Origin of the sequence: Streptomyces sp. NPDC127129, assembly GCF_042671585.1 — a bacterium.
GTDB lineage: Bacteria > Actinomycetota > Actinomycetes > Streptomycetales > Streptomycetaceae > Streptomyces.
In genome coordinates this window covers 1-57,092 of sequence record NZ_JBHXTV010000012.1, presented here as the reverse complement: position 1 = coordinate 57,092, position 57,092 = coordinate 1, and the positions used below count along the sequence as shown (strand labels likewise).

Genomic DNA, 57,092 nt, shown 5'->3' with positions numbered 1-57,092 from the left:
GACGCGGAGTCCGGTGTAGTCGTCGCGGTCCAGGAAGGACCGCGACTGCGTCCACAGACCGAAGACCAGCATCACGACGCCGAGCGCGGCGACGAGCGCGAGCGGGATCCAGATCGCCTGCGCGAGACCGCGCCGCACCTCCTGCCGGGCGCGGTCCCTCTCCCGTACGGAGGCGGGTGCGGCGGGTCGTGCGGTGGAGGCCGCCGCCGTCGCACCGGGCACCAGCGGCAGCACGGCCCGTACGGCGAACCCGCCGTCCGCCCGGGCCCCATGGGTCAGCCGCCCCCCGGCCAGCCGCACACGCTCGTCGAGCCCGACGAGACCGGTGCCGCCGGGGGCGCCCGCGGCCGCCGCCCGCCCACGTTGTGACATCCCGTCGTCCCGGTGCGTCCGTGTCGGCGTCTGCGTCTGCGCCTGCGCCTGTGTCCGCGTCGGTGCACCGCCCGGCACGGCACCGCTCGTTCCCGTCCCCGGCCCATTGGTCACAGACACCGTCAGCGTGTCGTCCGCATGCTCCAGCGCGACCCGGACCGGAGCGCCCGGGGCGTGCTTGGCCGCGTTCGTGAGGGACTCGACCACCAGCCGGTGTGCCGCCCGGTCGGCCATCGGCGGCGTGTCCACGCCCGGCCGTCCCGTCACCGCATGCTCCACCGACATCCCGGAGGCGCGCGCCCGGTCCACGACCTCCTCGACCGTCTCCCCGACCGGGATCGTCGGGGCGGCGTCCGGCCCCTGCTCGTCGTCCGTCCGCAGGACGCCGATGATGTCCCGCAGCCGGGCCGTCGCGTCGGCCGCGGCCACGCGCAGCTCTCCGGCCGCGGCCTGCTGCCGGGAACCGAGCACCGGATCGACCTCGAGAGCCGCTGCGCGCAGCGCGATCAGCGCGAGGTCGTGGCCGAGGGAGTCGTGCATGTCGCCCGCGATCCGTGAGCGCTCGCGCAGCCGCTCCCGGTCGGCGACGGCGGCCTGCTCGCGCTCCATGCGCGCGGCCAGCTCCCATCCCGCGCGCACGAGACGGGCGTACTGACGCACGTACCGGCCCGTCAGCCAGGGGGCGACGACCGCCAGGGCGAGGACCAGGACGACGGTGAAGCCCTGGGAGACGTTGCCGTCGGAGAGCGGCACGAGGGCGAAGCCGAGCGCCGCGATCGAGGCGAAGAGGGCGAGCGCGGCCCGCGTGTGCCGGCGCCGGCGCCCGGCGAGATAGCCGAAGACGACGAGCGCGAGCGCGTACGCAGGGGTGAACAGCTCCGGGGAGGTGGCGACGCTCAGCCCGACGGCGAGGGAGAGCGCGAGCAGGGGCCGGGCCCGGCAGACGGCCACAGCGGCACCGAGCCCGACGACCCCCACGGCGACCTGCTCCCAGGAGCCGCCGTCGTGGGGATCGAGCCGCAGCAGCACGGGGACGACGAGCACCCCCCACAGCCCCAGGTCGAGCACCGTCTGCCGAAGTCGTCCACCCCACATCCCCCCAGCTTCCCGCACCCGCCCGCGGAACCGCCCCCGACGAAAGTGACGCCGGGCCGCGCCGGGCCATGCCGGGCTACGCCGGGGCCGCGTCCGGCTTCTCCGTCATGCCCGCCTCGTACGCCAGGACCGCCAGCTGTACGCGGTTCTTCAGGCCGAGGCGGGCGAGGACGGCGCTCACGTGGGCCTTGACGGTGCCCTCCACGACGTACAGGCGGGCCGCGATCTCGCTGTTGGACAGGCCCGCGCCGACCAGGGCCACCACCTCGCGCTCCCGGACCGTCAGCGGCTCCAGCCGTTCCCGTGCCTCCGCCGCGCGGGAGAGCCGGCCGGTCGGGAGGTGGGCGATCACGCGGCGGGTCACCGCGGGGGAGAGGAACGCGGCCCCGTCGGCCACCGCCCGTACCCCGGCGAGCAGTTCCCTCGGGTCGCCCGACTTCAGCAGGAAGCCGGCCGCGCCCGAGCCCAGGGCCCGGGCGATGTACTCGTCCTCCGAGAACGTGGTCAGCATCAGCACCGCCGCGTCCGGCACCACCCGGCGCAGCTCCTCCGCCGCCCCGAGGCCGTCGAGCCTCGGCATCCGGATGTCGAGCAGGACCACGTCGGGCAGATGGCGGCGCGCCAGCTCGACGGCCTCCCGCCCGTCGCCCGCCTCCGCGACCACCTCGACTCCCGGATCCGCGGCGAGGATCGCCTTCACCCCGGCCCGGACCATCGCCTCGTCGTCCGCGAGGAGCACTCTGATCAAGGCGTCAGCCTCTGCACGTACGGCGCGCGCCACTCCGGCGACGGATCCGAACCCAGCTCGGTCCAGTACTCCCGTCCACGGGTGATCGTCCCGTTCCCGACCGTCCAGAAGGACGCCACCCGGTGGACCCCCGTCGTGTCGTGGGGGACCTCGACCTCGGAGACCACCTCCGCGCCCTGCGCGACGACGCGCAGGACCCGGATCGACCACCCCTCCGGATACTCCGCGTTGACGCGTACGAAGTTCTCGCGGCCCACGATCCGCTCGCCGCTGGCCGGCCACTCCACCACCAGGTCGTCGGCGAGCAGCGCGGCCAGCCCGGCCCAGTCCCTCGCCTGCATGCGGTCCCAGAATCCCCGGACGATCTCGATCGGCTCCATGGACCCATCCTGGCAGCCGCCCCCCTGGCCGCGCCCCCGCCCCCGTGACCCGTCCCCGTGACCCCGGCGGCCCCCGCCCCCGCGATCCCTCCCCGTGACCCCGGCCCCGCACCGTCGCACGAACAGGCGGACGCCCGGGGGGCACGAGCCCCCCGGGCGTCCGTCACTCACTCACCCGGCTGTTACGGGAAGGTGAGCTTGAAGCTGTTGATGTAGCCGGTGTCGATCGCGGCGCGGTCCTGGACGCGGAGCTTCCAGGCGCCGTTGGCGACCTCGGAGGAGGCGTTCACGGTGTAGGTCTGCACGATGTTGTCGGCGCTGCCGCCGGACCGGTTGTGCAGGTTGTAGACGGAGCCGTCGGGGGCGACGAGGTCGACGACGAGGTCACCGCGGTAGGTGTGGACGATGTTGACGTCCACCGCGAGGGCCGAGGGGGCGTTGCCGGTGATGCCGGTGACGTTGACCGTGGAGGTCACCGCGGCGCCGTTGTCCGGGATGGACACGTCGGCCGCGTTCTCGAAGACCTTGCCCGGGTTCGGGTTGCCGCCGCCGGGGCGCGAGCCCACGTTGATGCCGGCCCACGCGTGCTCGACGGCCAGGACCTCGGGGCTGCCGGCGCCGTACAGCTCGGTGGCCACCGCGACCGTACCGGTGCGCGCACCGGCGTAGTTGGTGTTCGAGCTGAACTTGGTGGTGAGCGCCTTGAACCAGATCAGCGCGGCCTTGTCGCGGCCGATGCCGGTGACGGGCAGGCCGTCGGAGGTCGGCGAGTCGTAGTTGACGCCGTTGACGGTCTTGGCGCCGCTGCCCTCGGAGAGCAGGTAGAACCAGTGGTTCGCCGGGCCCGAGGAGTAGTGGACGTCGATGCCGCCGATGCCCGAGTACCAGGCGTCCTTGGACGAGCCGTCCTTGCTCGGCTTGTCCATGTAGCGCAGCGGGGTGCCGTTGCCGCGGATGTCGATCTTCTCGCCGACGAGGTAGTCGCCCTTGTCCTGGGCGTTGTTGGCGTAGAACTCGACGGCCGCCGCGAAGATGTCGGAGGTGGCCTCGTTCAGGCCGCCGGACTCACCGCTGTAGACCAGGCCGGCCGTGTTGGAGGTGACGCCGTGCGTCATCTCGTGCGCGGCCACGTCGATCGAGGTGAGCGGCTTGGTGTTGCCCGAGCCGTCGCCGTAGGTCATGCAGAAGCAGGAGTCCTGCCAGAAGGCGTTGACGTACGCGTTGCCGTAGTGGACCCGGGAGTACGCGCCGACGCCGTCACCGCGGATGCCGGAGCGGCCGTGCACGTTCTTGTAGTAGTCCCAGGTGACAGCGGCACCGAAGTGCGCGTCCGCGCCCGCGGTCTCGAGGTTGGCGGCGGTGCCGTCGCCCCAGACGTCGTCGGCGCCGGAGAAGAGCGTTCCGGTGCCGGACGTACCGCGGTTGAGGTTGTACGTCTTGTGGTTGCCGCGGCCGGTGTCGGTCAGCGTGTACGACGGCGCGGTGCCCAGCGTCACCTGGCCGCTGTACTGCGTGTTGCCGGTACCGGTGTGGACGGCCTGCCACTCGTACAGCTTCGCGCCGCTGGTGGCGTCGGTGACGACGTGCAGCTCGTTCGGGGTGCCGTCGTGCTGGAGGCCGCCGACGACGGTCTCGTACGCGAGGACGGGCGAACCCTGCGCCATCCAGACGACCTTGCGCGGGGCGCGCTCGGCGGAGGTCTTCTTCGAGCCCTCCGCGGCGGCGGCGCCGAGAGCCTGCCGCTCGGCGGCGGCCGGGGCGACGTCGGCGGTCGTGTCGACGTTCTTCAGCTCCGCGCGGGACGCCTTGGTGACGCCCTGCGTCACACCGGCCTTGGTCTCCTGGACGACCAGGTCGCCACCGAGGACCGGGAGGCCGGCGTAGGTGCGCTCGTAGCGCGTGTGCGTGGTGCCGTCGCGGTCCTGGACGACGTCCCGGACGACGAGCTTCTCCTGCGCGCCGAGGCCGAGGGACTTGGCGGTCGCCGCCTTGTCGGCGTCCGCCGCGCGTATCAGCGCGGTGCGCTGGGCGGGGGACAGATCGGCCGGCAGCTTGCCGGGGTTCGCTGCCAGGGCCTTCGGGGCGACCGACGCGGCCGGTCCGGCGGTGTCCGCCGCGGTGGCGGAACCCGTCTGGACGGTGACGGCGATCATGGCGGCGGCAGCGATCAGAGCGCCGGTCGCGGTGGCGCGACGGCTGGGCGTGGATCTCACGCAGACTCCTTTTGCGAGGGGGGTACCGGACGGCTGGGTGGGTCGCCCGGGCAGAGCAAACAGAGCTGTGGAGCACGAACTCACTGACGAGTCGGGGAGAGAGTGGCAGGGGTGACACGTATCTGTCAGGAGCGCGTCAACAAGTTGGCCGGAAATCGTCCGGTGCCCGAATGGTCGTGTTCGTTAACCGGACGTTTCGTCGATCATGGCCGCGACGCCGTCCAGCGTTCTCCGCAGCCCGAATTCGAAGAGCGTTTCCAGGTCGAGCGCGAAGTCCTCGCCCTCGCTCAGACTGTTGAGCAGCGGGTACGCGCCACCGCCCGAGATCGCGTCGTAGCGTGGCTCGTTCCGCTCCATCCACTCGCCGTCCGAGATCCCCGAGTCCTGCCGCGCCTGCTCCTCCAAGTCGTCGGCCATGGCCACTCCTTGGACATAGGCGAAGATCACCAGATGCGTGTGGATCTTCTCGAACGGCGTCAGGGGCGTGCCCCGCAGCGCGTTGAGGACCCACTCCGTGTACGCCATCGCGTTCGGTGACGCGATCGGCCGCGTGAACGAGGCCATCGCGTGCGCCATCCAGCGGTGCCGCGCGTAGACCGCGCGCAGCCAGCGGGCCGCCTGCTCCATCCCCGTACGCCAGTCCGCCGGCACCGGCCCCAACGGCACCTCTCCGCAGACCGCGTCCGTCATCAGCCGCACCAGCTCGCCCTTGCCCGGCACATGCCGGTAGAGCGCCATCGTCGACACGCCCAGCCGCGTCGCGATCCGGCGCATGGAGAGCGCCGACAGCCCCTCGGCGTCGGCGAGTTCGAGCGCGACACGGACGATCCGCTCACGCGTCAGGTCCTTCGCGGCCGGACCGCCGGCCGGCCCGGCCGCCATGACCACCACCGTCCCGACGCCCGGCTCGACCCGGACGAGGCCCTCCTGGCGCAGCGCCGCGAGCGCCTTCGTGGCCGTCGCCATCGCCACACCCCACTCGCGGGTGATGGCCCGGGTGGAGGGGACGCGGTCGCCGGGGGAGAGTTCCCCCGCGCGGATCCGGCGACGGATCTCGGCGGCGATGGCGAGGTAGGGCGGCGACGTCGACACGGCGGGCAGTGTACTAGTGCACCTGACGCCCCGTACACGTGAACGACCTGCTGGTTCACCGTCCGCGTGCGGGGTGCACTAGGGCGAGGATGGCACCGTACGCGCAGGGCTGTTTCGCTCCCCGCATGACGCTCACGACACCACCGGAAGCGGCCCTCGCCGGCCGCCGCGAATGGACCGCGCTCGGCGTGCTGATGCTGCCGCTGCTCCTCGTCTCCATGGACGTCTCCGTCCTCTACTTCGCCATCCCCTCCATCAGCGCCGACCTGCGCCCCGGGGCCACCGAACAGCTGTGGATCCTGGACATGTACGGCTTCGTGCTCGCCGGACTCCTCATCACCATGGGGGCGTTGGGCGACCGGATCGGCCGGCGCCGACTGCTGCTCTTCGGGGCGGGCCTCTTCGGCGCCGCCTCCCTCGCCGCCGCCTACGCGCACAGCCCCGGCACACTGATCGCCGCCCGCGCACTGCTCGGCGTCGCGGGGGCCTGCCTGATGCCGTCCACGCTGGCCCTGATCCGCACGCTCTTCCGCGACGAAGCCCAGCGCGCCAAGGCCGTCACCACCTGGACCGCCGTCATGGCCGGCGGGATCTCGCTCGGCCCGGTCGTCAGCGGGGCCCTCGTCGAACACTTCTGGTGGGGCTCGGTCTTCCTCCTCAACCTGCCCGCGATGCTCCTGCTCCTCCTCCTCGGCCCGGTCCTCCTGCCCGGGTCCAGGGGCCCCGCGGCGCCCGGCCGGTTCGACTGGCCGAGCGCGCTCCTCTCCCTGGCCGCGCTGCTGCCCCTGATCCACGGCATCAAGGAACTCGCCGAGGAGGGCGCCGGGCCGCTTCCCCTCCTCACCATCACGGCGGGCCTGCTCGTCTCCCTGGTCTTCCTGCGCCGTCAGGCCCGGCTCGCCGAGCCGATGGTGGACCTCGCGCTGCTGCGCACGCGGGCGTTCGGAGGCTCGGTCCTCGCCAACCTGCTCGCGATGCTCGCCACGGTCGGCTTCGCCGTCTTCGTCACCCAATACCTCCAGTCCGTCCTCGGCCGGAGCCCGTTCGAAGCGGCGCTGCTGAGCCTCGTCCCGTCGGTGGGCGTCATGGTCGCCGCCCCTCTCGGCGCGGCGCTCGCCCGGCGGTTCGACCGGGCGTACGTCATGGCGGGCGGATTCCTGCTCTCCGCGGGCGGCTTCGCCTCACTGACCCTCCTCGGCCCCGCCACCCCGCTCTGGGCGCTGCTCACGGCCGCCACCGTCTACGCCTCCGGGCTCGTCTCCGCCATGACCCTCGCCAACGAGAGCGCCCTGGGCGCGGCCCCGCCGGAGCGGGCGGGCGCCGCGGCCGCCGTCCTCGAATCGGGCACGGAGCTCGGCGGCTCGCTCGGCATGGCGCTCCTCGGCTCGATCGGCGCCGCCGTCTACACCGACGCCATGCCGGCCTCCGCCCCGGCGGCGGCCCGCGAGACCCTCGGCGGTGCGCTCACCACCCCCGGCCCGGTCCTGGACGCGGCCCGCGCCGCCTTCACCGACGCCCTGAACTGGGCGGCAGGCGGGGCGGCCCTGGTCATGCTCTGCGCGACGGCGCTGTGCGTGTGCGTGCTCAGACGCCGCCGCAGGACGGAGGCGCCCGCGTCGTACGCGACGTCCACCTGAGGCGACCGACCCCCGGGGCTCACCCGCCACTGAGGCGCCTCCCCGGGGCTCACCCGCCGCCTGAGGCGGTCGACCCCCGGGCTCACCCGCCACCTGGCGCGGTCGCCCCCCCGGCTCACCCCACCAGGCTGTCCCGCCACGCGCGGTGGAGGGTCGCGAAGCGGCCCTCGCCGTGCACCAGGGCCGACGGGGTGCCGTCCTCCACGATCCGGCCGCCCTCCATCACCAGGACCCGGTCCGCGATCTCCACCGTCGAGAGGCGGTGGGCGATCACGACCGCCGTACGGCCCGCGAGGACCGTGTCCATCGCCCGCTGCACCGCCCGTTCCCCCGGCACGTCCAGCGAGCTGGTCGCCTCGTCCAGGATCAGTACCGCCGGGTCCGCGAGCAGGGCGCGGGCGAAGGCCACCAACTGCCGCTGGCCCGCCGAGATCCGGCCGCCCCGCTTCCGTACGTCCGTGTCGTAGCCGTCCGGCAGGCCGGCGATGAAGTCGTGCGCACCGATCGCCTTCGCCGCCTGCTCGATCTCCTCCCGGGTCGCGTCCGGCCGGCCGATCGCGATGTTCTCGGCGACCGTCCCGGAGAACAGGAACGCCTCCTGGGTCACCATCACCACGCCCCGCCGCAGTTCGGCCGTCTCCAGGTCGCGGAGGTCGACGCCGTCGAGCAGCACCCGCCCCTCGGTCGGGTCGTAGAAGCGGGCCAGCAGCTTGGCGAGCGTCGACTTGCCCGCACCCGTCGAGCCGACCACCGCGACCGTCCGGCCCGCGGGGATCGTGAGGTCGAAGCGGGGCAGCACCTCGCCGCCCGTCCGGTACGCGAACCGCACCCCCTCGAAGACGACCTCCCGGCCCGGGTGTCCGCCCCGGCGCTCCGGAAGCGCGCGCGGCGCGGCGGCCTCCGGGACGCCGGGCTCCTGCGCCAGCAGGCCGGCGATCTTGGCCAGGGAGGCGGCGGCGGACTGGTACGAGTTGAGGAACATGCCGAGCCGGTCGATCGGGTCGTAGAGCCGTCGCATGTAGAGCACCGCCGCCGCGAGCACGCCCAGCGCCAGCGTCCCGCCGGCCACCCGGTACGCGCCCCACAGACACATGCCGGCCACGGCCGTGTTCGCGACGAGCCGCGAGCCGACGACATAGCGGGCCATCTCCAGGAGCGCGTCGCCGTTGGAACGCTCGTGCCGCCGGTTGAGCACGGCGAACTCGGCGTCGTTGGCCCGCTCGCGGCGGAACGCCCGCACGGGCCGGATGCCGTTCATCGTCTCGGCGAACTTCACGATCACGCCCGCGATGGCCGTGGACCGCTCGGCGAAGACGACGCCGGCGCGCCGCCGGTAGATCCGTACCAGCAGATACAGCGGTACGAAGGAGGCGACGGCGACCGCGCCGATGCCCAGGTCGAGCCAGAGCAGCATCGCCGAGATGTAGACGAACGCGAGGACGACGCCGATCAGCTCCTGGAGCCCTTCGGCGAGCAGTTCGCGGAGGGACTCCACGTCGGTCGTGGACCGGGAGATGAGCCGGCCGGAGGTGTACCGCTCGTGGAAGTCGACGCTCAGCACCTGAGCGTGCCGGAAGATCCGCCCGCGCAGATCGAGCAGCACGTCCTGGTTGACGCGGGCGGCGACGCGCACGAAGGCGTACTGGAGGAGGCCGCCGGCCACGGAGCAGAGCAGGTACCCGACGGCGACGGCCACCACGGGGCCGTAGTCCCCGGCCCGGAAGGCGGGTACGCCACGGTCGATCGCGTACGCGACGAGCAGCGGGCCGGCCTGCACGGCTCCCTGCTGGAGAAGGAGGACGAGCGCGGCCACGGTCACGCGGGCGCGATGGGCGGCGAGCAGCGACCGCAGGAGCGCGCCGGTGGCCCCGGGCTCGGTGGGCAGGTCGTCCCGGTCGAACGGGTCCCCGCCGCCGGGGCGTCCGGCGGCCCGGGCCTCGGGCCCGTGATCGGGGCCGTCCGCGTGGGCTGCCGGGTCGGTCCCGGCGGCGAGGTCCGTCCGATCCGGGCTCGCCGCCGTCGACTTCGTCGTCGACGTCGTCGTCATCGGATCCGTCATCGTTCGTCAGCCCCTTCGCCGGACATGAGCCAGGCGTACTCGGCGTTCTCGCGCAGCAGTTCCTGGTGCGTGCCCACCGCGGCGATGCGGCCCTCCGACAGCAGCGCCACCCGGTCGGCGAGCAGTACCGTCGACGGGCGGTGGGCGACCACCAGGGCGGTCGTGTCGCGCAGGACCTCACGCAGGGCCGCCTCGACCAGGGCCTCCGTGTGGACGTCGAGCGCGGAGAGCGGGTCGTCGAGGACCAGGAAGCGGGGCCGGCCGACGACCGCGCGGGCCAGGGCGAGGCGCTGGCGCTGGCCGCCGGAGAGACTGAGCCCCTGTTCGCCCACCTGGGTGGCCGCCCCCTCGGGCAGGGCCGCCACGAAGCCGTCCGCCTGGGCGACATCGAGCGCGCGCCACAGCTCGGGCTCGCCGGCCCCCTCCGTACCGCCCATCAGGACGTTCTCGCCGACGCTCGCCGAGAAGAGCGTCGGCTCCTCGAAGGCGGTCGACACGAGCGTACGGAGCCGTTCGCGCTCCATGAGCGTGATGTCCTCGCCGTCCAGCAGGATCCGCCCGCCGGTCGGCTCGTGGAGCCGCGGTACGAGGGCGGTGAGCGTCGTCTTGCCGGAACCGGTCCCGCCGACGAGGGCGAGTGTCTCGCCGGGCCGGATGTGCAGATCGACGCGGTCGAGCACGGGAGGGGCGTCGGGGGAGGCGTCCGGATAGCCGAACGACACGTTCTCGAAGCGCACCCCGTCGGCTGCGGAGACGGCTTCGGCCGCGGCATTCTGCGTCCCGGCCGACGCCGGCCCCGCGGTCTCCTCCTCCGCGTCCATCACCTCGAAGTACCGTTCCGTCGCCGTCGCCGCCTCCTGGCTCATCGCCAGCAGGAAGCCGATCGACTCCACGGGCCAGCGCAGCGCCAGCGCCGTCGACAGGAACGCGACGAGGGTGCCCGCCGACAGCTCCCCGTCGGCGACCTGCACGGTGCCGAGCACCAGCGCCGCGCCGATCGCCAGTTCGGGAATGATCGTGATGAGCGCCCAGATCCCGGCGAGCAGCCGAGCCTTGACCAGCTCTGTACCGCGCAGCCGCTCGGCCAGCGCGCGGAAGGCGAGGGCCTGGCTGCGGTGCCGTCCGAAGCCCTTGACGATCCGGATGCCGAGGACGCTCTCCTCGACCACGGTCGTCAGATCGCCGACCTGGTCCTGGGCGCGCCGCGCGACCACGGAGTACTTCGTCTCGAACAGCGAGCAGAGGATCACCAGCGGGACGACGGGTGTGAGCAGCACGAGCCCGAGCGTCCAGTCCTGGGCGAGCAGCAGGACGTAACCGGCGAGGATCGTCACGCCGTTGACCAGCAGGAACGTCAGCGGAAAGGCGAGGAACATCCGCAGCAGCATCAGATCGGTCGTGGCCCGCGAGAGCAGCTGGCCCGAGGCCCACCGGTCGTGGAAGGCGATCGGCAGCCGCTGCAGCCGCCGGTACAGGGCGGCCCGCATGCCCGCCTCGACCCCGGCGAGCGGCCGGGCCACCAGCCACCGCCGGAACCCGAAGAGCACGGCCTCCGCGATCCCGAGCAGCAGCAGGTACAGGGCACCGAGCCACACTCCGCCCGGATCACCCGCGGCGACGGGCCCGTCCACCATCCACTTCAGGACGAGCGGGATGACGAGCGACAGACAGGACGCGACTATCGCGACGACGGCGGCCCAGGCCAGCCGACCGCGCACGGGCCGCACATAGGGCCACAGCCGCGCCAGCGAACGGACGGCGGAGCGGCGGTGGTCGGGGGAATCCTTGTCAACTACATGTTCTCCGGGCATCAGGTCCGAGCCTAGGGTTCACCACTGACATCCCTCATCCGGTTTTCCCCGCACCGGGCCCTCCCCAGATGCCCCTTGACGGACATACCCGCAGGCCGGAGACTTTCCCGGCCCCGTGGACGATCGGGGTACGAACACAGGGGCGGGAACCGGATGACGACGGCCGAGGCGTACTTCGCGCGCTGCGAGCAGCTCTACCTGGCGGGCGGGCACGCCGCCGTACGCCGCGCGGCGCGGGAGGGCCTCGACGCGCTCGGCCCGAGCGCCGATCTGTACTGCTGGCTCGGGGTCGGGCACACGGCCGAGGACGAGGACGACCACGACGACGCCGCCGAGGAGGCCTTCCGGGCCGGGCTGAAGCTCGACCCCGACCATCTCGGGCTGCTCGCCGGATACGCGGAACTCTGCCTCCGGGCCGACGGGTTCGAGCACCCCGGACGGTCCGCCCGGGCGGTCGCCCTGACCGCCAGGATCAAGGCGCTGGCCCCGGACTCCCCGGAGGCCGGGAGGGTCGAGTCCGCCGAACGGCTGCACCGCAGGAGCTACTGGGAGGACATACGGCTCCAGGCCGCGCGCGCCGCCGTGACCGGCCGGGCCGTCGAGGAGCAGAGCGCCGACCTCACGGACGCGCTGCGCCGGCACGGCGACCGGGACGCGCGCGCGGCGGTGCTGGCGCACGAGACCGCCCGGCCGACGGACCGCCGCGCCGCCGTGCTCGCGGCGACGCTCGACGCGCTGTCGGGCCCCTGGAACGCACCCGTACGCCTCCTCGCCCGCCACCGGACCGCGGCCTGGGTGGTCTCCGTCGTTCTCTCCTACGCCACCAACCTCGTGCTCCGGGCGACCGGCGTCGTGGACTCCTTCAGCCTCTGGGGCTGGCTCTGGCTGCTGCCGATGGCGCTCGTCGACCGCCGCTTCGCCGCGGCCCGGCGCGCCGGCGAGCAGCGTGTGGTGGCCCGGCTCGAAGCCGAACTGTCCGCGGCGGCGGGGGAGACCACGGGTCGTACCGGGCATCAACCGATCGGTTGACCGTGCTTCGAGCGTGATGGCCGATGTTCCGGGAACGGCGGCGGCGTCATTCTCGGGGCATGCCAATGATCGAGGTGCAGGGCCTGCGCAAGGCCTACGGCGGCCGGACGGTCGTCGACGGGGTGTCGTTCGCGGTCGACGAGGGGGAGATCTTCGGGATCCTCGGGCCCAACGGGGCCGGCAAGACCACCACCGTGGAGTGCGTCGAGGGGCTGCGGAGCCCGGACGCCGGGACCGTGCGGGTCGGCGGGTTCGACCCCGTCGCCCGGCACGCCGACGTCACCCGGATCCTCGGGGTGCAGCTCCAGGAGAGCGAGCTCCAGGCGAAGCTGACCGTACGGGAGGCCCTGGAGCTGTACGCGTCCTTCTACGAGCGGCCCGCCGACTGGCGGACGCTCGCCGAGCGGCTCGGACTCGACGCCCATCTGACGGCCCGGTTCGGGAAGCTCTCCGGCGGGCAGAAGCAGCGGCTCTTCATCGCCCTCGCTCTGGTCGGCAACCCGCGGGCCGTCGTCCTCGACGAGCTCACCACCGGGCTCGACCCGCGCGCCCGGCGCGACACCTGGGCCCTCATCGAGGACATCAGGGCCGGCGGGGTGACCGTCCTGCTCGTCACCCACTTCATGGAGGAGGCCCAGCGCCTCTGCGACCGGATCGCCCTCGTCGACCGGGGCCGGATCGCCGCGCTCGACACCCCCGAGGGGCTGATCGGCCGGGCCGCCGCCTCCAAGGTGATCTCCTTCGCCGCCGAGACCGCCCTTGATCCCGCCGAACTCCGCGCCCTGCCGCAGGCCGCGTCCGTGGAGACCAGGGACGGCCGGACCGTCGTCACCGGTACGGACACGACCGTCAACGCCTTCGTCCAGCTCCTCGCCCGGCGCGCCGTCACCGCCGAACAGCTCCGGGTCACGGACGCCACCCTCGACGACGCCTTCCTCGACCTGACAGGAGCCGACCACCGATGAGCGCCGCCACCACCATGGTCCTGAAGACCGAGGCCCGCCTCTTCACCCGCGAACCCGGGGCGCTGTTCTGGGTGATGGTCTCGCCGACCGTCCTCCTGGTGATCCTCGGCCTGATCCCGTCCTTCCGGGAGGCGTCCGACGACCTCGGCGGCCGCCGTGTGATCGACCTCTACGTCGCGGTCACCGTCCTCTTCGCCATGATCATGGCCGGGCTCCAGGCCATGCCCCCCGTCCTCGCCGGCTATCGCGAACGCGGCATCCTGCGCCGGATGTCGACCACTCCGGTCCGCCCCGCCTCGCTCCTCACCGCCCAGCTCGTGCTGCACGGGGTCGCGGCCCTCGTCTCCTCCGCGCTCGTCATCACGGTCGGCCGGGTGGCCTTCGGTGTCCGGCTGCCGCAGAACCTCACCGGCTACGCCCTCGCGCTGCTGCTCGCGATCGCCGGCGGCCTCGCCCTCGGCGCCGCCGTCTGCGCGGTCTCGCGCACCCAGAAGATCGCCACCGCGATCGGATCGGCCGTGTTCTTCCCGACGATGTTCACCGCCGGCGTCTGGGTCCCGGTCCAGGCCATGCCGGATACGCTGCAGCGCATCGTCCAGTTCACGCCGTACGGCGCCGCCTCGCAGGCCCTCGACGCCGCGACGTCCGGGGGATGGCCCGAGTGGGCGGCGCTCGGGACCATGGCCCTCTGGACGGTCCTGCTGACCGCGACGGCGGCCCGCTGGTTCCGCTGGGAGTGACGGCATGGGGGAGACGATGACGGCGGCGAAGGCGGCGGCGACGGCGAAGGCGACGACGGTCGAGGAACGCTGGCAGCAGTTCTTCCGCTGGGGTCCCTACGGTCTGCTCGCCCTCGCCACGGTCCTCGCCGCCGGGGCCGCCGACCTGATCATGGACGGTTCGGAGCCGGTCGCCGCCGCCGTCCTGGTCGTCGCCGCCCTCGTCCTCCAGGCGGGATGGGAGTTCCTCCGGCGCCGCGCGGTCGCGCACGGGACCACGCTCCCGACCGCCGCCTCGGCCACCCCCGCCTCGGCCACCCCCGCCTCGGCCACGCCCGCCCCTGCCGGCGTCGGCGCCGACGACTCCACGGCCCAGCTCATCCCCGGCGCCCCCGGCCCCGCGTCCCTCTGCTACTTCGTCCTGCGTACCGCCCTCGCGTTCGTGCTCACCTGGCTCAACCCGTTCTTCTCGGTCTACGCCTGCATCGGCTTCTTCGACGCCCCGCAGCTCCTGCCCCGCCGCCTCGCCCGCGCCGGACTCCTGTGCACCGCCGTCATCATGGCGGGCGCGCAGTCCGGCGGTCTGCCGCCCGCGGCGCTCGTCAACTGGTTCGCCTTCGGCGGCCTCTTCGCCCTCAACGCCTGCCTCGCCATGGTCTTCTCCCACCTCGGTACGAAGGAGGCCGAGAAGGCCGCCGAGCGTGCCGCCACCATCACCGAGCTCGCCCGCACCAACGCCCGGCTGCAGGAGGCCCTCTCCGAGAACGCCGCCCTGCAGGCCCAACTCCTGCTCCAGGCCCGGGAGGCGGGAGTCGCCGACGAACGGCGCCGCCTCGCCGCCGAGATCCACGACACCATCGCCCAGGGACTGACCGGCATCATCGCCCAGCTCCAGGTCGTCACCGTCACCCCCGACCCCGGCATCGCGCGCGTCCACGTCCAGCGCGCCGCCGACCTCGCCCGGCACAGCCTCGGCGAGGCGCGCCGCTCCGTGCAGAACCTGAGCCCGGTCGCCCTGGAGCACGACAGCCTCCCCGAGGCGCTGGAGAAGACCGTCGCCACCTGGTCCGAACGCACGGGCATCGCAGCCCGGTTCACCGTCACCGGTACGCACGAACCCCTCCACGACGAGGTCTCCGCCACGCTGCTGCGGATCGCCCAGGAGGCCCTCGCCAACGCCGAGCGCCACTCCGGCGCCTCACGGGCCGGCGTCACCCTCTCGTACATGGGCGACGAGATCACCCTCGACGTACGGGACGACGGGCACGGCTTCGACCCCTCGCGCGTCCCCGCCCGCTCCGCCACCGCCGACGGCAGCGGCGGCTTCGGTCTCGACGGCATGCGCTCCCGGGCCGAACGCCTCGCCGGCTGCGTCACCGTGGAGGCGGCGCCCGGCGAGGGCACGGCGATCTCCGCCCGCGTACCGTTGGTGCACCATGGCTGACCGTACGAGCATCACCCTGCTGATCGTCGACGACCACCCCGTCGTACGCGACGGCCTGCGTGGCATGTTCACCGCGCCCGCCGTCGGCGAGCCCGGCTTCGACGTCCTCGGCGAGGCGGCCGACGGCGTCCAGGCCGTCGAACTCGCCCTGCGCCTCGACCCGGACGTCGTCCTCATGGACCTGCGGATGCCCGGCGGCAACGGCGTCGACGCCATCGCCGAGCTGACCCGGCGCGGCGCCCGCTCCCGGGTCCTCGTCCTCACCACGTACGACACCGACACGGACACCCTCCCCGCGATCGAGGCGGGCGCCACCGGCTACCTCCTCAAGGACGCGCCCCGCGAGGAGCTGTTCGCCGCGGTCCGGGCCGCCGCCGAGGGCCGTACCGTCCTCTCCCCGGCCGTCGCCTCCCGGCTCGTCTCGCGCGTCCGCACCCCTGCGGCCCCCGCCGAGGAGACGCTCTCCGCCCGCGAACGCGAAGTCCTCGAACTCGTCGCCAGGGGGACCTCCAACCGCGCCCTCGCCGCCGAACTCTTCATCAGCGAGGCGACGGTGAAGACCCATCTGACGCACATCTACGCCAAGCTGGGGGTCAAGGACCGGGCGGCCGCGGTCGCGGTCGGGTACGACCGGGGCATTCTGGGCCGCGGCTGACAGGGCGCGCCCGCCCCCTCACCCCCCGACCCTCAGCAGCCACACCGACCGCGCCCCCACCGTCACCGTCGTCCCGCCCGCGTGGACCGTCCCTGGGGGCCGTGACTGGTCCTCCAGGGCGGTGTCCAGGACCAGTTCGTACGACTCCGCCCACGGTGGTCCCGGCAGCCGGTACTCCACCGGACGGGACCCCGCGTGCAGGATCGCGAGGAAGCTGTCGTCGGTGACCTGCGCGCCGCGCTCGTCACGGCCCGGGATGTCGCGGCCGGAGAGATAGAGGCCCAGGGTCGCCGCGGGCGCGTACCAGTCGGCCTCCGTCATCTCCGTGCCGTCCGACGTGAACCACGCCAGGTCCCGCAGCCCGTCCGCGCCCTGCGGCCGACCCGAGAAGAACGCGCGGCGGCGCAGCACCGGATGGTGGTGGCGCAGCGCGAGCAGCCGCCGGGTCAGGGCCAGCAGCCCGGCCCGCCCCGGGTCCTCGGGCAGCGACCAGTCCAGCCAGCTCGTCTCGTTGTCCTGGCAGTACGCGTTGTTGTTGCCGCCCTGCGTGCGCCCCATCTCGTCGCCCGCGACCAGCATCGGCACCCCGGTCGACAGCAGCAGCGTCGTCAGCAGGTTGCGCAGCTGCCGCAGCCGCAGCCCACCCACCTCCGGATCGTCGCTCTCGCCCTCCGCCCCGCAGTTCCAGGCCCGGTTGTCGTTCGTGCCGTCCCGGTTGCCCTCCCCGTTGGCCTCGTTGTGCTTCCGTTCGTACGTGACGAGGTCCCGCAGCGTGAAGCCGTCGTGGGCCGTGACGAAGTTGACCGAGGCGTACGGCCGCCGCCCGCCCCACGCGTACAGGTCGCTGGAGCCCGACAGCCGGTAGCCCAGATCCCGTACGTCGGGCAGCGCGCCGCGCCAGAAGTCCCGCACCGCGTCGCGGTAGCGGTCGTTCCACTCCGTCCACAGCGGGGGGAACGCGCCGACCTGGTAGCCGCCGTTGCCGACGTCCCACGGCTCGGCGATGAGCTTGACCCGCCGCAGCACCGGGTCCTGGGCGATGACCGCCAAAAAGGGGGAGAGCATGTCGACGTCGTGCATCGAGCGGGCGAGCGCCGCCGCCAGGTCGAAGCGGAAGCCGTCGACGCCCATCTCCGTCACCCAGTACCGCAGCGAGTCCGTGATCAGCCGCAGCACCTGAGGCTGCACCACGTGCAGGGTGTTGCCGCAGCCCGTGTAGTCGGCGTACCGGCGGGCGTCGGACTGGAGCCGGTAGTAGCCCCGGTTGTCGATGCCCTTGAGCGACAGGGTCGGCCCCAGTTCACCCGCCTCGGCCGTGTGGTTGTAGACGACGTCGAGGATGACCTCGATGCCGGCCGCGTGGAGCGCCCGCACCATCCGCTTGAACTCGCCGACCTGCTGCCCGGTGGTCCCCGAGGAGGAGTAGCCGGCGTGCGGGGCGAAGTAGCCGATGGAGTTGTAGCCCCAGTAGTTCCGCAGCCCCCGCAGCAGCAGATGGTCCTCGTGCGCGAACTGGTGCACGGGGAGCAGCTCCACGGCCGTCACCCCGAGCCGGACGAGATGGTCCAGGGCCGCCGGATGCGCGAGGCCGGCGTAGGTGCCGCGCAGTTCCTCGGGGATGCCCGGATGGAGCCGGGTGAAGCCCTTCACGTGCAGTTCGTAGATGACCGAGTCCGGCCAGGGCGTCTTCGGCCTGCGGTCGTCCGACCAGTCGTCGTCGTCCAGGACGACGACACCCTTCGGTACGTGCGGGGCGGAGTCCCGGCCGTCCCGCACGGTGTCGGCCACGTGCTGCTGAGGCCAGTCCCGCACGTGCCCGTACACCTCCGGCGGCAGGACGAAGTCTCCGTCCACGGCCCGTGCGTACGGGTCGAGGAGCAGCTTCGCCGGATTCCAGCGGGCGCCCGTCCACGGGTCCCAGCGGCCGTGCACCCGGAACCCGTACCGCTGCCCGGCACCCACCCCGGGCACGAAGCCGTGCCAGATCTCATGGGTCAGCTCGGTCAGCGGGAGCCGGCTCTCCGCCCCGGAGGCGTCGAAGAGGCAGAGCTCGACGGCCTCCGCCCCGCCGGCCCACAGCGCGAAGTTGGTCCCCGCCACGCCGTCCGGTCCGACCCGGCAGCGCGCCCCCAACGGCGTGGGAGCGCCCGGCCACACCACCGGCCGGGCCTGCTCCGGGGCAGGCGGGAGCCCCACTCCGTCCCGTACCGCCTCCTGCTCGGCTGCGCTCGACACCTGTCGGCCTCCCGCGGCTCGTCGGGCCTCGCGCGGCACGGGTACCGCGGCGTCCCGGCCGCGGCTCCCCGCACGGGGCCTCCCACCTGTTCTGCCCGTACCGCCGTACTCCCAACATGACCCGCACGCACGTTTCCCCTGGAGGGTGGCCGTCGTTGGGCTGAGCGTGACACTTGTATGGAAGCGGGCGGGCCACGCCCTCGCGGTGGCGGCACTGATGGCGGGCCTGGCCGGGTGCACCGGCACGGGCGAGGGCGGCGGTGGTGGCGGTGGGGGAGGTATCGACCTGCCGCTGCCCGGGAAGGCGCGGGCACCGGGCGACGTCATCCGGATCAGTCCGGAGGACGGCAGCAGGGGCGTGCCGGCCGAGGGGCCCATCGAGGTGAAGGTCGACAGCGGCCGTCTGGAGCGGGTCACCGTCGTCCGGGTCGAGGACGCGCAGCGGGTCCAGGTGCCCGGCGAGATCAGCGAGGACGGGCTGCGCTGGCGGCCCAAGGCGGACTCCAGGCTCGCCCTGGCCGCCAAGTACAGCGTGGACGCCGTGGCGCTCGACGCGCACGGGCGGCGCTCCGCCCGGCACTCGACGTTCACCACCGTCGTCCCCGAGCGCCGCTTCATCGGCTACTTCAAGCCGGAGAACCGTTCCACGGTCGGCACCGGCATGATCGTCTCGATCGGCTTCAACCGGGCCATCGAGAACCGCGACGCCGTCGAACGGGCCATCAAGGTCACCTCCGACCCGCCGGTCGAGGTGGTCGGCCACTGGTTCGGCAAGGAGCGGCTCGACTTCCGCCCCGAGGAGTACTGGCGGCCCGGCACCAAGGTGACCGTCGAGCTGGCGCTGCGCGACATCGAGGGCGCGCCGGGCGTGTACGGCATCCAGAGCAAGACGGTCGGGTTCACGGTCGGGCGCTCCCAGGTCTCGGTGGTCGACGCGGCCGAGCACACGATGAAGGTCCACCGGGACGGCGCGCTGCTCGCGACCGTGCCCATCACGGCCGGGGCGCCCAAGACGACGACGTACAACGGGAAGATGGTCGTCACGGAGCTCTTCGACGTGACGCGGATGGACGGCAGGACGGTCGGCTTCGGCGGCGAGTACGACATCAAGGACGTGCCGCACGCGATGCGCCTCACCAGCTCCGGAACGTTCCTGCACGGCAACTACTGGGCCGACCCCTCCACCTTCGGCTCGGCCAACGTGAGCCACGGCTGCGTCGGCCTGCGGGACGACAAGGGCGGCAGCCCGGACTCCCCGGCGGGCTGGTTCTTCGACCGTACGCTCATCGGCGACGTCGTCGAGGTGGTCAACTCCCGTGACCGAAAGGTCGCTCCCGACAACGGCCTCGGAGGCTGGAACATGGAGTGGGACGAGTGGACGGAGGGTTCCGCTCTGCGCTGAGCCCGTCAGCCCCTCGCCGACCGGTCCCACGTGCACGGTTCCTGGTGCAACTGGGACTGAACGGTGACATTCACGTGGAACTTTCGTGTCCTGCGGTGTGATTATCTATCGCCGTGCGTGCGATGGATGCGCGCGGGGGTGCAGGCCGTGGTGAGACCAGGCCGTGCGAGGGGAGACGACCATTTTGAACGGGCAGCCGATATCGGCCGGGGTGGGGCGCGGACGGCGACGCGGGGGCGCGCGTCTGCAGGCCCTGGCTGCGGGGGCGTTGCTCCTGGTCCTGACGGCGTGCGGGGGCGGGGACCCGGCCGACGGGGGCAAGGGCGGACAGGATCCGGCGCAGGGCGGCAAGCAGGAGATCGCCGCGTCGAAGGCGGTCGTCACGATCGCTCCGAAGGACGGCGCCGACTCGGTCGCCACCAGCGGGGTGCTGAAGGTGACGGCCGAACAGGGCAAGCTGACGACCGTCACGGTCGCCGACAGCAAGGGCGCCGAGGTCGAGGGCAAGATGGCGGCGGACGGCGCCAGCTGGCAGCCCGTCGGCCACCTCGCCGCCGGTACCGAGTACAAGGTCCACGCGGTCGCGCAGGACAGCGAGGGCCGTGAGTCGGCCAAGGACACCACCTTCACCACGCTCGTCCCGAAGAACACCTTCATCGGCCACTACACGCCCGAGGACGGCTCGACCGTCGGCGTGGGCATGCCGGTCTCCATCCGCTTCACCCGGGGCATCACCGACCCTGAGGCCGTGGAGAAGGCCATCAAGGTCACCGCGACGCCCGCCGTGCAGGTCGAGGGCCACTGGTTCGGCAACGACCGCCTCGACTTCCGACCGGAGAACTACTGGGCCGCCGGCACCAAGGTGACCGTCGAGCTCAACCTCGACGGCGTCGAGGGCCGCCCCGGCGTCTACGGCAAGCAGAAGAAGAAGGTCTCCTTCACCATCGGCCGCCGCCAGGTCTCCACGGTCGACGCCAGCGCCAAGACCATGAAGGTCGAGCGCGACGGCAAGATCATCAAGACGATCCCGATCACCGCGGGCGCGCCGTCCACGACCACGTACAACGGTCAGATGGTCATCAGCGAGAAGTACAAGGTGACCCGGATGAACGGCGCCACCGTCGGCTTCGGCGGTGAGTACGACATCAAGGACGTGCCGCACGCGATGCGTCTGTCCACCTCGGGCACGTTCGTCCACGGCAACTACTGGGCCTCGTCGGGCACCTTCGGCTCCTCCAACGTCAGCCACGGCTGCGTCGGTCTGCGCGACGCGCGCGGCGCGGGGGACAGCAGCACCCCGGCGGCCTGGTTCTACGACCGCTCGCTCATCGGCGACGTGGTGGTCGTGAAGAACTCGAAGGACAAGCAGATCGCCCCGGACAACGGCCTGAACGGCTGGAACATGTCCTGGTCGGAGTGGATCAAGTAGGGCCTCCGAGCCTGTCACTGCGAGGGACCCGGTGCTGTGAGCAACAGCACCGGGTCCCTCGTCGTTAACGGCGGCTAACCTGCCGCTATGACTGTGAACCTCGAAGTCGCCGAAGGCGTCGGCACGATCCGCCTCGACCGCCCTCCGATGAACGCCCTCGACATCGCCGTCCAGGACCGGCTGCGCGAGCTTGCCGAGGAGGTGACCGACCGCGACGACGTGCGGGCCGTGATCCTGTACGGCGGCGAGAAGGTGTTCGCGGCCGGCGCGGACATCAAGGAGATGCAGGTCATGGACCACGCGGCCATGGTCAAGCGGTCGCGCGCGCTCCAGGACTCCTTCACCGCGATCGCCCGGATCCCCAAGCCCGTCGTCGCCGCGATCACCGGCTACGCCCTGGGCGGCGGCTGCGAACTGACGCTCTGCGCCGACTACCGGATCGCCGCCGACAACGCCAAGCTCGGCCAGCCCGAGATCCTGCTCGGTCTGATCCCGGGCGCCGGCGGCACCCAGCGGCTCTCCCGGCTCATCGGCCCCTCCAAGGCCAAGGACCTCATCTTCACCGGCCGGATGGTCAAGGCGGACGAGGCCCTGTCGCTCGGTCTGGTCGACCGGGTCGTCCCCGCGGCCGAGGTGTACGAGCAGGCGCACGCCTGGGCCGCGAAGCTCGCCCAGGGTCCGGCCATCGCCCTGCGCGCCGCGAAGGAGGCGATCGACCAGGGCCTGGAGGCCGACATCGACACCGGCCTCGCGATCGAGCGCACCTGGTTCGCGGGCCTGTTCGCGACCGAGGACCGGGAGCGCGGGATGCGGAGCTTCGTCGAGGAGGGCCCGGGCAAGGCCAAGTTCGTCTGACCGGTGGCGGCGGGCGACGGTCTCCCGGGTGCGTTCCTCACGTACTCGCGAGTACCTTCGCCCGCCTCTGGCATATGCCGGAGGAATTTCGCGGAATTGTTGATTCCGGTGGTATCGATTCCTCCGGAACGCCCACGCGGCCTCGTCCGCCCGGCCATGATGGGGGCATGGCGGGCCTGGAGGGTGTGGAACAACCGCGGCAGCACAGCGGTGCGACCGCCGCGCGGTGGGTACCGGCCGTCGAGGACGAACAGGCCCTCAAGGCACTGGAGTTGTACGGGAATCCGGCCGAGGATGACGTCCGGCTGCCGTCCCGTCCCGAGTCCGCCGCGGTGGCCCGCCGGCTCACCCAGTGCGTCGTGCTGCGTCAGTGGGCGCTGACCCCGCAGATCGCGGAGCACGCGGTTTTACTCGTCTCGGAACTCGTCGGCAACGCCGTGCGCCACACCGGGGCGCGCGTCTTCGCCCTGCGGCTGCTGCGCCGCCGCGGCTGGATCCGCATCGAGGTCCGTGACCCCTCGCGCGGTCTGCCCTGTCTGATGCCGGTCCAGGAGATGGACATCAGCGGCCGCGGGCTCTTCCTCGTCGACAAGCTCTCCGACCGCTGGGGTGTGGATCTGCAGCCGCGCGGCAAGACCACCTGGTTCGAGATGCGGGTCTCCGACCGCTGACCCTCGCTCCGGTGTCGGCATCCGGCGTCGGCATCCGCCTGGCTCCGGATGCACAGAAGCCCCCGTTCGCCGCTGTGGGGCGCCTGGGGGCTTCCGTGAGACGGCCGTGGATCGGGGGGGTGTAATCCACGGCCGTGAAGACGACCTGGCCCGGGTCAATGGGGGTCGTGGCTCCGACTATGGCAGACAGCGGGCCTTGTCGCCAAAAGTCCCTATAGGGTCAAATTCGGTCATACCGGCATAGTTTACCGATGAATCGTTGGTGACGTGGAGCACCACCCTTATAAATGGTGAATAAGTATGGTGTTCATCGGGTGTTTCCTCGCCGCGTCCGCATGTCGGACGCCCGACGGAGGCCTGCAAACGTCCTGAATTGGCCCAATCGTTATTTTTCGGGCATCTCACCCTTTTAATGGGCGCGTGACCCTCACCGACCGTCGCGCCGCACTGCGGGCCGGTGCGGCGGCCGCCCTCGCGGGAGCCCTCACCACCGCCTGCGGCACGGAGACCGGCCCGCCGCCGCGACGCCCCGCGCCGCGCGGCCCCGACCCCGCCGCGAAGCCCGCCGCACCGGCCCCCCGCCGGTTCGCCGGCCGCCCCGCCGAGATCGAGAGCGGCCCCCGCGACCGCCCCCGGGTCGCCCTCACCTTCCACGGCGCGGGAGACCCCGCCCTCGCCCGCGCCGTGCTCGCCGAGGCCGAGAAGGGCGGTGCCCGGGTCACGGTCCTCGCCGTCGGGGAATGGCTCGACCGGTACCCCGAGATCGCCCGCCGGATCCTCGACGGCGGTCACGACCTCGGCAACCACACCCAGCACCACCTCGACGTCAACGCGATGACCGAGGCGGAGGCGTACGCCGAGATCGCCGCCTGTGCCACCCGGCTGCGCCGCCTCACCGGCTCCGTCGGCACCTGGTTCCGGCCCTCCCGGACCCGCCACGCCTCCGAGACCGTCCTGCGCGCGGCCGCCCGCGCCGGCTACCCGCACGTCCTCTCGTACGACGTCGACTCCCTCGACCACACCTCGCCCGGCGGACCGGCCGTCGTCCGCACCGTCACCGGACAGATCCGGGCCGGCTCCGTGGTGAGCCTGCACCTCGGCTACGCGGACACCCTCGCCGCGCTGCCGCCCCTCCTCGCCGACCTCGACCGCCGCGGCCTGCGCGCGGTGACGACCACGGAGCTGCTGACCTGATGCTGCCTCTCACCACGCGTACGAAGAGCCTCCTCGCCGCCGCCCTGCTCGCCGCGCTCGCCGGATGCGGCATCGCCGACGAGGGGCCCGAACCCCGGGGCGGTGCCAAGAAGGAGGCCGCCGCCGTCCCCGCCCCGCCGAAGAAGGCCGCCCCGGCGGGACTGCCCGGCATGCCTCCGGTCCTCGACCCGGACGACATCTACGCGGCGGACCGGCCGGGCAGGCTCTCGCCCGTCGTCAAGGACTTCCCGTCCCGGGTCTACGTGCCCAACACCAACTCCAACACGGTCTCCGTCATCGACCCGGCGACGTACAAGGTCATCGAGACCATCCCGGTCGGCGTCCAGCCCCAGCACGTCGTCCCGTCCTGGGACCTGAAGACCCTCTGGGTCAACAACAACCGCGGCCACACGCTCACCCCGATCGACCCGGCCACCGGCGTGGCGGGCAAGCCCGTCGAGGTCCACGACCCGTACAACCTGTACTTCACGCCCGACGGGAAGTACGCCGTCGTCATGGCCTCCCTCGACCGCGAGCTGGTCTTCCGCGACCCGCACACCATGGAGCGGAAGAAGTCCGTCCCGGTCTCCTGCTACGGCGTCAACCACGCCGACTTCTCCGCGGACGGCCGGTACTTCGTCGTCTCCTGCGAGTTCTCCGGCGAACTCCTGAAGGTCGACACGGCGAAGATGGAGGTGATCGGCCAGCAGAAGCTGCCCCTGCAGGGCGCCATGCCGCAGGACGTGAAGATCTCCCCGGACGGCAAGACGTTCTACATCGCCGACATGATGGCCCACGGCATGTGGGTCCTGGACGGCGAGAAGTTCACCACACCGCGGCTGATGCCGACCGGCAAGGGCGCCCACGGCCTCTACATCTCCCGCGACTCCAAGGAGATGTACATCCCCAACCGCGGCGAGGGATCCATCTCGGTCTTCGACTTCGGCCAGAACAAGCTGACCAAGAAGTGGCATCTGCCGAACGGCGGCTCCCCGGACATGGGCGGGGTCTCCGCCGACGGCAAGGTGCTGTGGCTGTCCGGCCGTTACCACTCCGAGGTGTACGCGATCGACACCACGACCGGTGAGCAGCTGGCCCGCATCCCGGTCGGCGGCGGCCCCCACGGCCTCGCCGTCTACCCCCAGCCCGGCCGCTACTCCCTGGGCCACACGGGCGTCTTCCGCTGACCCTGGCGGCCCCGGTGGCCCCGGTGGCCCCGGTGGCCCCGGCGGCCGCGAGCGTCAGCCCGCCGTCAGAAGGGCCTCGGAGGCCACCGGACGGTACCCCGCCGCCTGGAAGACGCGGACACTGCGGGCGTTGCCGGGGGACTGCTGCGCCCACACCACGTCGCCCGGCGTCAGATGCCGGGCGGCGAGGGCCAGCGCCCGGCCGATCCCGCGGTGCCTGACGTCCTCGTCGACCTCGATCGCCGCCTCCCAGCGGCCGGCCACGCCACGTCCCAGGATCACCACCCCGCCGTCGGCCGCCCACACCCGTACGTCGTCGCGGAACTTCAGCGCCCGCGCCACCCGGGGGTGCTCCGGGTCCTCGATCTCCCGCAGCGACAGCTCCGGCTCCCCGGGCAGCGCCGGGGCGACCGTCAGCAGGTCGATGGTGTTCATCCGCCGGCCCGTGTGCCGCATCAGGGCGAGCAGGAAGCCCGGGTTCATCGAGGCGGCCAGCGGGTCACTGGAGGTAGCCGCCAGCTCCGCCCGTACCCAGGCGGGATCCGCGTCCGTGAAGACGACCGAGTGCGCGGTGAAGGCGAGGACGCCGGCGTCCCGGTCGTTCGGCGGCGGGACGACGGTCGTCGTACCGTCCGGCGGCGGGAACCGCCCCCGCGCCGCAGCCGCCAGGATCCGTGCCACGTCGTCGCTCATACCCCCATGATCTCCCACGATCCGCCAGTGGCCCGGCGGCCGGACCCGGCGGACCGCCCGATAATCTTTCCCCCGTCATCGAAGCATCGAGAAGGGGCGGAATCAGTGGCGGACATCGAGTCGGCACGCACGGCGTTCGAGCGGTTCGACGTGGACGGGGACGGCCTCATCACGGCCGCCGAGTACAAGAGCGTCATGGCTCAGCTGGGTGACTTCAACGTCACCGAGACGGTCGCCGAGGCGCTCATCAAGCAGCGCGACGACAACGGCGACGGCAAGCTCTCCTGGGACGAGTTCTGGGCGCACCTCAACAAGGCCTGACCCACCGGAAGCGGGACGGGCGGCGAACGAATCGCCGCCCGTCCGGTCCGCCGGTGAGCATCACCAGCGATACCAACGCGCCCCGCTGCTGCGCATGAAGAACCCGAGCAACCACAGCACCAGCACGGCGATGGCGACGAACCAGAGCGCGTCGGCCGCGAACCCGACTCCGAAGAGGATCAGGACCAGGGCCAGCACGATGAGCAGCGGGATCATGGCGACACCTCCGCGATAGTGGGTCCCCGAGCGGGTGCCCACGATCCCGCGCCGCATGCGCGGCTTCCGGGCCGACCGGGTCGGCCCGAAGGCTCAGCACTCGATGATGTTCACCGCCAGACCGCCGCGGGCGGTCTCCTTGTACTTGACCGACATGTCCGCGCCGGTCTCCTTCATCGTCTTGATGACCTTGTCGAGCGAGACCATGTGGCTGCCGTCGCCCCGCAGGGCCATCTTCGCCGCCGTGACCGCCTTCACCGCCGCCATGCCGTTGCGCTCGATGCACGGGATCTGGACCAGGCCGCCGACCGGGTCGCAGGTGAGGCCGAGGTTGTGCTCCATGCCGATCTCGGCCGCGTTCTCGACCTGCTCCGGGCTGCCGCCCATGACCTCGGCGAGGGCGCCCGCCGCCATCGAGCAGGCCGAGCCGACCTCGCCCTGGCAGCCGACCTCGGCGCCGGAGATCGAGGCGTTCTCCTTGAAGAGCATGCCGACCGCGCCGGCCGCGAGGAGGAAGCGGACCACGCCGTCCTCGTCGGCTCCGGGCACGAAGTTCATGTAGTAGTGCAGGACCGCCGGAATGATGCCCGCCGCGCCGTTCGTCGGGGCGGTGACGACGCGGCCGCCCGCCGCGTTCTCCTCGTTCACGGCCATCGCGTAGAGCGTGATCCACTCCATCGCCAGCGACGCCGGGTCGCCCTCGGAGCGCAGCTTGCGAGCCGTGTTCGCGGCGCGGCGGCGGACCTTCAGGCCGCCGGGCAGGATGCCCTCGCGGGACATGCCGCGCGAGACGCAGGCCTGCATGACCCGCCAGATCTCCAGCAGACCCGCCCGGATCTCGTCCTCGGTGCGCCAGGCCTTCTCGTTCTCCAGCATCAGCGCGGAGATCGACAGACCGGTCTCCTTCGCCAGGCGCAGCAGCTCGTCGCCCGTACGGAAGGGGTACTTCAGGACCGTGTCGTCCGGGACGATCGGGCTCTCGCCCTCGACCGCGTCCTCGTCCACGACGAAGCCGCCGCCGACCGAGTAGTACGTCTTCTCCAGGACGAGCGCGCCCTGGGCGTCGTACGCGAAGATCGTCATGCCGTTGGCGTGGTACGGCAGCGCCTTGCGGCGGTGCAGGATCAGGTCCTCGTCGAAGTCGAAGGGGACCTCGTGCGCCCCGAGCAGGTTGATCCGGCCGCTCGACTTGATCCGCTCGACCTCGTCGTCCGCCGACTCGACGTCGACCGTGCGCGGAGAGTTGCCCTCCAGGCCCAGCAGGACCGCCTTCGGCGTGCCGTGGCCGTGGCCGGTCGCGCCCAGCGAGCCGTACAGCTCGGCCCGTATCGACGCGGTGTGGGCGAGGAGCCCCTCGTTCTTCAGCCGGCGGGCGAACATCCGGGCCGCCCGCATCGGGCCCACCGTGTGGGAGCTGGACGGGCCGATGCCGATCGAGAACAGGTCGAAGACCGAGATGGCCACGGGGAACTCCTTGTGGGGGGCTAGACGCCGTTGTCTGCCGGGGTGGTGCAGAACAGCAGGAAAAGGGGGTGGGGCACCGCGCTCACTGTCCAGTGTGCGCGGTGCCCCGGAAGTTTCGTACGACGTGCTTGGGAACTAAAGCGTACGAAATTACTTCAGGCCGGGGTACAGCGGGTGCTTCTGGGCGAGTGCGGTCACCCGGGCCTTCAGCGCGTCGGCGTCGAACCCGGGCTTCAGGGCCTCAGCGATGATGTCGGCCACCTCACGGAAGTCCTCGGCGTCGAAGCCGCGGGTCGCGAGCGCCGGCGTACCGATGCGCAGACCCGAGGTGACCATCGGCGGACGCGGGTCGTTCGGGATCGCGTTCCGGTTGACGGTGATGCCGAGCTCGTGGAGGCGGTCCTCGGCCACCTGGCCGTCCAGCTCGGAGTTGCGCAGGTCCACCAGGACCAGGTGCACGTCCGTGCCGCCGGACAGGACCGAGACGCCGTGCGCGGTGACGTCGTCCTGGACCAGACGCTCGGCGAGGATCCGGGCGCCGTCCAGCGTGCGCTGCTGGCGCTCCTTGAACTCCTCCGAGGCCGCGATCTTGAAGGAGACGGCCTTGGCCGCGATCACGTGCTCCAGCGGGCCGCCCTGGAAGCCGGGGAAGACCGAGGAGTTCATCTTCTTGGCGAACGCCTGCTTCGCCAGGATGACGCCGCCGCGCGGGCCGCCGAGGGTCTTGTGCGTGGTGGAGGTCACCACGTCCGCGTACTCGACCGGGTTCGGGTGCAGACCGGCCGCGACCAGACCCGCGAAGTGGGCCATGTCGACCCAGAGGAACGCCTCGACCTCGTCGGCGATCCGGCGGAACTCGGCGAAGTCCAGCTGACGCGGGTAGGCGGACCAGCCCGCGATGATCACCTTGGGGCGGTGCTCCTTGGCCAGCCGCTCGACCTCGGCCATGTCGACCAGGCCGGCGTCGTCCACGTGGTACGCGACCACGTTGAACTGCTTGCCCGAGAAGTTCAGGCGCATGCCGTGGGTCAGGTGACCGCCGTGGGCCAGGTCCAGGCCGAGGATCGTGTCGCCGGGCTGGGCCATCGCGAAGAGCGCGGCCTGGTTCGCGGACGCGCCGGAGTGCGGCTGGACGTTCGCGTACTCGGCGCCGAACAGGTCCTTGATCCGGTCGATGGCGATCTGCTCGGCCACGTCGACGTGCTCACAGCCGCCGTAGTAGCGGCGGCCCGGGTAGCCCTCGGCGTACTTGTTGGTGAGGACCGAGCCCTGGGCCTCCATGACCGACAGCGGAGCGAAGTTCTCCGAGGCGATCATCTCGAGGGTGGACTGCTGGCGGTGGAGCTCGGCGTCGACCGTGGCGGCGACTTCCGGGTCCAGCTCGTGGAGAGGGGTGTTCAGCACAGACATGAATCGATCCCTAAGGGGTCTCAGTTCCCGGCGGAGAACTCGGCGTACGCGTCGGCGGTCAGCAGGTCGTCCGGCTCTCCGGTGACGCGCACCTTGAACAGCCAGCCACCCTCGAACGGAGCGGTGTTCACCAGCGACGGGTCGTCCACCACGTCCTGGTTGGCCGCCACGACCTCACCGGTGACCGGGGAGTACAGGTCGCTGACGGACTTGGTCGACTCCAGCTCGCCGCAGGTCTCGCCCGCGGTCACCGTGTCGCCGACCTCCGGGAGCTGGGCGTAGACGACGTCACCGAGCGCGTTGGCCGCGAACTCCGTGATGCCGACCGTCGCGACGCCGTCCTCGGCGGCCGACAGCCACTCGTGCTCCTTGGTGTAGCGCAGCTGCTGGGGGTTGCTCATGACCTGATTCTCCTGGATCGGACGAGTGCTGATGAACGTGGGTCTTGCGGGGTGAGACGCCGAGCGAGACGGATGCGTCACTTCTGGCGCTTGTAGAAGGGCAGCGCCACGACCTCGTACGGCTCGTGGGTGCCGCGGATGTCCACACCTACACCCTGCGTGCCGGGCTCGGCGTGCGCCGCGTCCACGTACGCCATGGCGATCGGCTTTCCGAGCGTGGGCGACGGCGCACCGGAGGTGACCTCGCCGACGACCTGACCGTCCGCGACGACGGAGAAGCCGGCGCGCGGGACGCGGCGGCCCTCGGCGATCAGGCCGACCAGCTTGCGCGGCGGTGCGGTCTCGGCGCGCTCGGCGGCCTTCTCCAGCGCCTCGCGGCCGACGAAGCGACCCTCGTTGGTCGTCTTCTCGAACTTCACGACCCGGCCGAGGCCCGCGTCGAACGGGGTGAGCGAGGTCGTCAGCTCGTGCCCGTACAGCGGCATGCCCGCCTCCAGGCGGAGCGTGTCACGGCAGGAGAGGCCGCACGGGATCAGGCCGACCGGGGCTCCGGCCTCGGTCAGGGCCTTCCAGACGCCCTCGGCGTGCTCCGGCTTCAGGAACAGCTCGAAGCCGTCCTCGCCGGTGTAGCCGGTACGGGCGATCAGCGCGGGGACCCCGGCGACCGTGCCCGGGAGGCCGGCGTAGTACTTCAGACCGTCCAGGTCGGCGTCGGTGAGCGACTTCAGGATGCCGGGGGACTCCGGGCCCTGGACGGCGAGCAGGGCGTACGCGTCCCGGTCGTCGCGCACCTCGGCGTCGAAGCCGGCCGCGCGCCCGGTCAGCGCGTCGAGGACGATCTGCGCGTTGGAGGCGTTGGCGACGACCATGTACTCGGTCTCGCCCAGGCGGTACACGATCAGGTCGTCGAGGATGCCGCCGTCCTCCTGGCAGATCATCGTGTAGCGGGCGCGGCCCACGCCGACCGTGGAGATGTTGCCGACCAGGGCGAAGTCGAGGAGCTCGACGGCCTGCGGGCCGGTGACGGTGATCTCGCCCATGTGGGAGAGGTCGAAGAGGCCCGCCTTGGTGCGGACGGCGTTGTGCTCGTCACGCTCGCTGCCGTAGCGCAGCGGCATGTCCCAGCCGGCGAAGTCGGTCATGGTCGCGCCCAGGGAGCGATGCAGGGCATCGAGGGCGGTCAGACGGGGGGCAGACGTGCTCATGGGTGGCTCCCGGGTCCCAAGGGCGGAAAACATGACGGGCGAGGACGTCCTCCCCATCTGTCATGGAACCTGAGAGGTTCACCGAGGGCATCTCGTCTCCGAGAGTTCGGCTTGCACCTTGGGTGGGAACGCCGGGGGCGTCCCGCTTTTCAGATCTGCCTCATCCACGCGGTACGGGGCCTGAGAGATTCAAGGGAGGGTCTTGCTCCTTCGGCGCCCGGGGCCCACCGTGGTGGTTCCGGGACTCTCCCGCGCGGATTCGAGCGGCCGGTATGCGGTTGTGTGCGCTTGGCGCGCACATCATTGCATGCGGTGTCCGATCGGCAAATCGCTTGTGCCTCATTACCCCTTCTTTACACTTTGTGGGGAGGGGGTCTCCGGCACCCGACAGGGGGAGAAAAGATGACGTTCCAGCACAGCGGCGCATACGCGACGGGCACGGGCATACCGGCCCAGCGCGCCCGCGCCAGGACGCGAAGGCGCCGCTTCGCCGCGCCCCTGTTGCGGGACCTGCGCGAGCGCGGCGGCCGGGGCCCCCGGACGCTCGCCTTCGCCGCGGGGGACCTCGTGGTCGTCTCCGGGCTGCCCGGAAGCGGCAAGTCGACCCTGATGCGGCGCGCGGCCCAGGACCTGGGCATCGACTCCCAGGACGCCCGCGAGCGCTGGGAGGCCCGGCTCCCCGGCTTCCTGCCGTACGCGGTCTACCGCCCCCTGGCCCGGATCGCCCACTACGCCGGGCTGTGGCGGGCGCTGCGCTCCGGGCGGAGCGTCGTCGTCCACGACTGCGGCACCCAGTCCTGGGTGCGGAACTGGCTGGCCCGCGAGGCCCGCCGCCGCGGCCGTGCCCTGCACCTGATCCTGCTCGACGTCACCCCCGACACCGCCCGCGAGGGACAGCGCGAGCGCGGCCGCGGGGTCTCCGGGTACGCCTTCGCCCGCCACCGCCGGGCCGTCGGCCGGATGATCGGCTCCGTCGAGTCGGGCCGCCTGCCCCGCGGCTGCGCCTCGGCGACCCTGCTCGACCGGGACGCCGCGGGCGCTCTGCGCACGATCGCCTTCCGCGCCGCCCACTGAGTACTTTTGGCCACGACGACATCAGGGCGGCGTTAGGGTTCTGCCCCGAGGGCGTCGTGACCAGGGCGCGCGAGAAGGGGATACGGGAACCGTGGACGTTACGTGGCCGGGCAACGAGCTCGAAGAGGTCCTCGCGGCCTCGCTCGGCAACGCCTCCGCCGGAGGCCGGCTCGTGGAGGTGCTCGGCCGGAGCCCCGTCTGGGTGCCACTGCCCAACGGCGGCAGCCCCGAGAGCCGGGACCTCGACCTGCCCACGCTGGAGATCGACGGGCTCCCGTACGTCCCCGTCTTCAGCTCCGAGCAGCAGTTCCTCGCCTGCGTCGGCAGCCACATGTCCTTCACCGTCGCGCCCGCCCGTGAATTCGCCCGCGGTCTGCCCCCGCAGCTCGGCATCGCCGTGAACCCCGGGGGCACGGTCGGCGCGCCGCTGCCGCCGCCCGCCGTCGCCGAACTCTGCCGGGTCGGCCGCACCCCGCTGGACGGCCCCGCGAGCGGTGGCCGGGTCCGGCTCTTCGAGCCCGACTGGCAGGACGACCCCGTCGACTTCCTCTCCGCCGCGGCCGCCGAGTTCGAGGCCACCGGCGTCGTCCTCTCCGCCCGCCGCGCCCTGGCCAGCGTGGAGGGCACGGAACCGGCCCTCTTCGTCGGTGTCGAGCTCGTCGCCCGGGACGGCATCGACCGGAACGCCCCGCTCGACGCCCTGGGCCGCGCGCTCGGCCGGATCGAGGTCGCCTGGCCCGTCAATCTCATCCTGCTCGACGTCGCGCAGGACCCGGTGGGCGACTGGATGCTGGAGCGGGTGCGCCCCTTCTATCAGCGGGCCTCCCTGTAATTAAGCTGGTGCGGTGGACGGAAGAGGGGCGGGAACCAGGGTGAGCGCGTCAGGCACCGCTGCGGCCGGACAGGTCGAGCACATGCTGCGCCAGGTGGCACCCGGACGCTACGACGCGTACGAGCAGCTGCTGCACGCCCTCGCCGACGGCAGCGTCTGGATGCTGCTCTGGCAGGGCACGCCCGGCGCGCCCGAGGCCCAGTACGGGAACATGGAGGTCGACGGCTTCGGGTACGCCCCGTGCGTCACCTCCGCCCAGGAGCTCGCCGCCTCCGGATGGAACCGCGCCCACGAGGTCGTCACCGGCCTGGAGATCGCCCGCGCGCTCTACCCCGACCGCTGGGGAATCTGGCTCAATCCGCACGACACGGGCGGCGGCGTCGGCATCCCCTGGACCGACCTCCGCCGGATCGCCACCGGTCTCGACCGGATGCCGGCCGGACCGCTGCGGCTCTCGGAGCCCGCGCTGGAGATCCCCCAGTTCTATGCCCTTCTGACCCAGAACGCCCATCGCACCCCGGCCGTCCGGGCGCTGCGCCGCGCCTGGGTGCAGCCCGCGGTGGGATCTCCGTACCTCGCCATCGGTCTCGACCTGTACGACACCTCCGCGGCCTCCGTCGAGTCGGTACGGGCGATGATGCGCCAGTCGATCTCCGCCGTACCCGACGGGCTGCCCGTCTCGACGGTCGCGATGTCCGACGCGTACGACCCCGTCGCGATGTGGCTGCGGGCCAACGCGCGGCCGTTCTACGACCGCGACGCGCACGCCGCCCCCGCGCCGCCCACGCCCGGCTACGGCTATCCTCCGGCCGCACCCCGCACGTACTGATTCGTCCCTTCCGTCACCCCAATTAGCTCCTGCATCCCAGGAGTTGGGTCACATGTCCGTTCTGACCGAATAGCGGGCGAGATGGTCCGCTGACGCGATCTCAGCGTCCGGATAACGGAAGGCAACGAACCGCATCACGGTTGAGCAAACATTCATCGTGAGGTCTGGCGGGTGATCGCGAACCCATTGAAGACTCCCCGGAACACCGGGCGTTCGGCCTCCTGGCCGGTGTCCCGCAGTTGTTCCACCAAGCCGCTACCCGCGGCGGGCAAGGGCCGGCTACCGGCGGCCGAGAGGGGTCCTGACCACGATGACGGCACCACTGCACGAGACGGACGTGGTCGACGCGACCACCGCCGTCGACGCCGTGCCCGACGCGCCGCCGGGCAAGACGATCGAGGGACGCTCTCCCTGGCAGATCGCCTGGATGCGGCTGAAGCGGGACAAGGTCGCCCTCGTGGGCGGCGCGATCGTGCTGTTCCTGATCCTGGTCGCCGTCTGCGCACCGCTCATCGTGGGTCTCCTCGGCCACCCGCCGGACGAGTTCCACGAGGACCAGATCGACCCGCTCTTCGGCACCCCGATCGGCTCCTACGGCGGCATCTCCTCCGACTTCCTGCTCGGGGTCGAGCCGGTCAACGGCCGAGACGTCTTCAGCCGCATCGTCTACGGCGCCCGCATCTCCCTGCTCGTCGCCTTCCTCGCGGCGGTCTTCGCCGTCGTCCTCGGCACGATCCTCGGCATCGTCGCGGGCTACTTCGGCGGCTGGGTCGACGCGGCGCTGAGCCGCGTCATGGACGTCATGCTCGCCTTCCCGCAGCTGCTCTTCACCATCGCCCTGGTCTCCGTGCTCCCCAACGAGCTGTTCGGGATCGAGGGTTCGGGCGTGCGCATCGGCGCCCTGGTGATCGTGATCGGCTTCTTCGGCTGGCCGTACGTCGGCCGGATCGTCCGCGGCCAGACCCTCTCGCTGCGTGAGCGCGAGTACGTGGAGGCCGCCCGCAGCCTGGGCGCCGGCCGGCTCTACATCCTGCGCCGGGAGCTGCTTCCCAACCTGATCGCCCCGATCACGGTCTACGCGACCCTCATGATCCCCACCAACATCCTCACCGAGGCCGCGCTCAGCTTCCTCGGCGCGGGTGTGAAGCCTCCCACCGCTTCCTGGGGGCAGATGCTGTCGAAGGCCGTCAACACCTATGAGGCGGACCCGCTGTTCATGGTGTTCCCCGGCCTCGCGATCTTCATCACCGTTCTGGCGTTCAACCTCTTCGGTGACGGCGTGCGTGACGCGCTCGACCCGAAGGGTGCCCGCTGAGCACCCGCTCGGCACCCACCCGACCGCCCGCACGCCCGTACAGACCCCGCCCCTGCCGCTGGTGACAGGAGGCAGTCAAGACCGGCGGACCGCTTCGACGGCCGCCACTATTCCGGAGGTTGCGAGACCATGACTCTGAACAGCTCTTCGCGGCGCAGAATCGCCGCCGGTGCGCTGCTCGCCGCGGCCACGATGGTCGTCACCACCGCCTGCGGCGGTGGCAGCGGAGACGGCGACAAGGGCAAGGCCGGCGCGGCCGGCTTCAACGCCGCCGTGAACAAGGTCGCCAACGCCTCCGACAAGAAGGGCGGCGAGCTGAAGTTCATCGGCTCGCAGGAGGCCGACTCGTGGGACCCGCAGCGCGGCTACTACGGCTTCGTCTGGGACTTCGCGCGCTACTACACGCGTCAGCTGGTCACCTTCAAGGCCGAGCCGGGCGCCGCCTCCACCGAGCTGGTCCCCGACCTCGCCACCGACGCCGGCAAGGTCTCGCCCGACGGCCTCACCTACACCTTCACGCTGAAGGACGGGGTGACCTGGGAGGACGGCAAGCCGATCACCTCCAAGGACATCAAGTACGGCATCGAGCGCATCTGGGCCCAGGACGTCATCTCCGGCGGTCCGATCTACCTCCAGCAGGTCCTCGACCCCAAGGGCGAGTACAAGGGTCCCTACAAGGACACCTCCGCGGACAAGCTCGGCCTGAAGGCGATCGAGACCCCGGACGACAAGACCATCATCTTCAAGCTGCCGGTCGCCAACGGTGACTTCCTGCAGATGCTGGCCATGCCCGCCGCCTCCCCGGTCCGCCAGGACAAGGACACCAAGGCCAAGTACGGCCTGAAGCCCTTCTCCTCCGGCCCGTACAAGTGGCAGGAGTACACCCCCAACAAGTCGATGCTGCTCGTCCGCAACGACAAGTGGGACGCCAAGACGGACACCGTCCGCAAGGCTCTGCCGGACAAGATCAGCGTCACGTTCACCACGAACGCCGACGACATGGACAACCGTCTGATCGAGGGCGAGTACGACCTCGACCTCAACGCCACCGGCGTCGGCGCGGCGGCCCGTGCCAAGGTGCTCCAGCAGCACAAGGAGAACGCGGACAACCCGCAGACCGGCTTCATCCGCTACGCGGTCTTCCCGCAGACGGTCATCGACAACGTCGAGTGCCGCAAGGCGATCATCTACGCGGCCGACTCCAAGTCCCTCCAGACCGCCCGTGGTGGCCCGCAGGCCGGTGGCGACATCGCCACCAACATGCTGCCGCCGGCGATCAAGGGTGCCGACCCGAAGGCCGACCCCTACGGCAAGCTGGCCGGCAAGGCGGACGTCGCGAAGGCCAAGGAGGCGCTGCAGAAGTGCGGTAAGCCGAACGGCTTCAAGACCACCATCGCGGTCCGCAACAACAAGCCGATCGAGATCGCCACCGCCGAGTCCCTCCAGCAGTCGCTGAAGGCCGTCGGCATCGACGCCCAGATCGACCAGTTCGACGGGGCCCAGACCTCCGGCATCATCGGTTCGCCGAAGGTGGTCAAGGAGAAGGGCTACGGCATCATCATCATGGGCTGGGGCGCCGACTTCCCGTCGGGCCAGGGCTTCCTGCAGCCGCTGGTCGACGGCCGCTTCATCCTGCAGAGCGGTAACAACAACTTCTCGGAGCTGAACGACCCGGCCGTCAACGGCCTGTTCGACCAGGCGCTGAAGGAGACCGACCCGACCAAGGCCGGCGAGCTCTACAAGCAGATCAACACCAAGGTCTCCGAGGCCGCGGTCTACCTGCCCTTCACCCATGAGAAGAACATCATCTGGCGCTCCTCGCGACTGACCAACGTCTACACGGCCGACGCCTACAACGGCCGCTACGACTACTCGTCGCTCGGCGTCATGAAGTAAGTCCAGAGTCAATCCACCCGCTCCAACGGCGCACCACCCGCCGCTAGGTCCGAAGGGCAGGTGATGGCCGCTCACGGTGGCCGGGGATCCCGACCGGGATCCCCGGCCACCGGACGGCCGACCGCATGCTTGCATATCTCGTTCGACGGCTCTTCGCCGTCGCAGTGATGCTGATGGTCGTCACCCTGGTGACGCTCAGCATCTTCTTCCTCATCCCCAAGCTGACCGGCAGCGACCCTGCCGCGATGTTCGTCGGCAAGCAGGCGGATCCGGCTTCCATCGAGGGCGTCCGCCAGAAGCTGGGCCTGGACGAGCCGATCCTGGTGCAGTTCTGGCACTTCGTCTCCGGAATCTTCGTCGGCCGGGACTACACCGGCGGCGGCGACACCATCCACTGCGCGGCGCCCTGCTTCGGCTACTCGTTCCGCACGGAACAGGACGTGTGGACCCTGCTCGTCGACCGGATCCCGGTCACGATCTCCATGGTCATCGGCGCGGCCCTGCTGTGGCTCGTCATGGGCGTGGCCACCGGCGTGCTCTCCGCGCTCAAGCGCGGCACGGCCGTCGACCGCGCGGCCATGATCACCGCGCTGGCCGGTGTCTCGCTCCCCATCTACTTCACCGCCATGCTGGTGATGTTCCTCTTCCGCACCCAGCTGGGCTGGCTGGACGCGAAGTACGTGCCGATCAGCGAGTCCTTCGGCAGCTGGTTCGGCGGCCTGCTGCTGCCGTGGATCACGCTCGCCTTCCTGTACGCGGCGATGTACGCGCGGCTCACCCGCGCCACCATGCTGGAGGTCCTCGGCGAGGACTACATCCGCACGGCACGGGCCAAGGGTCTCCAGGAGCGGGTCGTGCTCGGCAAGCACGCCATGCGCTCCACGATGACCCCCATCCTGACCATCTTCGGCATGGACCTCGGCGCCCTCATGGGCGGCGCCGTCCTGACCGAGACCGCGTTCAACCTGCCGGGCCTCGGAAACGCGGCCTTCAAGGCGGTCAGCGACCGCGACCTGCCGCTGATCCTGGCGGTCACGCTCATCACCGCGGCCGCCGTCGTCATCGCCAACCTCGTGGTGGACCTTCTGTACGCGGTGATCGACCCCCGAGTGAGGCTCGCATGACGGAGAAGCTGACCAAGACCGGCGCGGCCCTGGGAGAACCGGTCGCGTCCGGGAACGCCCCGTCCGACGCCTTCCTCGACGTCCGCGACCTGAAGATCCACTTCCCGACCGACGACGGCCTGGTCAAGTCCGTCGACGGGCTCTCCTTCCAGCTGGAGAAGGGCAAGACCCTCGGCATCGTGGGCGAGTCCGGCTCCGGCAAGTCGGTGACCTCGCTCGGCATCATGGGTCTGCACACCGTCGGCCAGTACGGCCGTCAGAAGGCGCGGATCTCCGGCGAGATCTGGCTCAACGGCCGGGAGCTGCTCTCGGCCGACCCGGAGGACGTGCGCCGGCTGCGGGGCCGCGACATGGCGATGATCTTCCAGGACCCGCTCTCCGCGATGCACCCGTACTACACGGTCGGCGCGCAGATCGTGGAGGCGTACCGGGTCCACCACCCGGTCGACAAGAAGACCGCCAAGAAGCGGGCCGTCGAACTCCTCGACCGCGTCGGCATCCCCGAGCCGGCCAAGCGTTTCTCGAACTACCCGCACGAGTTCTCCGGCGGTATGCGCCAGCGCGCGATGATCGCGATGGCGCTGGTCAACAACCCCGAACTGCTCATCGCGGACGAGCCGACCACCGCGCTCGACGTGACGGTCCAGGCGCAGATCCTGGACCTGATCCGGGACCTGCAGAAGGAGTTCGGCTCCGCGGTCGTCATCATCACGCACGACCTGGGCGTCGTCGCCGAGGTCGCCGACGACATCCTCGTGATGTACGGCGGCCGATGCGTGGAGCGCGGACCCGCCGAGGCGGTCTTCTACGAGCCGCAGCACCCCTACACCTGGGGCCTGCTCGGCTCGATGCCGCGGATCGACCGCGACCAGACCGAGCGGCTCATCCCGGTGAAGGGCAACCCGCCCAGCCTGATCAACGTGCCCAGCGGCTGTGCCTTCAACCCGCGATGCCCGTACGCGGATGTGCCCAAGGGCGGCATCACGCGCACCGAGCGCCCCGAGCTGCGGCTCGCGCCGACGGGCGGCGAGCACGCCGACCGTCACTACTCCGCCTGCCACATGTCGACGGAGGAGCGGACCCGGATCTGGACCGAAGAGATTGCGCCGAAGCTGTGAGCGACAACAAGAGCACTGAGCCCCTGCTCAAGGTCAACGGCCTGGTGAAGCACTTCCCGATCAAGAAGGGGCTGCTGCAGCGCCAGGTCGGGGCGGTCAAGGCGGTCGACGGCATCGACTTCGAGGTGTACCCGGGAGAGACCCTGGGTGTCGTCGGCGAGTCGGGCTGCGGCAAGTCGACGATGGGCCGGCTGATCACGCGGCTGCTCGAACCGACGGGCGGTACGGTCGAGTTCGAGGGTGTGGACGTCTCGCACCTCGGTGTGGCCAAGATGCGCCCGCTGCGCCGTGACATCCAGATGATCTTCCAGGACCCGTACGGCTCGCTGAACCCGCGGCACACGGTCGGCACGATCGTCTCGGCGCCGTTCAAGCTCCAAGGCGTGGAGCCCGAGGGCGGGGTCAAGAAGGAGGTCCAGCGCCTCCTCGGCCTGGTCGGCCTGAACCCGGAGCACTACAACCGCTACCCGCACGAGTTCTCGGGCGGTCAGCGCCAGCGCATCGGCATCGCGCGGGCGCTCGCCCTGAAGCCGAAGCTGGTCGTGGCGGACGAGCCGGTCTCGGCGCTCGACGTCTCGATCCAGGCGCAGGTGGTGAACCTCCTGGACGACCTCCAGGACGAGCTGGGCCTGACGTACGTGATCATCGCCCACGACCTGTCGGTGATCCGGCACGTCTCGGACCGGATCGCGGTCATGTACCTCGGCAAGATCGTGGAGCTCGCGGACCGCAAGTCCCTCTACGAGTCGCCGATGCACCCGTACACCCGCGCGCTGATGTCGGCGGTCCCGATCCCGGACCCCCGCCGCAAGGGCGCGAAGAGCGAGCGCATCCTGCTGAAGGGCGACGTCCCGTCCCCGATCAGCCCGCCGCCGGGCTGCCGTTTCCACACGCGCTGCTGGAAGGCGACGGAGGTCTGCAGGACGGTGGAGCCGCCGCTGCTGGAGCTCCGTCCGGGCCAGCGGGTCGCGTGCCACCACCCGGAGAACGCGGAGGGCGTGACGGTGCCGTCGGCGAGGGAGTCGGTGGAGGTGTCGATCACGAAGCGGGAGGCCCCGGAGGCCGTCGCGGAGGCGGACGCGTCCGCGCAGGCGGAGGCGCCTGCCAAGAGCGACGCGCCCGCGGAGACGCCCGCCAAGGCCGACGCGCCGTCCGAGGGCGACGCGCCGTCCGAGGGCGGTACGGCCAAGGAGTAGCGCCGCGCGAAGTCCGGGAGCGACGCCCCGAAGGCGAAGCAATCGACGTGGCCCCCGCCGCCCCACGGCAGCGGGGGCCTCACGCTTGCCCGGAGCGGGCGTGCGGCCGCCCGGGCGGCGCGAAGCCGCCCCCGCGCCCGCCCCGCCCTCCCGCACCTGTCCTCCCGCGCCCGGCCTCACTCCGTCCACCCCGCGCGGACCCGTCACAATGGGCGCCGTGTTCCACGATCTGTTCAGTCCCTCCGTACAACATGCCCTCGACCTGATCGGCATCTTCGTCTTCGCGATCTCCGGCGCCCTGCTGGCCGTCCGGAAGAACTTCGACGTCTTCGGCATCGCCGTCCTCGCCGAGGTCACCGCCCTCGGCGGCGGGCTCCTGCGCGACCTGATCATCGGCGCCGTACCCCCGGCCGCCTTCGCCGACCTCGGCTACTTCCTGATGCCGCTCGTCGCCACGGCGTTCGTCTTCTTCCTGCACCCCGAGGTGGAACGCACCCAGACCGCCGTCAACGTCTTCGACGCCGCCGGACTCGGTCTCTTCTCCGTCACCGGCACCATCAAGGCGTACGAGTACGGCCTGGGACTGACCGCATCCGCCGCCCTCGGTCTCGCGACCGCCGTCGGCGGCGGTGTCCTGCGCGACGTGCTCGCCAACGAGATCCCCTCCCTGCTGCGCTGGGACCGCGACCTGTACGCCGTGCCCGCGATGGTCGGCGCCACGACGGTCGTCCTCTGCATCCGCTTCGACGTGCTCAACACGTTCACGACCGGCGCCGCCGTCCTCCTGGCCTTCGCGCTGCGCCTGCTCGCCATGCGCTACCACTGGCGCGCGCCCCGCGCGTGGAACCGCCGTTCGTCCGCCCGCGAGGAACCGGAAAAAGCTACCGCTCAGTAGCATCCTGTTGTACGGTCGGGGACATGAGCACGAGCATCGAGACGACGACGAGCGAAGCGGTCAGCGAGTTCGACCGCGACACCACCGTCACCCTCCGCGCCCCCGGTGTCTACGACGCCGACCTCTCCGCAGGCTGGACGATCATCAACGCCGTCAACGGCGGCTACCTCCTCGCCCTGCTCGGCCGCGCCCTCGGCGACCACCTGCCGCACCCGGACCCGTTCACGATCTCGGCGCACTACCTCACGCCGTCCGTGCCCGGCCCCGCCGTGATCCGCACGGAGACCGTCCGCACCGGCCGTACGCTCTCCACCGGCCAGGCGTCCCTCTTCCAGTACGCCGAGGACGGCACCGAGGTCGAGCGCATCCGGGTCCTCGCCTCGTACGGCGATCTCGACGCGCTCAGCGACGACGTCCGCACCTCCGCCACGCCCCCGGTCGTCGCCCCCCTCGACCAGTGCTTCGGCCCCTCCGACGGCCCCCGGCCGCCGATCCCCGGCTCCAGCGCCATCACCGACCGCCTCGACCTCAAGCTGGACCCGGCCACCATCGGCTGGGCGATCGGCGCGCCGTCGGGGAAGGGCGAGATGCGCGGCTGGTTCGCCCTCGCCGACGGCCGCGAGCCCGACGCGCTCTCCCTGCTCCTCACCGTCGACGCGCTGCCGCCGACCTCCTTCGAGCTCGGCCTCAAGGGCTGGACCCCGACCGTCGAGCTCACCGCGCACGTGCGCTGCCGCCCGGCCCCCGGACCGCTGCGGGTCTCCATCACCACGCGGAACCTCGCCGGCGGCTTCCTGGAGGAGGACGCGGAGGTCTGGGACAGCGCGGACCGGCTCGTCGCCCAGTCCCGCCAGCTGGCCCGCGCGCCGCGCGACTGAACCACCCGACCACCGTGGGGCGGTGACGTCCGGCCGGCTCCTGCTGCTCCTCCTGACGCGGCGCCGGGGCTGTCCGGCGTCGCCGCGCAGGGCGCCCGTGAGGCCGTGGTCGGCGCCGCGCGTCCGTTCCCCTTCCGGGAAGCCGGGCGGGTGGCCGGGTGTTGGAGAGCCGCGGGGCCGCCACGGAGTAGGGGCGCGAGCCTCCTGCGTCCGCCCCGCCCGGGGGCGTGGCCGAGCGGGGGACGCCGCACTCGTAGAATCGAGGCACCATGGCTTACCTCGACCACGCCGCGACCACGCCCATGCTCCCCGAGGCGATCGAGGCGATGAACGCCCAGCTCGCCGTCACGGGCAACGCATCCTCCCTGCACGCGGCCGGGCGGCGTGCCCGGCGGGTCGTCGAGGAGGCGCGCGAGAACCTCGCCGCCGCCCTGGGCGCGCGGCCCAGCGAGGTCGTCTTCACCTCCGGCGGCACCGAGGCCGACAACCTCGCCGTCAAGGGCCTGTACTGGGCCCGCCGCGACGCCGACCCCGCCCGCACCCGCGTCCTCGCCAGCCCCGTCGAGCACCACGCCGTGCTCGACGCCGTGGACTGGCTCGCCACGCACGAGGGCGCCACCGTCGAGTACCTTCCCGTCGACCGGTACGGCCGCGTGCACCCCGACGCCCTGCGCGAGGCGATCGCCCGTGAGCCCGGGACCGTCGCGCTCGCCACCGTCATGTGGGCGAACAACGAGATCGGCACCGTCATGCCGGTACGCGAACTCGCCGACGTAGCACGAGAGTTCGACGTCCCGCTGCACGCCGACGCCGTCCAGGCCTTCGGTCAGCTCCCGGTCGACTTCGGTGCCTCGGGCCTCGCCGCCCTCACCGTCTCCGGCCACAAGATCGGCGGCCCCTACGGCATCGGCGCGCTGCTCCTCGGCCGCGAGTACAGCCCCGTACCCGTCCTCCACGGAGGCGGCCAGGAGCGCCACGTCCGCTCCGGCACCCTGGACGCGCCCGCCATCGCCGCGTTCGCCGTCGCCGGGCAGCTCGCCGCCGAGCGGCGCGAGGAGTTCGCCCGCGAGATCGGCGCCCTGCGCGACGACCTCGTCGCGGCCGTGCTCGCCGCCGTCCCCGACGCGATCCTCGGCGGCGACCCGGACGGCCGGCTCCCCGCCAACGCCCACTTCACCTTCCCCGGCTGCGAGGGCGACTCCCTCCTGCTGCTCCTCGACGCCCAGGGCATCGAGTGCTCCACCGGCTCCGCCTGTACCGCCGGCGTCGCCCAGCCGAGCCACGTCCTGCTCGCCACCGGCACCGACCCGGACCTCGCCCGCGGCACCCTGCGCTTCACCCTGGGGCACACCTCCACCAAGGAGGACGTCGCGGCGGTCGCCGCCGCCATCGGCCCCGCCGTCGAGCGGGCGCGCACCGCCGGCCTCACGTGACCCGCTTCGAAGCCTCCCGTACGAGCTTCATGTAGCGGTCCCAGTCCCAGTGCGGCCCAGGGTCCGTGTGGTCGGTCCCGGGCACCTCGACGTGCCCGATGATGTGCTCCCGGTCCACGGGCATGCCGTACCGGGCGCAGATCCCCGCCGTCAGCCGCGCCGAGGACGCGTACATCGCCGCCGTGAAGTCCTGCGGACGGTCCACGAACCCCTCGTGCTCGATCCCGACGCTCCGCTCGTTCATGTCCCGGTTCCCCGCGTGGAACGCCACGTCGAGCTCGCGGATCATCTGCGCCACGTGCCCGTCCTTGCGGACCACGTAGTGCGTGGCGGCACCGTGCCCCGGGTTCTTGAAGACCTTCAGCGCGCTCGCGTAGCTGCCCTGGACGACATGGATCACCACCCGGTCGATCGTGTAGTCGGCCGGACGGTCCGCCCGGCGCCAGTTCGCCCGGGACGCCGCCGACCAGTCCGCGCCCTTGTGGTCGAGCTCGCCCTCCACCCGGTCCTTCTCCGTGCCCGGCAGCCGCCACCACGCGCGCGCCAGCTCGTCGCGGGCCAGCGCCGCCGTACCGAGGACGGCCGCGCCGCCGCCGAGCAGGACGGCCCGCCGTCCCACCCCCCGCTTCTTCTCGCTCCCCATGTGCAGGACAACGCTTACTCACGCGACCGCGGTTCCCGGAGCCCCGTACCCTGGTAGGGCTATGACTCAGACTCCGCCGCAGCGCCCCCTCCGTGTCCTCGCCGCCATGTCCGGCGGCGTGGACTCCGCCGTCGCCGCCGCCAGGGCCGCCGAAGCCGGGCACGACGTCACCGGCGTCCACCTGGCGCTCTCCGCGAACCCGCAGTCCTTCCGTACCGGTGCGCGCGGCTGCTGCACCATCGAGGACTCCCGCGACGCCCGCCGGGCGGCCGACGTCATCGGCATCCCCTTCTACGTCTGGGACCTCGCCGAGCGCTTCCGCGAGGACGTCGTCGACGACTTCGTCGCGGAGTACGAGGCGGGCCGCACCCCCAACCCCTGTCTGCGCTGCAACGAGAAGATCAAGTTCGCGGCGCTGCTCGACAAGGCGCTCGCGCTCGGTTTCGACGCGGTCTGCACCGGCCACTACGCCACGGTCGTGCTGAACGAGGACGGCTCACGCGAGCTGCACCGCGCCTCCGACATGGCCAAGGACCAGTCGTACGTCCTCGGCGTCCTGGACGAGAAGCAGCTCGCCCACGCGATGTTCCCGCTGGGCGACACCCTCACCACGAAGGACGAGATCCGGGCGGAGGCGGAGCGGCGCGGGCTCGCGGTGGCGAAGAAGCCCGACAGCCACGACATCTGCTTCATCGCCGACGGCGACACCCAGGGCTTCCTGGCCTCCCGGCTCGGCCGGGCGGAGGGCGACATCGTCGACGAGTCGGGGGAGAAGGTGGGCACCCACGAGGGTGCGTACGGCTTCACCATCGGCCAGCGCAAGGGCCTGCGGATCGGGCATCCGGCGCCGGACGGCAAGCCGCGCTACGTCCTGGACATCTCGCCCGTGAACAACACGGTCACGGTCGGTCCGGTCGAGGCGCTCGACGTCACGGGCCTTACCGCGATCAAGCCCCGCTGGTGCGGCACGGCTCCGGCGGCCTCCGGCCGCTACACCGCGCAGCTGCGCGCCCACGGCGGCGAGACGGCGGTGACGGCGGCGCTGGTCGACGGCGAGCTGACGGTCACCTTCGACGAGCCGGTCCGCGGTGTGGCCCCCGGCCAGGCGATCGTGCTCTACGACGGCACGCGCGTGGTGGGCTCCGCGACGATCGCGACGACGGTACGCCGCGGGGCGACGGCGACGGTCTGACGCGGGTCCGGTCGCTGCGCGCCCGCGACCCGAAGCGGCCGTCCCGGCTCCCGCAGCGGCCTCCCGGCTCCTGCAGCGGCCGTCCCGACTCCCGAAGCGGCCTCCCGGCTCTCGCAGGGGCCGTTCACTCCTCCTCGAAGAAGTCCTCCAGGACCGGCGCCAGGACGTGCGGTGCCACCTGGTGCGTCTGGCCCGTCAGGGTGCGGTGACGGCCCCGGGGGAGGGCCCTCGCGACCGCCAGGGCCGCACGGCGCGTCCGGGCCGGGCTCGAACCGCCGTCGACGACGAGGGCGCGCGTGTGGACCCGCCCCAGCCGCGCCGCCGGCACCGTCCCGTCGCCCAGAACCTCGTGGTCGTACGCCAGGGTGTGCGCGACGGCCTCCAGCCGCGGCGCTTCCCACGCCGGTACCGGCTCCTCCCCGAGGAACATCTCGACGGCGGCGCCGTGCTGCCCGCGGTCGAGGAGCCCGGCCAGCCGGCGCCGCCGCCACGTGAAGGCGTCACGTGCTCCCGCCTCCGTCGAGAACGGCGGCTCGAAGACCGACAGCCGCTCGATCGGCACCCCGCCGCCCGCCGCCGCGAGGGCCAGCGCCCCGCCCGACGCGACGCCGTGCACGAACACCCGTCCGCCCACCTCGTCGATCAGGGCGGCCAGGTCGTCGATCTCCCGCGCCACCCCGTACGGCCCGGTGTCACCGCTTCCGCCGCGCCCCCGCCGGTCGTACGTCACGACCGAGTAGCGCGGCGCCAGCAGCCCGGCCAGCGGCCGTTCCGTCCCGGCCGTCGACAGGGCCCCGCCCACGAGGATCACCGGGGCCCCCTCCCCGCGCCGCTCGTACACGATCCGGGTCCCGTCCGCGGACCTGACCCGCCCCCGGGCCCTGTACGGAGTCCCGCTCATCTCGTCCATGGCAGTGCTGACCGGACGCGGGCGCGGAACTCATCGGCGCGGGACGGAAATTCCCCGAAGAATCTTGGAAAGCCGAGGTCACGGATACGGTGGGGCCATGAACATCTGCGTCTTCCTCTCGGCCGCCGACCTCGACGAGCGCTACACCGCACCCGCCCGCGACTTCGCCGAACGGCTCGGCAAGGCGGGCCACACCCTGGTGTGGGGCGGCTCCGACGTCGGTCTGATGAAGGTCGTCGCGGACGGTGTGGAGAGGGCGGGCGGCCGGCTCGTCGGCGTCTCGGTCGACTTCCTCGCCGCCAAGGCCCGGCCGGGCGCCGACCAGATGATCGTCGCCAAGGACCTCGCCGAGCGGAAGGCGCTGCTCCTGGCGAAGTCCGACGCGATCGTGATCATGGTGGGCGGCACCGGCACCCTCGACGAGGCCACCGAGGTCCTGGAGCTGAGGAAGCACGGCAAGCACACCAAGCCGGTGGTCCTGCTGAACACGGCCGGTTTCTACGACGGCCTGAAGGTGCAGTTCCGGCGGATGGAGGACGAGGGCTTCCTGCCGCTGCCCCTCGCCGACCTGGTGTTCTTCGCCGAGGACGGCGCATCCGCTCTCGCCTACCTGGAGGCGGTGACATCAGCGGCTGCCGCCGCGGGGATCGCCGCACGGTGATGGGACCATGGTCCCCATGGCTACTCATGTGATCACCGGGGCAGGTTCCGGCATCGGCGCGGCGGTCGCGCGCCGGCTCCACGCGCGCGGGGACGAACTCGTGCTCCACGCGCGCGACGCCGGCCGGGCGAAGGAGCTCGCGGCCGAGTTCCCCGGCGCCCGGACCCTCGTCGGGGATCTCGCCGACCCCGACCGGCTCTCCTGGGCCTTCTCGCACCAGAGCCTGCCCGAGCGGGTCGACACGCTCCTCCACATCGCGGGCGTGGTCGACCTCGGCCCGGTGGGCGACCTCACCCCCAAGACCTGGCGCCACCAGCTCAACGTCAACCTCGTCGCCCCCGCCGAGCTGACCCGGCACTTCCTGCCCCAGCTCCGCGTCTCCCAGGGCCACGTGGTCTTCGTCAACTCCGGCGCCGGGCTCAGCGCCCACGCCGACTGGAGCGCGTACGCCGCCTCCAAGCACGGCCTGAAGGCGCTCGCCGACTCCCTGCGCCACGAGGAGCACGGCAACGGGGTGCGGGTCACCTCGGTCTACCCGGGCCGCACCGCCAGCCCCATGCAGGCGAAGGTGCACGCCCAGGAGGGCAAGGAGTACGACCCCTCGAAGTGGATCGACCCCGAGTCGGTCGCGACCACGATCCTCACGGCCGTCGACCTGCCGCGAGACGCCGAGATCAACGACCTGACGGTCCGTCCGGGACGGTAGGAACCAGGAACAGTGAGCGAGACGAGCGAACAGCAGGAGTCCCTCTGGGGGCCCGCCACCGGTGTCGGCTCCCTGCCCGGCGGTGACGCCCGCGAGGCCGCCAGGACCGTCACCGGTTCCTTCGAGGACTTCCCCTTCCTCGCCGAACTGCCCGCGCGCGGCCCGGGCGCCGACATGATCGGGCGGACCATCGGGCTGCTCGTCGAGATGTACGCGCACGTGGAGCCGAGCGGCTGGCGGGTCAGCGACCGGCCGGGCCGCGACACCCGGCGGGCCCGCTCCTGGCTGGGGGAGGACCTGGACGCCCTGGAGGAGTTCACCCAGGGGTACGAGGGCCCGCTCAAGGTCCAGGCCGTGGGCCCCTGGACGCTGGCCGCGGCGCTCGAACTGCGCGGCGGCGAGGCCGCCCTCGGCGACCCGGGCGCCTGCCGGGACCTCACCGGCTCCCTCGCCGAGGGACTCCGCGCCCACCTCGCCGAACTCCGCAAGCGGATCCCCGGCGCCCGGCCCGTCCTCCAGCTCGACGAGCCCTCCCTCACGGCCGTCCTGCGCGGCCAGGTCCGTACCGCCTCCGGCTACCGCACGTACCGCGCCGTCGACCGGCAGGTCGTGGAGAGCGCCCTGCGCGACGTGGTCGCCGTCCACGACGGCCCGGTCGTCGTCCACTCCTGCGCCCCCGAGGTGCCGTTCGGGCTGCTGCGGCGGGCCGGCGTCGCCGGGGTCTCGTTCGACTTCGGTCTCCTCACCGAACGTGACGAGGAGCCGATCGGCGAGGCCGTCGAGGCCGGCACCAAGCTCTTCGTGGGCGTGGTGCCGTCCACCGACACGGCATTGTCCGACCCGGGCGGTAGCGTCATGGGTGTCAGGACGCTGTGGCGCAGGCTGGGGCTGAATCCGGGGACTCTCGCCGAGTCCGTGGTGGTCACCCCGACGTGCGGTCTCGCGGGCGCTTCGCCCGCGTACGCCCGTGCGGCGCTCGCCCACTGCGTCCGGGCGGCGAGATCGCTCGCGGACAACCCTGAGTGACTTCGGTCAGAGGCAAACGGGAGGACGAGTAACGGTGGCAGTCGAACAGGGGGCCCTGCCCGCCGAGGCACGGGAGAAGCACGCGGACCTGGCCGAGCAGGTCGAGGAGCACCGCTTCCGGTACTACGTGAAGGACCAGCCGGTCATCAGCGACGGCGAGTTCGACAAGCTCCTGCGCTCCCTGGAGGCGCTGGAGGAGGAGTACCCCGAGCTGCGCACGCCGGACTCGCCGACCCAGAAGGTCGCGGGGCAGTACGAGACGGAGTTCACCTCCGTCGAGCACCGCGAGCGCATGCTCTCCCTGGACAACGCCTTCGACGACCTGGAGCTGGCCGCCTGGGCCGAGCGGACCGCCCGTGACGTCGGCACGCCCGACTACCACCTGCTGTGCGAGCTGAAGGTCGACGGCCTCGCGGTCAACCTGACGTACGAGCGCGGCCGGCTGACCCGGGCCGCCACCCGCGGCGACGGCCGGGCCGGTGAGGACATCACGCCCAACGTCCGTACGATCGCCGACATCCCGGAGCGTCTGCGCGGGGACCGCGTCCCCGAGCTGGTCGAGATCCGCGGCGAGGTCTACTTCCCGATGGAGGCCTTCGAGGGGCTGAACGCGCGTCTGGTGGAGGCCGGCGACAAGCCCTTCGCCAACCCGCGCAACGCGGCGGCCGGTTCGCTCCGGCAGAAGGACCCGAAGGTCACCGCGACCCGCCCGCTCCGCATGGTCGTCCACGGCATCGGCGCCCGTGAGGGCTTCGCCATCGACCGCCTCAGCCAGGCGTACGAACTGCTGCGCGAGTGGGGCATGCCGACCGCCCGGCACAACCGGGTCGTCGCCTCGCTCGACGAGGTACGGGAGTTCATCGCGTACTTCGGCGAGAACCGTCACTCCGTGGAGCACGAGATCGACGGGGTCGTCGTCAAGCTGGACGAGATCCCGCTCCAGGGCCGGCTGGGCTCCACCGCGCGCGCCCCGCGCTGGGCGATCGCCTGGAAGTACGCGCCGGAGGAGGTCAACACCAGGCTGGTCGACATCAAGGTCGGTGTCGGACGGACGGGCCGGGTCACTCCGTACGCCCAGGTGGAGCCGGTCACGGTCGCCGGTTCCGAGGTCGAGTTCGCCACGCTCCACAACCAGGAGGTGGTGAAGGCCAAGGGCGTGCTGATCGGTGACACGGTCGTGCTGCGCAAGGCCGGTGACGTCATCCCGGAGATCCTCGGACCCGTCGCCGACCTTCGGGACGGCAGCGAGCGGGAGTTCGTGATGCCCGCCGAGTGCCCCGAGTGCGGGACGCCCCTGCGGGCCATGAAGGAGGGCGACATCGATCTGCGCTGCCCCAACGCGCGGACCTGCCCCGCCCAACTGCGTGAACGTCTCTTCTATCTGGCGGGCCGTGAGTGCCTCGACATCGAGAACTTCGGCTCGGTGGCCGCGGCCGCGCTGACCCGCCCCCTGGAGCCGTCCGAGCCTCCGCTGGTCGACGAGGGCGATCTCTTCGACCTCACCATCGAGCAGCTCCTGCCGATCAAGGCGTACGTCCTCGACCCGGACAGCGGGCTGCCGAAGCGGGACCCGAAGACCGGTGAGGAGAAGGTCGTCACGGTCTTCGCCAACCAGAAGGGCGAGCCGAAGAAGAACGCGCTTGCCATGCTGGCGAACATCGAGGCGGCCAGGACCCGGCCGCTCGCCCGGTTCATCAACGGCCTCTCCATCCGCCACGTGGGGCCCGTCGCCGCCCAGGCGCTGGCCCGCGAGTTCCGCTCCCTCGACCGCATCGAGCAGGCGAGCGAGGAGGAGTTGGCGGCCGTCGACGGGGTCGGCGGGATCATCGCCGCGGCGGTGAAGGACTGGTTCTCCGAGGAGTGGCACCGCGAGATCGTGCGCAAGTGGCGTGCGGCGGGGGTGGCGTTCGAGGACGAGGGCGCCGGCGAGGATCAGGGTCCGCGCCCGTTGGAGGGGCTGACCGTCGTCGTCACCGGCACGCTGCAGAACTTCACCAGGGATGGCGCAAAAGAGTCGCTCCAGAGCCGCGGAGCGAAGGTGACCGGTTCCGTTTCGAAGAAGACGGACTTCGTGGTGGTGGGCGAGAACCCCGGATCCAAGTACGACAAGGCGATGCAGCTGAAGGTTCCGGTTCTCGACGAGGCCGGTTTCGCCGTGCTGCTCGAACAAGGGCCCGAGGCCGCTCGGGAGGCCGCGGTTCCGGTCGAGGGATAGCCGGCGGGGGGCCGGGGGAGCCCGCGAGGGGCAGCGGGCGGACGGCCGTTCGAGCATCACCCGTTCGGCGCATACCAGATCGTTACGGGTGGCCAGGTCGCATTCGGGCAAGAGATGGAGAGCGCTGCCCGTCGGAGCCCTCCGCGGCCTAGTGTTGTGACCGTGCGTCTGTCGCACACGGCCGAGGGCTCTGCCGGTCGTGGCGGCATGACAACGGCCCATCGCGTTGCAACGGCACCGCCGGCTGTGAGAGGGACGGAATGAAACCGACCGAGAGTGCCGCCGCCCCGGTCTCACGGCCGCGTGCACGCGCGGCCTTCGTGGGCATCACCTCCGGGCTTCCCGGAGCCGTGGTGGGGCTCGCCGCCGGCGCGCTCGTCACCGGGCTCTACCACGTGCTGAGCGCCGGGCACGGACTCTTCCCCGGCGGCGCCGAGGGCTGGTCCCTCGCCGTCCTCACCGGACTCATCGTCGGACACCTGGTCGCCCTCGGCCGCGACCGCTGGTGGGGCGGCACCGGCTCGGGCGCCGCCCTCACCCTCGCCGTCCTGCTCCTCCACGGCTGGGTGCCCGCAGGACTCGTCTCCATGGCCGTCGTCCTCCTCGTCGGCGCGGCCCGCCGGCACCGCTGGCGCCAGGGCCTGCTGCACGGCGCCGTGGACGTCCTCGGCGTCGGCGCCGCGGCCCTGGTCCTCGCCGCCTTCGGAGACGTACCGACCGTCGAGCACCCCTGGCGGCCCCCCGACTGGGGGATCGCCGACGTACCGGAAGTGGTGCTCGCCGCCGGCACCTACCTCGCGGTGACCCGGCTCCTCCTGTGGTACGCCCTCTCGCCCCGCAGCGGCGGACTGCCGACCGTCGCGCGCACCGCCCTGCTCCGCCAGGGTCTGGTCGCCGTCGCCCTGCTCGGCATCGCCCCGCTGATCTGCGTCGTCGCCGTCGCCCAGCCGGTGCTGCTGCCGCTCTTCGCGGTCCCGCTCATCGCCCTCGACTCCACGCTCTGGATCGCCCGCGCCCGCGCCGAGGAGCAGCTGCGCGACCCGCTCACCGGCCTGCCGAACCGGCAGTGGCTCCTGGAGCGGGCCTGGACCGCCCTGGAGGAGGCCGAGGGAGAGGGCGCGCGCTCCGCGCTCGTCCTGATCGACCTCGACCGGTTCCGCTCGGTCAACGACACCCTCGGCCATCTCGCCGGGGACCGGCTGCTGCTCCAGATCGCCGAGCGGCTCAAGCTCGCCCTGCCGCGCGGGGCGGAGGCCGCGCGGCTCGGCGGCGACGAGTTCGCCGTCCTGCTCCCCACGGCCGACTCCACCACCAGCGCCCAGCGGGTCGCCCGCCACCTGGTCGCCGAGCTCTCCTCGCCGCTCGACCTGGACGGCCTCACCCTCGTCCTGGAGGCCAGCGCCGGAGTCGCGGTCTTCCCCGACCACGCGCTCGACGCCGAGGGGCTGCTGCGCCGGGCCGACGTCGCGATGTACCAGGCCAAGCGGGACCGTACGGGCGTGGAGGTGTACGAGTCGAAGCGCGACTCCAACACCCCCGACCGGCTCGGACTCCTCGGCGACCTCCGGCGCGCCCTGGACGCGGGCGACGTCGAGCTCCACTACCAGCCCAAGGTCCGCTTCGACGGGCAGGTCGCCGGCCTGGAGGCCCTGGTGCGCTGGGTGCACCCGGAGCGCGGGCGGGTCCCCCCGGACGAGTTCATCGCCATCGCCGAGTCCTCGGGCCTGATGCCCCACCTGACCGAGTACGTCCTGGAGACCGCGCTCGCGCAGGTCGCCCGGTGGCGTGCCCAGGGGTTGAACGTTCCTGTGGCCGTCAACGTCTCGCCCCGGGACGTCCACACCCCCGGCTTCGCCGGCGCGGTCGCCGCCCGGCTCGCCCGGCACGGCGTCCCGGCGGGGGCCCTGCAGCTGGAGATAACGGAGCACGTGCTCCTGGAGGACCCGCAGCGCGCCGCCGACACGATGGCCGGGCTGACCGGCCACGGCGTGAAGATGTCCCTGGACGACTTCGGCACCGGCTACTCCTCCCTCGTCCACCTCCGGCGCCTCCCGGTGAGCGAGCTGAAGATCGACCGTTCCTTCGTCGCCCGGCTCGCCGTCGACGCCGAGGACGCCGAGATCGTGCGCTGCACCCTCGACCTCGCCCACTCCCTGGGTCTGCTCGTGGTCGCCGAGGGCGTCGAGGACGACGAGACCTGGGAGCGCCTGCGGGACCTGGGCTGCGACGCCGTCCAGGGCTGGCTGGTGGCCGCCGCGATGCCGCCCGGCGAGACCACCGCCTGGCTCCTCGCCCGGGGGGAGCGCGGCTGGCGCCGCCCCTCCGAGGAGGCCGCGCTGCAGGCCGCCGAGGCGGCCGCGGCCGCGGACCTCGACCAGCCCTCCGGCCAGGTGGTGCAGTAGCCGCGCGGCGGGCGGCGGGCAAACCGTTTCACGGGCAGCGGTGCGGGCCCCATAGGATTGGGGCCAACACCATCAGACTCACCCCGTGAGGATCGCATGCCTGGCATCACGCGCGAGGAGGTCGCCCACCTCGCACGGCTGGCGCGTCTGGAGCTGAAGGGCGAAGAGCTCGATCACTTCGCCGGTCAGCTCGACGACATCATCGGCGCGGTCGCCCGCGTCTCCGAGGTCGCCGACCAAGACGTTCCGCCGACCTCCCACCCGCTGCCGCTGACGAACGTCATGCGCGCGGACGAGGTCCGTCCGTCGCTCACCCCCGAGCAGGCGCTCTCCGGCGCCCCGGCCCAGGAGCAGCAGCGTTTCAAGGTGCCGCAGATCCTGGGGGAGGACTAATCACATGACGGACAGCACCATCATCAAGCTCACGGCCGCCGAGATCGCCGGGAAGATCGCCTCCGGCGAGCTGACCGCCGTCCAGGTGACCGAGGCCCACCTCGCCCGCATCGAGGCCGTCGACGAGAAGGTCCACGCCTTCCTGCACGTCGACCGCGAGGGAGCCCTGGCCCAGGCCCGCGCCGTGGACGAGAAGCGCGCCAAGGGCGAGAAGCTCGGCCCGCTGGCCGGCGTCCCCCTGGCGCTCAAGGACATCTTCACCACGGCCGGCATGCCGACGACCGTCGGTTCGAAGATCCTCGAAGGCTGGATCCCGCCGTACGACGCGACCCTGGTCAAGAACCTCAAGGCCGCCGACGTCGTCATCCTCGGCAAGACCAACATGGACGAGTTCGCCATGGGGTCCTCCACCGAGAACAGCGCCTACGGCCCCACCGGCAACCCCTGGGACCTCACCCGGATCCCCGGCGGCTCCGGCGGTGGCTCCTCGGCCGCCCTCGCCGCGTACGAGGCGCCCCTCGCCATCGGCACGGACACCGGCGGCTCGATCCGCCAGCCCGCCGCCGTCACCGGCACCGTCGGCGTCAAGCCGACCTACGGCGGGGTCTCCCGCTTCGGCATGGTGGCCTTCTCCTCGTCCCTCGACCAGGGTGGCCCCTGCGCCCGTACGGTCCTGGACGCGGCCCTGCTGCACGAGGCGATCGCCGGGCACGACCCGCTGGACTCGACCTCCATCGACGCCCCGGTCCCGCCGGTCGTCGAGGCGGCCCGCAACGGCTCCGTCGCCGGTATGCGCGTCGGTGTCGTCAAGCAGTTCCGCGGCGAGGGCTACCAGGCCGGTGTCGTACAGCGCTTCGACGAGTCCGTCGAGCTCCTCAAGGAGCTGGGTGCCGAGATCGTCGAGCTGGACTGCCCGACCTTCGACCTCGCCCTTTCGGCCTACTACCTGATCGCGCCGTCGGAGTGCTCCTCCAACCTGGCCCGCTTCGACGCCATGCGCTACGGCCTGCGGGTCGGCGACGACGGCACGAAGTCGGCCGAGGACGTCACCGCCCTCACCCGTGAGGCCGGCTTCGGCGACGAGGTCAAGCGCCGCATCATCCTCGGTACGTACGCGCTGAGCTCCGGCTACTACGACGCGTACTACGGCTCGGCGCAGAAGGTCCGCACGCTCATCACGCGCGAGTTCGAGCAGGCCTTCGAGCAGGTGGACGTGATCGTCTCCCCGACGACCCCCACCACCGCCTTCCCGATCGGCGAGCGCGCCGACGACCCGATGGCGATGTACCTCGCGGACCTGTGCACCATCCCGACCAACCTGGCGGGCAACGCCGCCATGTCGCTGCCCTGCGGTCTCGCGCCGGAGGACGGTCTGCCGGTCGGCCTGCAGATCATCGCCCCCGCCATGAAGGACGACCGGCTGTACAAGGTCGGCGCCGCCGTCGAGGCCGCCTTCGTGGAAAAGTGGGGTCACCCACTGCTTGAGGAGGCTCCGTCGCTGTGAGTGCCATGGCAAAGAAGGCCAAGAACTTCAAGAAGTCGAAGACCGGCGTCTACGTCTCGCTGGCGACCACCGCGTTCGGTGCCATCAGCGTCGCGAAGCAGGCCAAGATGGCCCGCAACGACAACGACATGCTGCGGCTGATCGACTCCGCCGTGTCCGCCGCCGCCATCGTTACCGGCCTGGCGATCCTCTACCGGGAGCTGAAGCGCCTGGGCGACGACGACGTCCTGCTGGGCTGAGAGGGAAAGTCTCACTGTGACCGTCACTGAACTGCTGTCGTACGACGCGGCGCTCGCTGCGTACGACCCCGTCATGGGCCTGGAGGTCCATGTCGAGCTCGGCACGAAGACCAAGATGTTCTGCGGCTGCTCGACCGAGCTGGGCGCCGAGCCCAACTCGCAGACCTGCCCCACCTGTCTCGGCCTGCCCGGCTCGCTCCCGGTCGTCAACGCGATCGGCGTCGAGTCGGCCGTGAAGATCGGTCTCGCGCTGAACTGCGAGATCGCCGAGTGGTGCCGCTTCGCCCGGAAGAACTACTTCTATCCGGACATGCCGAAGAACTTCCAGACCTCGCAGTACGACGAGCCGATCGCCTTCAACGGCTATCTGGACGTCCAGCTGGAGGACGGGGAGATCTTCCGCGTGGAGATCGAGCGCGCCCACATGGAGGAGGACACCGGCAAGTCGCTGCACGTCGGCGGCGCGACGGGCCGGATCCACGGCGCCTCGCACTCGCTGCTCGACTACAACCGCGCCGGCATCCCGCTCATCGAGATCGTCACCAAGCCGATCGAGGGTGCGGGCGAGCGTGCTCCCGAGGTCGCCAAGGCGTACGTCGCCGAGCTGCGCGAGCTGATCCGTGCGCTGGGCGTCTCCGAGGCGCGCATGGACAAGGGCCAGATGCGCTGCGACGTGAACCTGTCGCTGCGCCCGCACGGCACCAAGGTCTTCGGCACCCGCTCGGAGACGAAGAACGTCAACTCGCTCCGTTCGGTGGAGCGGGCGGCGCGCTTCGAGATCCAGCGCCACGCGGCCGTCCTCCAGTCGGGCGGCACGATCGTGCAGGAGACCCGTCACTTCCACGAGGAAGACGGCTCCACCACGTCCGGCCGGATCAAGGACAACGCCGAGGACTACCGGTACTTCCCGGAGCCCGACCTCGTCCCCGTCGCCCCGGCCCGTGCATGGGTCGAGGAGCTGCGCGCCGCTCTGCCCGAGCTGCCGCGCGTGCGCCGCAACCGGCTCCGTGAGGAGTGGGGCGTCTCCGAGCACGACATGCAGTCGATCCTCAACGCGGGCGCGGTCGACCTGATCGTCGCGACGACGGACGCCGGTGCTCCGGCTGACCAGGCCCGTAAGTGGTGGATGGGCGAACTGGCCCGCTCCGCCAACGAGTCGGGCACGGCCCTGGACGAGCTGCCGATCACCCCGGCGCAGGTCGCCCGGGTGACCGAGCTGGTGGCCTCCGGCGACCTCACCGACAAGCTGGCCCGTCAGGTCATCGAGGGCGTGCTGGCGGGCGAGGGCGGCCCGGACGAGGTCGTCCAGAAGCGCGGCCTGAAGGTCGTCTCCGACGAGGGCGCGCTCGGCACGGCGGTCGACGAGGCCATCGCGGCCAACGCCGGCATCGCCGACAAGATCCGCGGCGGCAAGGTCGCGGCGGTCGGCGCCCTGGTCGGCGCGGTCATGAAGGCCACCCGCGGCCAGGCGGACGCGGCGCGCGTGAAGGACCTGATCCTGGAGAAGCTGGGCGTCAGCGAGGGCTGATCCCGGAGAAGCCGGGCGTCGGCGAGGGCTGATCCCGGCCTGATCCCGGCAGGAGTCTCGACCACGAGGGGCGGGGGGGGGGGGGGGGCGGCGGCCCCCCCCCCCCCCGGGGGGGGGCGGGCGCACCGGGCCCGCGCCGCGGGGGGGGGTGGATCTCGGCGGGGGCCCCCCCGCCGGCGGC

At 71.9% G+C, this 57,092-nt stretch carries 50 protein-coding genes and 1 riboswitch (1 of these 51 running past the window's edge); of the genes, 34 read left to right on the top strand and 16 right to left on the bottom strand.

What is annotated here, in order from left to right; genetic code table 11:
- The 5 genes from ACFVGW_RS23140 to ACFVGW_RS23120 form a co-directional block, all read right to left on the bottom strand.
- Positions 1 to 1,467: the 5' portion of a sensor histidine kinase gene (locus ACFVGW_RS23140; RefSeq protein WP_385853312.1), read on the bottom strand. Its footprint begins 192 nt before the window's first position; only the first 1,467 of its 1,659 coding nucleotides appear in the window; its start codon is at positions 1,465 to 1,467; its stop codon lies beyond the left edge, outside the window.
- A 76-nt stretch (positions 1,468 to 1,543) separates the two neighbouring features.
- Positions 1,544 to 2,215, bottom strand: a complete 672-nt coding sequence (locus ACFVGW_RS23135; RefSeq protein ID WP_385853311.1) for a response regulator — start codon at positions 2,213 to 2,215, stop codon at positions 1,544 to 1,546.
- Positions 2,212 to 2,595, bottom strand: a complete 384-nt coding sequence (locus ACFVGW_RS23130) for a nuclear transport factor 2 family protein (RefSeq protein WP_385853310.1) — start codon at positions 2,593 to 2,595, stop codon at positions 2,212 to 2,214. The genes ACFVGW_RS23135 and ACFVGW_RS23130 overlap by 4 nt, the downstream gene beginning before the upstream one ends.
- Before the next feature lie 182 nt (positions 2,596 to 2,777).
- Entirely contained in the window at positions 2,778 to 4,808 is a 2,031-nt protein-coding gene (locus tag ACFVGW_RS23125; RefSeq protein WP_385853309.1) for a M4 family metallopeptidase, read from the bottom strand.
- Between the two features lie 183 nt (positions 4,809 to 4,991).
- Complete coding sequence (locus tag ACFVGW_RS23120; RefSeq protein ID WP_383222096.1) at positions 4,992 to 5,900, bottom strand: TetR/AcrR family transcriptional regulator C-terminal domain-containing protein; 909 nt, start codon at positions 5,898 to 5,900, stop codon at positions 4,992 to 4,994.
- A gap of 125 nt (positions 5,901 to 6,025) precedes the next feature.
- On the opposite strand from ACFVGW_RS23120, the gene ACFVGW_RS23115 reads away from it, so the two are divergent.
- Complete coding sequence (locus tag ACFVGW_RS23115) at positions 6,026 to 7,537, top strand: MFS transporter (protein WP_385853308.1); 1,512 nt, start codon at positions 6,026 to 6,028, stop codon at positions 7,535 to 7,537.
- 115 nt (positions 7,538 to 7,652) lie between these two features.
- On the opposite strand, the gene ACFVGW_RS23110 is transcribed toward ACFVGW_RS23115, so the two are convergent.
- Together ACFVGW_RS23110 and ACFVGW_RS23105 are read right to left on the bottom strand one after the other, a co-directional pair.
- Positions 7,653 to 9,584 (bottom strand): ABC transporter ATP-binding protein, encoded by a 1,932-nt coding sequence (locus tag ACFVGW_RS23110; protein ID WP_385853426.1) that lies wholly within the window; start codon positions 9,582 to 9,584, stop codon positions 7,653 to 7,655.
- A gap of 8 nt (positions 9,585 to 9,592) precedes the next feature.
- Positions 9,593 to 11,407, bottom strand: a complete 1,815-nt coding sequence (locus ACFVGW_RS23105) for an ABC transporter ATP-binding protein (RefSeq protein ID WP_385853307.1) — start codon at positions 11,405 to 11,407, stop codon at positions 9,593 to 9,595.
- A 153-nt stretch (positions 11,408 to 11,560) separates the two neighbouring features.
- On the opposite strand from ACFVGW_RS23105, the gene ACFVGW_RS23100 reads away from it, so the two are divergent.
- The 5 genes from ACFVGW_RS23100 to ACFVGW_RS23080 are packed head-to-tail and all read left to right on the top strand — an operon-like array spanning position 11,561 to position 16,219.
- Entirely contained in the window at positions 11,561 to 12,436 is an 876-nt protein-coding gene (locus ACFVGW_RS23100; RefSeq protein WP_385853306.1) for a hypothetical protein, read from the top strand.
- Between the two features lie 59 nt (positions 12,437 to 12,495).
- Positions 12,496 to 13,401, top strand: coding sequence for an ABC transporter ATP-binding protein (locus ACFVGW_RS23095; RefSeq protein WP_383222103.1), 906 nt, complete (start codon positions 12,496 to 12,498; stop codon positions 13,399 to 13,401).
- Positions 13,398 to 14,141: an ABC transporter permease gene (locus tag ACFVGW_RS23090; RefSeq protein ID WP_385853305.1), complete on the top strand. Its 744-nt coding sequence runs from the start codon at positions 13,398 to 13,400 to the stop codon at positions 14,139 to 14,141. The genes ACFVGW_RS23095 and ACFVGW_RS23090 overlap by 4 nt, the downstream gene beginning before the upstream one ends.
- Positions 14,142 to 14,145: 4 nt before the next feature.
- Positions 14,146 to 15,564: a sensor histidine kinase gene (locus tag ACFVGW_RS23085; protein ID WP_385853304.1), complete on the top strand. Its 1,419-nt coding sequence runs from the start codon at positions 14,146 to 14,148 to the stop codon at positions 15,562 to 15,564.
- Complete coding sequence (locus ACFVGW_RS23080; protein ID WP_385853303.1) at positions 15,557 to 16,219, top strand: response regulator; 663 nt, start codon at positions 15,557 to 15,559, stop codon at positions 16,217 to 16,219. The genes ACFVGW_RS23085 and ACFVGW_RS23080 overlap by 8 nt, the downstream gene beginning before the upstream one ends.
- Positions 16,220 to 16,237: 18 nt before the next feature.
- Here the strand turns inward: ACFVGW_RS23080 and glgX are convergent, their stop codons facing one another.
- Complete coding sequence (gene glgX, locus ACFVGW_RS23075) at positions 16,238 to 18,454, bottom strand: glycogen debranching protein GlgX (protein WP_385853302.1); 2,217 nt, start codon at positions 18,452 to 18,454, stop codon at positions 16,238 to 16,240.
- Between the two features lie 217 nt (positions 18,455 to 18,671).
- Between glgX and ACFVGW_RS23070 the strand changes: the two genes are divergently transcribed.
- From ACFVGW_RS23070 to ACFVGW_RS23045, 6 genes are all read left to right on the top strand, one after another.
- Positions 18,672 to 19,856 carry an Ig-like domain-containing protein gene (locus tag ACFVGW_RS23070; RefSeq protein WP_385853425.1) on the top strand — a complete coding sequence of 395 codons (1,185 nt, stop codon included), beginning with the start codon at positions 18,672 to 18,674 and terminating at the stop codon, positions 19,854 to 19,856.
- 184 nt (positions 19,857 to 20,040) lie between these two features.
- Positions 20,041 to 21,285, top strand: a complete 1,245-nt coding sequence (locus ACFVGW_RS23065) for an Ig-like domain-containing protein (protein ID WP_352189569.1) — start codon at positions 20,041 to 20,043, stop codon at positions 21,283 to 21,285.
- Between the two features lie 87 nt (positions 21,286 to 21,372).
- Entirely contained in the window at positions 21,373 to 22,140 is a 768-nt protein-coding gene (locus tag ACFVGW_RS23060) for an enoyl-CoA hydratase/isomerase family protein (RefSeq protein WP_385853301.1), read from the top strand.
- A gap of 167 nt (positions 22,141 to 22,307) precedes the next feature.
- Complete coding sequence (locus ACFVGW_RS23055; protein WP_352189567.1) at positions 22,308 to 22,811, top strand: ATP-binding protein; 504 nt, start codon at positions 22,308 to 22,310, stop codon at positions 22,809 to 22,811.
- A gap of 420 nt (positions 22,812 to 23,231) precedes the next feature.
- A complete protein-coding gene (locus ACFVGW_RS23050; RefSeq protein WP_385853300.1) occupies positions 23,232 to 24,005 on the top strand; it encodes a polysaccharide deacetylase family protein in 774 nt (257 codons plus the stop codon).
- Positions 24,005 to 25,192 carry a hypothetical protein gene (locus tag ACFVGW_RS23045; protein WP_385853299.1) on the top strand — a complete coding sequence of 396 codons (1,188 nt, stop codon included), beginning with the start codon at positions 24,005 to 24,007 and terminating at the stop codon, positions 25,190 to 25,192. Before ACFVGW_RS23050 ends, ACFVGW_RS23045 begins: the two co-directional genes overlap by 1 nt.
- A gap of 54 nt (positions 25,193 to 25,246) precedes the next feature.
- Here ACFVGW_RS23045 and ACFVGW_RS23040 read toward each other — a convergent pair whose 3' ends face one another.
- A complete protein-coding gene (locus tag ACFVGW_RS23040) occupies positions 25,247 to 25,885 on the bottom strand; it encodes a GNAT family N-acetyltransferase (protein WP_385853298.1) in 639 nt (212 codons plus the stop codon).
- A gap of 105 nt (positions 25,886 to 25,990) precedes the next feature.
- Here ACFVGW_RS23040 and ACFVGW_RS23035 point away from each other — a divergent pair, with 105 nt between their 5' ends.
- A complete protein-coding gene (locus ACFVGW_RS23035) occupies positions 25,991 to 26,206 on the top strand; it encodes an EF-hand domain-containing protein (RefSeq protein ID WP_352189563.1) in 216 nt (71 codons plus the stop codon).
- 60 nt (positions 26,207 to 26,266) lie between these two features.
- Here the strand turns inward: ACFVGW_RS23035 and ACFVGW_RS23030 are convergent, their stop codons facing one another.
- The 5 genes from ACFVGW_RS23030 to gcvT form a co-directional block, all read right to left on the bottom strand.
- Entirely contained in the window at positions 26,267 to 26,422 is a 156-nt protein-coding gene (locus ACFVGW_RS23030) for a hydrophobic protein (RefSeq protein ID WP_385853424.1), read from the bottom strand.
- Positions 26,423 to 26,515: 93 nt separating this feature from the next.
- The gene (locus tag ACFVGW_RS23025; RefSeq protein ID WP_385853297.1) at positions 26,516 to 27,886 is read right to left on the bottom strand and encodes an L-serine ammonia-lyase; all 1,371 of its coding nucleotides are present in this window, start codon (positions 27,884 to 27,886) and stop codon (positions 26,516 to 26,518) included.
- A 150-nt stretch (positions 27,887 to 28,036) separates the two neighbouring features.
- The gene (gene glyA, locus ACFVGW_RS23020) at positions 28,037 to 29,296 is read right to left on the bottom strand and encodes a serine hydroxymethyltransferase (protein WP_383222122.1); all 1,260 of its coding nucleotides are present in this window, start codon (positions 29,294 to 29,296) and stop codon (positions 28,037 to 28,039) included.
- A gap of 20 nt (positions 29,297 to 29,316) precedes the next feature.
- Positions 29,317 to 29,697 (bottom strand): glycine cleavage system protein GcvH, encoded by a 381-nt coding sequence (gene gcvH / locus ACFVGW_RS23015; RefSeq protein WP_260227860.1) that lies wholly within the window; start codon positions 29,695 to 29,697, stop codon positions 29,317 to 29,319.
- A gap of 77 nt (positions 29,698 to 29,774) precedes the next feature.
- Entirely contained in the window at positions 29,775 to 30,902 is a 1,128-nt protein-coding gene (gcvT, locus tag ACFVGW_RS23010) for a glycine cleavage system aminomethyltransferase GcvT (protein ID WP_385853296.1), read from the bottom strand.
- Between the two features lie 159 nt (positions 30,903 to 31,061).
- Positions 31,062 to 31,164, bottom strand: a riboswitch (glycine riboswitch).
- A 140-nt stretch (positions 31,165 to 31,304) separates the two neighbouring features.
- Between gcvT and ACFVGW_RS23005 the strand changes: the two genes are divergently transcribed.
- From ACFVGW_RS23005 to ACFVGW_RS22955, 11 genes are all read left to right on the top strand, one after another.
- A complete protein-coding gene (locus ACFVGW_RS23005; protein ID WP_385853295.1) occupies positions 31,305 to 31,976 on the top strand; it encodes an AAA family ATPase in 672 nt (223 codons plus the stop codon).
- A 91-nt stretch (positions 31,977 to 32,067) separates the two neighbouring features.
- Complete coding sequence (locus ACFVGW_RS23000; protein ID WP_352189557.1) at positions 32,068 to 32,808, top strand: enhanced serine sensitivity protein SseB; 741 nt, start codon at positions 32,068 to 32,070, stop codon at positions 32,806 to 32,808.
- Between the two features lie 40 nt (positions 32,809 to 32,848).
- Complete coding sequence (locus tag ACFVGW_RS22995) at positions 32,849 to 33,637, top strand: enhanced serine sensitivity protein SseB C-terminal domain-containing protein (protein ID WP_383222128.1); 789 nt, start codon at positions 32,849 to 32,851, stop codon at positions 33,635 to 33,637.
- A 310-nt stretch (positions 33,638 to 33,947) separates the two neighbouring features.
- Complete coding sequence (locus tag ACFVGW_RS22990; protein WP_352189555.1) at positions 33,948 to 34,952, top strand: ABC transporter permease; 1,005 nt, start codon at positions 33,948 to 33,950, stop codon at positions 34,950 to 34,952.
- Positions 34,953 to 35,081: 129 nt separating this feature from the next.
- Positions 35,082 to 36,848, top strand: coding sequence for an ABC transporter substrate-binding protein (locus ACFVGW_RS22985; RefSeq protein ID WP_383222132.1), 1,767 nt, complete (start codon positions 35,082 to 35,084; stop codon positions 36,846 to 36,848).
- A gap of 125 nt (positions 36,849 to 36,973) precedes the next feature.
- Positions 36,974 to 37,972, top strand: a complete 999-nt coding sequence (locus tag ACFVGW_RS22980) for an ABC transporter permease (RefSeq protein WP_383222133.1) — start codon at positions 36,974 to 36,976, stop codon at positions 37,970 to 37,972.
- Positions 37,969 to 39,090: an ABC transporter ATP-binding protein gene (locus ACFVGW_RS22975; RefSeq protein ID WP_385853294.1), complete on the top strand. Its 1,122-nt coding sequence runs from the start codon at positions 37,969 to 37,971 to the stop codon at positions 39,088 to 39,090. Before ACFVGW_RS22980 ends, ACFVGW_RS22975 begins: the two co-directional genes overlap by 4 nt.
- Positions 39,087 to 40,286 carry a dipeptide ABC transporter ATP-binding protein gene (locus ACFVGW_RS22970; protein ID WP_385853293.1) on the top strand — a complete coding sequence of 400 codons (1,200 nt, stop codon included), beginning with the start codon at positions 39,087 to 39,089 and terminating at the stop codon, positions 40,284 to 40,286. Before ACFVGW_RS22975 ends, ACFVGW_RS22970 begins: the two co-directional genes overlap by 4 nt.
- 217 nt (positions 40,287 to 40,503) lie before the next feature.
- The gene (locus ACFVGW_RS22965) at positions 40,504 to 41,181 is read left to right on the top strand and encodes a trimeric intracellular cation channel family protein (protein WP_385853292.1); all 678 of its coding nucleotides are present in this window, start codon (positions 40,504 to 40,506) and stop codon (positions 41,179 to 41,181) included.
- Between the two features lie 23 nt (positions 41,182 to 41,204).
- A complete protein-coding gene (locus tag ACFVGW_RS22960; protein ID WP_385853291.1) occupies positions 41,205 to 42,059 on the top strand; it encodes a thioesterase family protein in 855 nt (284 codons plus the stop codon).
- Between the two features lie 269 nt (positions 42,060 to 42,328).
- Entirely contained in the window at positions 42,329 to 43,492 is a 1,164-nt protein-coding gene (locus ACFVGW_RS22955; protein ID WP_383296639.1) for a cysteine desulfurase family protein, read from the top strand.
- On the opposite strand, the gene ACFVGW_RS22950 is transcribed toward ACFVGW_RS22955, so the two are convergent.
- Positions 43,485 to 44,135: an N-acetylmuramoyl-L-alanine amidase gene (locus ACFVGW_RS22950; RefSeq protein ID WP_352189548.1), complete on the bottom strand. Its 651-nt coding sequence runs from the start codon at positions 44,133 to 44,135 to the stop codon at positions 43,485 to 43,487. The genes ACFVGW_RS22955 and ACFVGW_RS22950 overlap by 8 nt on opposite strands.
- Positions 44,136 to 44,196: 61 nt before the next feature.
- On the opposite strand from ACFVGW_RS22950, the gene mnmA reads away from it, so the two are divergent.
- Positions 44,197 to 45,327, top strand: a complete 1,131-nt coding sequence (gene mnmA / locus ACFVGW_RS22945) for a tRNA 2-thiouridine(34) synthase MnmA (RefSeq protein ID WP_385853290.1) — start codon at positions 44,197 to 44,199, stop codon at positions 45,325 to 45,327.
- 124 nt (positions 45,328 to 45,451) lie between these two features.
- Here the strand turns inward: mnmA and ACFVGW_RS22940 are convergent, their stop codons facing one another.
- On the bottom strand, positions 45,452 to 46,237 hold the full coding sequence (locus tag ACFVGW_RS22940; protein ID WP_385853289.1) for an alpha/beta fold hydrolase: 786 nt from the start codon (positions 46,235 to 46,237) through the stop codon (positions 45,452 to 45,454).
- Positions 46,238 to 46,334: 97 nt separating this feature from the next.
- On the opposite strand from ACFVGW_RS22940, the gene ACFVGW_RS22935 reads away from it, so the two are divergent.
- The 9 genes from ACFVGW_RS22935 (at position 46,335) to gatB (ending at position 56,911) form a co-directional block, all read left to right on the top strand.
- The gene (locus tag ACFVGW_RS22935; protein ID WP_383296630.1) at positions 46,335 to 46,898 is read left to right on the top strand and encodes a TIGR00730 family Rossman fold protein; all 564 of its coding nucleotides are present in this window, start codon (positions 46,335 to 46,337) and stop codon (positions 46,896 to 46,898) included.
- A 7-nt stretch (positions 46,899 to 46,905) separates the two neighbouring features.
- On the top strand, positions 46,906 to 47,604 hold the full coding sequence (locus tag ACFVGW_RS22930; protein ID WP_352189544.1) for an SDR family oxidoreductase: 699 nt from the start codon (positions 46,906 to 46,908) through the stop codon (positions 47,602 to 47,604).
- Positions 47,605 to 47,616: 12 nt separating this feature from the next.
- A complete protein-coding gene (locus tag ACFVGW_RS22925; protein ID WP_385853288.1) occupies positions 47,617 to 48,630 on the top strand; it encodes a methionine synthase in 1,014 nt (337 codons plus the stop codon).
- A 34-nt stretch (positions 48,631 to 48,664) separates the two neighbouring features.
- Positions 48,665 to 50,845 carry an NAD-dependent DNA ligase LigA gene (gene ligA, locus ACFVGW_RS22920; RefSeq protein WP_385853287.1) on the top strand — a complete coding sequence of 727 codons (2,181 nt, stop codon included), beginning with the start codon at positions 48,665 to 48,667 and terminating at the stop codon, positions 50,843 to 50,845.
- Between the two features lie 260 nt (positions 50,846 to 51,105).
- On the top strand, positions 51,106 to 53,247 hold the full coding sequence (locus tag ACFVGW_RS22915) for a putative bifunctional diguanylate cyclase/phosphodiesterase (RefSeq protein ID WP_385853286.1): 2,142 nt from the start codon (positions 51,106 to 51,108) through the stop codon (positions 53,245 to 53,247).
- A gap of 96 nt (positions 53,248 to 53,343) precedes the next feature.
- On the top strand, positions 53,344 to 53,640 hold the full coding sequence (gene gatC / locus ACFVGW_RS22910; RefSeq protein WP_015036350.1) for an Asp-tRNA(Asn)/Glu-tRNA(Gln) amidotransferase subunit GatC: 297 nt from the start codon (positions 53,344 to 53,346) through the stop codon (positions 53,638 to 53,640).
- Between the two features lie 4 nt (positions 53,641 to 53,644).
- Entirely contained in the window at positions 53,645 to 55,144 is a 1,500-nt protein-coding gene (gene gatA / locus ACFVGW_RS22905) for an Asp-tRNA(Asn)/Glu-tRNA(Gln) amidotransferase subunit GatA (RefSeq protein ID WP_352189540.1), read from the top strand.
- A 5-nt stretch (positions 55,145 to 55,149) separates the two neighbouring features.
- The gene (locus tag ACFVGW_RS22900; protein ID WP_189513203.1) at positions 55,150 to 55,383 is read left to right on the top strand and encodes a hypothetical protein; all 234 of its coding nucleotides are present in this window, start codon (positions 55,150 to 55,152) and stop codon (positions 55,381 to 55,383) included.
- Positions 55,384 to 55,399: 16 nt separating this feature from the next.
- Positions 55,400 to 56,911, top strand: coding sequence for an Asp-tRNA(Asn)/Glu-tRNA(Gln) amidotransferase subunit GatB (gene gatB / locus ACFVGW_RS22895; RefSeq protein WP_385853285.1), 1,512 nt, complete (start codon positions 55,400 to 55,402; stop codon positions 56,909 to 56,911).
- The last annotated feature ends 181 nt before the right edge of the window (positions 56,912 to 57,092 follow it).

Excerpts from the sequence above, each read along its gene's own strand:
- ACFVGW_RS23130 (WP_385853310.1), bottom strand. The coding sequence starts at position 2,595 with ATGGAGCCGATCGAGATCGTCCGGGGATTCTGGGACCGCATGCAGGCG.
- ACFVGW_RS23115 (WP_385853308.1), top strand. The coding sequence starts at position 6,026 with ATGACGCTCACGACACCACCGGAAGCGGCCCTCGCCGGCCGCCGCGAA.
- ACFVGW_RS23110 (WP_385853426.1), bottom strand. The coding sequence starts at position 9,584 with ATGACGACGACGTCGACGACGAAGTCGACGGCGGCGAGCCCGGATCGG.
- ACFVGW_RS23105 (WP_385853307.1), bottom strand. The coding sequence starts at position 11,407 with ATGCCCGGAGAACATGTAGTTGACAAGGATTCCCCCGACCACCGCCGC.
- ACFVGW_RS23100 (WP_385853306.1), top strand. The coding sequence starts at position 11,561 with ATGACGACGGCCGAGGCGTACTTCGCGCGCTGCGAGCAGCTCTACCTG.
- ACFVGW_RS23095 (WP_383222103.1), top strand. The coding sequence starts at position 12,496 with ATGCCAATGATCGAGGTGCAGGGCCTGCGCAAGGCCTACGGCGGCCGG.
- ACFVGW_RS23090 (WP_385853305.1), top strand. The coding sequence starts at position 13,398 with ATGAGCGCCGCCACCACCATGGTCCTGAAGACCGAGGCCCGCCTCTTC.
- ACFVGW_RS23085 (WP_385853304.1), top strand. The coding sequence starts at position 14,146 with ATGGGGGAGACGATGACGGCGGCGAAGGCGGCGGCGACGGCGAAGGCG.
- ACFVGW_RS23080 (WP_385853303.1), top strand. The coding sequence starts at position 15,557 with ATGGCTGACCGTACGAGCATCACCCTGCTGATCGTCGACGACCACCCC.
- ACFVGW_RS23070 (WP_385853425.1), top strand. The coding sequence starts at position 18,672 with ATGGCGGGCCTGGCCGGGTGCACCGGCACGGGCGAGGGCGGCGGTGGT.
- ACFVGW_RS23060 (WP_385853301.1), top strand. The coding sequence starts at position 21,373 with ATGACTGTGAACCTCGAAGTCGCCGAAGGCGTCGGCACGATCCGCCTC.
- ACFVGW_RS23055 (WP_352189567.1), top strand. The coding sequence starts at position 22,308 with ATGGCGGGCCTGGAGGGTGTGGAACAACCGCGGCAGCACAGCGGTGCG.
- ACFVGW_RS23045 (WP_385853299.1), top strand. The coding sequence starts at position 24,005 with ATGCTGCCTCTCACCACGCGTACGAAGAGCCTCCTCGCCGCCGCCCTG.
- ACFVGW_RS23040 (WP_385853298.1), bottom strand. The coding sequence starts at position 25,885 with ATGAGCGACGACGTGGCACGGATCCTGGCGGCTGCGGCGCGGGGGCGG.
- ACFVGW_RS23030 (WP_385853424.1), bottom strand. The coding sequence starts at position 26,422 with ATGATCCCGCTGCTCATCGTGCTGGCCCTGGTCCTGATCCTCTTCGGA.
- glyA (WP_383222122.1), bottom strand. The coding sequence starts at position 29,296 with ATGTCTGTGCTGAACACCCCTCTCCACGAGCTGGACCCGGAAGTCGCC.
- gcvH (WP_260227860.1), bottom strand. The coding sequence starts at position 29,697 with ATGAGCAACCCCCAGCAGCTGCGCTACACCAAGGAGCACGAGTGGCTG.
- gcvT (WP_385853296.1), bottom strand. The coding sequence starts at position 30,902 with ATGAGCACGTCTGCCCCCCGTCTGACCGCCCTCGATGCCCTGCATCGC.
- ACFVGW_RS23005 (WP_385853295.1), top strand. The coding sequence starts at position 31,305 with ATGACGTTCCAGCACAGCGGCGCATACGCGACGGGCACGGGCATACCG.
- ACFVGW_RS22990 (WP_352189555.1), top strand. The coding sequence starts at position 33,948 with ATGACGGCACCACTGCACGAGACGGACGTGGTCGACGCGACCACCGCC.
- ACFVGW_RS22985 (WP_383222132.1), top strand. The coding sequence starts at position 35,082 with ATGACTCTGAACAGCTCTTCGCGGCGCAGAATCGCCGCCGGTGCGCTG.
- ACFVGW_RS22980 (WP_383222133.1), top strand. The coding sequence starts at position 36,974 with ATGCTTGCATATCTCGTTCGACGGCTCTTCGCCGTCGCAGTGATGCTG.
- ACFVGW_RS22975 (WP_385853294.1), top strand. The coding sequence starts at position 37,969 with ATGACGGAGAAGCTGACCAAGACCGGCGCGGCCCTGGGAGAACCGGTC.
- ACFVGW_RS22960 (WP_385853291.1), top strand. The coding sequence starts at position 41,205 with ATGAGCACGAGCATCGAGACGACGACGAGCGAAGCGGTCAGCGAGTTC.
- ACFVGW_RS22955 (WP_383296639.1), top strand. The coding sequence starts at position 42,329 with ATGGCTTACCTCGACCACGCCGCGACCACGCCCATGCTCCCCGAGGCG.
- ACFVGW_RS22950 (WP_352189548.1), bottom strand. The coding sequence starts at position 44,135 with ATGGGGAGCGAGAAGAAGCGGGGGGTGGGACGGCGGGCCGTCCTGCTC.
- mnmA (WP_385853290.1), top strand. The coding sequence starts at position 44,197 with ATGACTCAGACTCCGCCGCAGCGCCCCCTCCGTGTCCTCGCCGCCATG.
- ACFVGW_RS22940 (WP_385853289.1), bottom strand. The coding sequence starts at position 46,237 with ATGGACGAGATGAGCGGGACTCCGTACAGGGCCCGGGGGCGGGTCAGG.
- ACFVGW_RS22935 (WP_383296630.1), top strand. The coding sequence starts at position 46,335 with ATGAACATCTGCGTCTTCCTCTCGGCCGCCGACCTCGACGAGCGCTAC.
- ACFVGW_RS22930 (WP_352189544.1), top strand. The coding sequence starts at position 46,906 with ATGGTCCCCATGGCTACTCATGTGATCACCGGGGCAGGTTCCGGCATC.
- ACFVGW_RS22915 (WP_385853286.1), top strand. The coding sequence starts at position 51,106 with ATGAAACCGACCGAGAGTGCCGCCGCCCCGGTCTCACGGCCGCGTGCA.
- gatC (WP_015036350.1), top strand. The coding sequence starts at position 53,344 with ATGCCTGGCATCACGCGCGAGGAGGTCGCCCACCTCGCACGGCTGGCG.
- gatA (WP_352189540.1), top strand. The coding sequence starts at position 53,645 with ATGACGGACAGCACCATCATCAAGCTCACGGCCGCCGAGATCGCCGGG.
- ACFVGW_RS22900 (WP_189513203.1), top strand. The coding sequence starts at position 55,150 with ATGGCAAAGAAGGCCAAGAACTTCAAGAAGTCGAAGACCGGCGTCTAC.